General features: G+C 67.3%; 60 protein-coding genes and 1 other RNA gene (2 of these 61 running past the window's edge). 40 read left to right on the forward strand and 21 right to left on the reverse strand.

Features of this window, described 5'->3' with window-relative positions; translation table 11 throughout:
* Both tilS and ybgF read right to left on the reverse strand, forming a co-directional pair.
* Nucleotides 1-61, reverse strand: the start of a protein-coding gene (gene tilS, locus AC1DNE_RS20900; protein ID WP_476766422.1) for a tRNA lysidine(34) synthetase TilS. It extends 998 nt beyond the left edge of the window; 61 of the gene's 1,059 nt are visible here — the first part of the coding sequence; it begins with the start codon at nt 59-61; the stop codon falls past the left edge of the window.
* A complete protein-coding gene (gene ybgF / locus AC1DNE_RS20905; protein WP_476811093.1) occupies nt 58-996 on the reverse strand; it encodes a tol-pal system protein YbgF in 939 nt (312 codons plus the stop codon). The genes tilS and ybgF overlap by 4 nt, the downstream gene beginning before the upstream one ends.
* 156 nt (nt 997-1,152) lie before the next feature.
* Between ybgF and ssrS the strand changes: the two genes are divergently transcribed.
* The 3 genes from ssrS (at nt 1,153) to AC1DNE_RS20920 (ending at nt 2,934) form a co-directional block, all read left to right on the forward strand.
* Nucleotides 1,153-1,310: non-coding RNA, 6S RNA (ssrS, locus tag AC1DNE_RS20910), on the forward strand.
* A gap of 8 nt (nt 1,311-1,318) precedes the next feature.
* Entirely contained in the window at nt 1,319-1,918 is a 600-nt protein-coding gene (locus tag AC1DNE_RS20915; protein ID WP_476766420.1) for a 5-formyltetrahydrofolate cyclo-ligase, read from the forward strand.
* Nucleotides 1,919-2,109: 191 nt separating this feature from the next.
* A complete protein-coding gene (locus tag AC1DNE_RS20920) occupies nt 2,110-2,934 on the forward strand; it encodes a TIGR00282 family metallophosphoesterase (RefSeq protein WP_441472894.1) in 825 nt (274 codons plus the stop codon).
* 20 nt (nt 2,935-2,954) lie between these two features.
* Here the strand turns inward: AC1DNE_RS20920 and AC1DNE_RS20925 are convergent, their stop codons facing one another.
* Nucleotides 2,955-4,310 (reverse strand): methyl-accepting chemotaxis protein, encoded by a 1,356-nt coding sequence (locus AC1DNE_RS20925; RefSeq protein WP_441472895.1) that lies wholly within the window; start codon nt 4,308-4,310, stop codon nt 2,955-2,957.
* Nucleotides 4,311-4,531: 221 nt separating this feature from the next.
* Between AC1DNE_RS20925 and AC1DNE_RS20930 the strand changes: the two genes are divergently transcribed.
* Nucleotides 4,532-5,278 carry a YebC/PmpR family DNA-binding transcriptional regulator gene (locus AC1DNE_RS20930; RefSeq protein WP_441472896.1) on the forward strand — a complete coding sequence of 249 codons (747 nt, stop codon included), beginning with the start codon at nt 4,532-4,534 and terminating at the stop codon, nt 5,276-5,278.
* A gap of 122 nt (nt 5,279-5,400) precedes the next feature.
* Here AC1DNE_RS20930 and AC1DNE_RS20935 read toward each other — a convergent pair whose 3' ends face one another.
* A complete protein-coding gene (locus tag AC1DNE_RS20935) occupies nt 5,401-6,216 on the reverse strand; it encodes a sulfite exporter TauE/SafE family protein (RefSeq protein WP_441472897.1) in 816 nt (271 codons plus the stop codon).
* A gap of 117 nt (nt 6,217-6,333) precedes the next feature.
* Here AC1DNE_RS20935 and ruvC point away from each other — a divergent pair, with 117 nt between their 5' ends.
* From ruvC to AC1DNE_RS20960, 5 genes are all read left to right on the forward strand, one after another.
* Nucleotides 6,334-6,846 (forward strand): crossover junction endodeoxyribonuclease RuvC, encoded by a 513-nt coding sequence (ruvC, locus tag AC1DNE_RS20940; protein ID WP_441472898.1) that lies wholly within the window; start codon nt 6,334-6,336, stop codon nt 6,844-6,846.
* Between the two features lie 167 nt (nt 6,847-7,013).
* Nucleotides 7,014-7,631 carry a Holliday junction branch migration protein RuvA gene (gene ruvA, locus AC1DNE_RS20945; protein ID WP_441472899.1) on the forward strand — a complete coding sequence of 206 codons (618 nt, stop codon included), beginning with the start codon at nt 7,014-7,016 and terminating at the stop codon, nt 7,629-7,631.
* Nucleotides 7,628-8,119: a GNAT family N-acetyltransferase gene (locus tag AC1DNE_RS20950; protein ID WP_441472900.1), complete on the forward strand. Its 492-nt coding sequence runs from the start codon at nt 7,628-7,630 to the stop codon at nt 8,117-8,119. Before ruvA ends, AC1DNE_RS20950 begins: the two co-directional genes overlap by 4 nt.
* 23 nt (nt 8,120-8,142) lie before the next feature.
* Complete coding sequence (gene ruvB / locus AC1DNE_RS20955; protein WP_441473016.1) at nt 8,143-9,168, forward strand: Holliday junction branch migration DNA helicase RuvB; 1,026 nt, start codon at nt 8,143-8,145, stop codon at nt 9,166-9,168.
* Complete coding sequence (locus AC1DNE_RS20960) at nt 9,165-9,710, forward strand: DUF3828 domain-containing protein (protein WP_476841176.1); 546 nt, start codon at nt 9,165-9,167, stop codon at nt 9,708-9,710. The genes ruvB and AC1DNE_RS20960 overlap by 4 nt, the downstream gene beginning before the upstream one ends.
* Nucleotides 9,711-9,758: 48 nt before the next feature.
* Here the strand turns inward: AC1DNE_RS20960 and AC1DNE_RS20965 are convergent, their stop codons facing one another.
* Nucleotides 9,759-10,274 (reverse strand): hypothetical protein, encoded by a 516-nt coding sequence (locus AC1DNE_RS20965; protein ID WP_476766419.1) that lies wholly within the window; start codon nt 10,272-10,274, stop codon nt 9,759-9,761.
* A 128-nt stretch (nt 10,275-10,402) separates the two neighbouring features.
* Here AC1DNE_RS20965 and ybgC point away from each other — a divergent pair, with 128 nt between their 5' ends.
* From ybgC to AC1DNE_RS20980, 3 genes are all read left to right on the forward strand, one after another.
* A complete protein-coding gene (ybgC, locus tag AC1DNE_RS20970) occupies nt 10,403-10,807 on the forward strand; it encodes a tol-pal system-associated acyl-CoA thioesterase (protein WP_441472903.1) in 405 nt (134 codons plus the stop codon).
* A gap of 52 nt (nt 10,808-10,859) precedes the next feature.
* Nucleotides 10,860-11,519 carry a TetR/AcrR family transcriptional regulator gene (locus AC1DNE_RS20975; protein WP_441472904.1) on the forward strand — a complete coding sequence of 220 codons (660 nt, stop codon included), beginning with the start codon at nt 10,860-10,862 and terminating at the stop codon, nt 11,517-11,519.
* Nucleotides 11,520-11,610: 91 nt separating this feature from the next.
* The gene (locus AC1DNE_RS20980; RefSeq protein WP_441472905.1) at nt 11,611-12,069 is read left to right on the forward strand and encodes a DUF2852 domain-containing protein; all 459 of its coding nucleotides are present in this window, start codon (nt 11,611-11,613) and stop codon (nt 12,067-12,069) included.
* Nucleotides 12,070-12,322: 253 nt separating this feature from the next.
* Here the strand turns inward: AC1DNE_RS20980 and AC1DNE_RS20985 are convergent, their stop codons facing one another.
* Nucleotides 12,323-12,904 carry a hypothetical protein gene (locus AC1DNE_RS20985; RefSeq protein WP_476766418.1) on the reverse strand — a complete coding sequence of 194 codons (582 nt, stop codon included), beginning with the start codon at nt 12,902-12,904 and terminating at the stop codon, nt 12,323-12,325.
* A 647-nt stretch (nt 12,905-13,551) separates the two neighbouring features.
* On the opposite strand from AC1DNE_RS20985, the gene tolQ reads away from it, so the two are divergent.
* The 5 genes from tolQ (at nt 13,552) to pal (ending at nt 18,266) form a co-directional block, all read left to right on the forward strand.
* Complete coding sequence (gene tolQ / locus AC1DNE_RS20990) at nt 13,552-14,262, forward strand: protein TolQ (RefSeq protein ID WP_441472907.1); 711 nt, start codon at nt 13,552-13,554, stop codon at nt 14,260-14,262.
* Between the two features lie 11 nt (nt 14,263-14,273).
* Nucleotides 14,274-14,723, forward strand: coding sequence for an ExbD/TolR family protein (locus AC1DNE_RS20995; protein ID WP_441472908.1), 450 nt, complete (start codon nt 14,274-14,276; stop codon nt 14,721-14,723).
* A 28-nt stretch (nt 14,724-14,751) separates the two neighbouring features.
* The gene (gene tolA, locus AC1DNE_RS21000; RefSeq protein ID WP_441472909.1) at nt 14,752-15,960 is read left to right on the forward strand and encodes a cell envelope integrity protein TolA; all 1,209 of its coding nucleotides are present in this window, start codon (nt 14,752-14,754) and stop codon (nt 15,958-15,960) included.
* Nucleotides 15,961-15,965: 5 nt separating this feature from the next.
* Nucleotides 15,966-17,303 carry a Tol-Pal system beta propeller repeat protein TolB gene (gene tolB / locus AC1DNE_RS21005; protein ID WP_441473017.1) on the forward strand — a complete coding sequence of 446 codons (1,338 nt, stop codon included), beginning with the start codon at nt 15,966-15,968 and terminating at the stop codon, nt 17,301-17,303.
* Between the two features lie 450 nt (nt 17,304-17,753).
* On the forward strand, nt 17,754-18,266 hold the full coding sequence (gene pal, locus AC1DNE_RS21010; RefSeq protein WP_441473018.1) for a peptidoglycan-associated lipoprotein Pal: 513 nt from the start codon (nt 17,754-17,756) through the stop codon (nt 18,264-18,266).
* Nucleotides 18,267-18,354: 88 nt separating this feature from the next.
* Here the strand turns inward: pal and AC1DNE_RS21015 are convergent, their stop codons facing one another.
* Together AC1DNE_RS21015 and AC1DNE_RS21020 are read right to left on the reverse strand one after the other, a co-directional pair.
* Complete coding sequence (locus AC1DNE_RS21015) at nt 18,355-18,723, reverse strand: cell division protein ZapA (protein WP_441472910.1); 369 nt, start codon at nt 18,721-18,723, stop codon at nt 18,355-18,357.
* A gap of 124 nt (nt 18,724-18,847) precedes the next feature.
* On the reverse strand, nt 18,848-19,168 hold the full coding sequence (locus tag AC1DNE_RS21020; protein WP_476766416.1) for a DUF4164 family protein: 321 nt from the start codon (nt 19,166-19,168) through the stop codon (nt 18,848-18,850).
* A 340-nt stretch (nt 19,169-19,508) separates the two neighbouring features.
* Here AC1DNE_RS21020 and tkt point away from each other — a divergent pair, with 340 nt between their 5' ends.
* From tkt to AC1DNE_RS21080, 12 genes are all read left to right on the forward strand, one after another.
* Nucleotides 19,509-21,506, forward strand: coding sequence for a transketolase (tkt, locus tag AC1DNE_RS21025; RefSeq protein WP_476766415.1), 1,998 nt, complete (start codon nt 19,509-19,511; stop codon nt 21,504-21,506).
* Between the two features lie 187 nt (nt 21,507-21,693).
* Nucleotides 21,694-22,704: a type I glyceraldehyde-3-phosphate dehydrogenase gene (gap, locus tag AC1DNE_RS21030; protein WP_441472912.1), complete on the forward strand. Its 1,011-nt coding sequence runs from the start codon at nt 21,694-21,696 to the stop codon at nt 22,702-22,704.
* Between the two features lie 102 nt (nt 22,705-22,806).
* Nucleotides 22,807-23,304: a hypothetical protein gene (locus AC1DNE_RS21035; RefSeq protein ID WP_476766414.1), complete on the forward strand. Its 498-nt coding sequence runs from the start codon at nt 22,807-22,809 to the stop codon at nt 23,302-23,304.
* Entirely contained in the window at nt 23,301-24,494 is a 1,194-nt protein-coding gene (locus AC1DNE_RS21040) for a phosphoglycerate kinase (protein WP_441472914.1), read from the forward strand. The genes AC1DNE_RS21035 and AC1DNE_RS21040 overlap by 4 nt, the downstream gene beginning before the upstream one ends.
* 139 nt (nt 24,495-24,633) lie before the next feature.
* Entirely contained in the window at nt 24,634-25,716 is a 1,083-nt protein-coding gene (gene fba, locus AC1DNE_RS21045; protein ID WP_476766413.1) for a class II fructose-bisphosphate aldolase, read from the forward strand.
* A 170-nt stretch (nt 25,717-25,886) separates the two neighbouring features.
* Entirely contained in the window at nt 25,887-27,041 is a 1,155-nt protein-coding gene (locus tag AC1DNE_RS21050) for a benzoate/H(+) symporter BenE family transporter (protein WP_476841177.1), read from the forward strand.
* Complete coding sequence (locus AC1DNE_RS21055) at nt 27,038-27,691, forward strand: thiamine phosphate synthase (RefSeq protein WP_441472917.1); 654 nt, start codon at nt 27,038-27,040, stop codon at nt 27,689-27,691. Before AC1DNE_RS21050 ends, AC1DNE_RS21055 begins: the two co-directional genes overlap by 4 nt.
* Nucleotides 27,688-28,608 (forward strand): tetratricopeptide repeat protein, encoded by a 921-nt coding sequence (locus AC1DNE_RS21060; RefSeq protein WP_441472918.1) that lies wholly within the window; start codon nt 27,688-27,690, stop codon nt 28,606-28,608. Before AC1DNE_RS21055 ends, AC1DNE_RS21060 begins: the two co-directional genes overlap by 4 nt.
* A 197-nt stretch (nt 28,609-28,805) precedes the next feature.
* The gene (locus AC1DNE_RS21065; protein WP_441472919.1) at nt 28,806-29,597 is read left to right on the forward strand and encodes an inositol monophosphatase family protein; all 792 of its coding nucleotides are present in this window, start codon (nt 28,806-28,808) and stop codon (nt 29,595-29,597) included.
* A gap of 185 nt (nt 29,598-29,782) precedes the next feature.
* Nucleotides 29,783-30,793 carry a flagellar motor protein MotA gene (locus AC1DNE_RS21070; protein ID WP_441472920.1) on the forward strand — a complete coding sequence of 337 codons (1,011 nt, stop codon included), beginning with the start codon at nt 29,783-29,785 and terminating at the stop codon, nt 30,791-30,793.
* Nucleotides 30,794-30,822: 29 nt separating this feature from the next.
* Nucleotides 30,823-31,839, forward strand: coding sequence for a peptidoglycan -binding protein (locus AC1DNE_RS21075; protein WP_441472921.1), 1,017 nt, complete (start codon nt 30,823-30,825; stop codon nt 31,837-31,839).
* A 2-nt stretch (nt 31,840-31,841) separates the two neighbouring features.
* On the forward strand, nt 31,842-32,255 hold the full coding sequence (locus tag AC1DNE_RS21080; protein ID WP_441472922.1) for an Ivy family c-type lysozyme inhibitor: 414 nt from the start codon (nt 31,842-31,844) through the stop codon (nt 32,253-32,255).
* A gap of 79 nt (nt 32,256-32,334) precedes the next feature.
* On the opposite strand, the gene AC1DNE_RS21085 is transcribed toward AC1DNE_RS21080, so the two are convergent.
* Nucleotides 32,335-34,113, reverse strand: coding sequence for an ABC transporter transmembrane domain-containing protein (locus AC1DNE_RS21085; protein ID WP_441472923.1), 1,779 nt, complete (start codon nt 34,111-34,113; stop codon nt 32,335-32,337).
* Between the two features lie 266 nt (nt 34,114-34,379).
* On the opposite strand from AC1DNE_RS21085, the gene rpmE reads away from it, so the two are divergent.
* On the forward strand, nt 34,380-34,616 hold the full coding sequence (rpmE, locus tag AC1DNE_RS21090; protein WP_441472924.1) for a 50S ribosomal protein L31: 237 nt from the start codon (nt 34,380-34,382) through the stop codon (nt 34,614-34,616).
* Nucleotides 34,617-34,757: 141 nt separating this feature from the next.
* On the opposite strand, the gene rcdA is transcribed toward rpmE, so the two are convergent.
* Entirely contained in the window at nt 34,758-35,288 is a 531-nt protein-coding gene (rcdA, locus tag AC1DNE_RS21095; RefSeq protein WP_441472925.1) for a protease adaptor protein RcdA, read from the reverse strand.
* A gap of 373 nt (nt 35,289-35,661) precedes the next feature.
* On the reverse strand, nt 35,662-35,862 hold the full coding sequence (locus AC1DNE_RS21100; protein ID WP_441472926.1) for a DUF1192 domain-containing protein: 201 nt from the start codon (nt 35,860-35,862) through the stop codon (nt 35,662-35,664).
* 95 nt (nt 35,863-35,957) lie between these two features.
* On the opposite strand from AC1DNE_RS21100, the gene AC1DNE_RS21105 reads away from it, so the two are divergent.
* The 3 genes from AC1DNE_RS21105 to AC1DNE_RS21115 all read left to right on the forward strand — a co-directional run bounded on the left by AC1DNE_RS21105 (nt 35,958) and on the right by AC1DNE_RS21115 (nt 38,321).
* A complete protein-coding gene (locus tag AC1DNE_RS21105; RefSeq protein WP_441472927.1) occupies nt 35,958-36,956 on the forward strand; it encodes an NAD(P)H-quinone oxidoreductase in 999 nt (332 codons plus the stop codon).
* Between the two features lie 2 nt (nt 36,957-36,958).
* Nucleotides 36,959-37,420, forward strand: a complete 462-nt coding sequence (locus tag AC1DNE_RS21110) for a nuclear transport factor 2 family protein (protein ID WP_441472928.1) — start codon at nt 36,959-36,961, stop codon at nt 37,418-37,420.
* A 172-nt stretch (nt 37,421-37,592) separates the two neighbouring features.
* Nucleotides 37,593-38,321, forward strand: a complete 729-nt coding sequence (locus tag AC1DNE_RS21115; RefSeq protein WP_441472929.1) for a DUF1013 domain-containing protein — start codon at nt 37,593-37,595, stop codon at nt 38,319-38,321.
* 153 nt (nt 38,322-38,474) lie between these two features.
* Here the strand turns inward: AC1DNE_RS21115 and AC1DNE_RS21120 are convergent, their stop codons facing one another.
* Nucleotides 38,475-40,409, reverse strand: coding sequence for a propionyl-CoA synthetase (locus AC1DNE_RS21120; RefSeq protein WP_441472930.1), 1,935 nt, complete (start codon nt 40,407-40,409; stop codon nt 38,475-38,477).
* A gap of 175 nt (nt 40,410-40,584) precedes the next feature.
* On the opposite strand from AC1DNE_RS21120, the gene AC1DNE_RS21125 reads away from it, so the two are divergent.
* Complete coding sequence (locus AC1DNE_RS21125; protein WP_441472931.1) at nt 40,585-41,349, forward strand: sulfite exporter TauE/SafE family protein; 765 nt, start codon at nt 40,585-40,587, stop codon at nt 41,347-41,349.
* A 179-nt stretch (nt 41,350-41,528) separates the two neighbouring features.
* On the forward strand, nt 41,529-43,157 hold the full coding sequence (locus AC1DNE_RS21130; protein WP_476811116.1) for an acyl-CoA synthetase: 1,629 nt from the start codon (nt 41,529-41,531) through the stop codon (nt 43,155-43,157).
* A gap of 70 nt (nt 43,158-43,227) precedes the next feature.
* Here the strand turns inward: AC1DNE_RS21130 and AC1DNE_RS21135 are convergent, their stop codons facing one another.
* From AC1DNE_RS21135 to AC1DNE_RS21145, 3 genes are all read right to left on the reverse strand, one after another.
* Entirely contained in the window at nt 43,228-43,695 is a 468-nt protein-coding gene (locus AC1DNE_RS21135; protein WP_441472933.1) for a YidB family protein, read from the reverse strand.
* Nucleotides 43,696-43,769: 74 nt separating this feature from the next.
* Entirely contained in the window at nt 43,770-44,030 is a 261-nt protein-coding gene (locus AC1DNE_RS21140) for a GlsB/YeaQ/YmgE family stress response membrane protein (RefSeq protein WP_441472934.1), read from the reverse strand.
* Nucleotides 44,031-44,232: 202 nt separating this feature from the next.
* Complete coding sequence (locus AC1DNE_RS21145; RefSeq protein ID WP_441472935.1) at nt 44,233-44,421, reverse strand: YdcH family protein; 189 nt, start codon at nt 44,419-44,421, stop codon at nt 44,233-44,235.
* Nucleotides 44,422-44,650: 229 nt separating this feature from the next.
* On the opposite strand from AC1DNE_RS21145, the gene AC1DNE_RS21150 reads away from it, so the two are divergent.
* From AC1DNE_RS21150 to AC1DNE_RS21170, 5 genes are all read left to right on the forward strand, one after another.
* Nucleotides 44,651-44,869: a YdcH family protein gene (locus tag AC1DNE_RS21150; RefSeq protein WP_441472936.1), complete on the forward strand. Its 219-nt coding sequence runs from the start codon at nt 44,651-44,653 to the stop codon at nt 44,867-44,869.
* Nucleotides 44,870-44,971: 102 nt separating this feature from the next.
* Entirely contained in the window at nt 44,972-45,472 is a 501-nt protein-coding gene (purE, locus tag AC1DNE_RS21155) for a 5-(carboxyamino)imidazole ribonucleotide mutase (protein ID WP_476765854.1), read from the forward strand.
* The gene (locus AC1DNE_RS21160) at nt 45,469-46,569 is read left to right on the forward strand and encodes a 5-(carboxyamino)imidazole ribonucleotide synthase (protein ID WP_476841178.1); all 1,101 of its coding nucleotides are present in this window, start codon (nt 45,469-45,471) and stop codon (nt 46,567-46,569) included. The genes purE and AC1DNE_RS21160 overlap by 4 nt, the downstream gene beginning before the upstream one ends.
* A 168-nt stretch (nt 46,570-46,737) precedes the next feature.
* Nucleotides 46,738-46,971 carry a 30S ribosomal protein S21 gene (gene rpsU, locus AC1DNE_RS21165; protein ID WP_441472939.1) on the forward strand — a complete coding sequence of 78 codons (234 nt, stop codon included), beginning with the start codon at nt 46,738-46,740 and terminating at the stop codon, nt 46,969-46,971.
* A gap of 244 nt (nt 46,972-47,215) precedes the next feature.
* Nucleotides 47,216-48,064: a tetratricopeptide repeat protein gene (locus AC1DNE_RS21170; protein WP_441472940.1), complete on the forward strand. Its 849-nt coding sequence runs from the start codon at nt 47,216-47,218 to the stop codon at nt 48,062-48,064.
* On the opposite strand, the gene AC1DNE_RS21175 is transcribed toward AC1DNE_RS21170, so the two are convergent.
* The 6 genes from AC1DNE_RS21175 to AC1DNE_RS21200 form a co-directional block, all read right to left on the reverse strand.
* Entirely contained in the window at nt 48,065-48,949 is an 885-nt protein-coding gene (locus AC1DNE_RS21175) for an alpha/beta hydrolase (protein WP_476765856.1), read from the reverse strand.
* 131 nt (nt 48,950-49,080) lie between these two features.
* Nucleotides 49,081-50,487 (reverse strand): NAD(P)(+) transhydrogenase (Re/Si-specific) subunit beta, encoded by a 1,407-nt coding sequence (locus tag AC1DNE_RS21180; protein WP_441472942.1) that lies wholly within the window; start codon nt 50,485-50,487, stop codon nt 49,081-49,083.
* Between the two features lie 3 nt (nt 50,488-50,490).
* A complete protein-coding gene (locus tag AC1DNE_RS21185) occupies nt 50,491-50,925 on the reverse strand; it encodes an NAD(P) transhydrogenase subunit alpha part 2 (protein WP_441472943.1) in 435 nt (144 codons plus the stop codon).
* Nucleotides 50,926-50,942: 17 nt separating this feature from the next.
* Nucleotides 50,943-52,082 carry a Re/Si-specific NAD(P)(+) transhydrogenase subunit alpha gene (locus tag AC1DNE_RS21190; protein ID WP_441472944.1) on the reverse strand — a complete coding sequence of 380 codons (1,140 nt, stop codon included), beginning with the start codon at nt 52,080-52,082 and terminating at the stop codon, nt 50,943-50,945.
* 36 nt (nt 52,083-52,118) lie between these two features.
* Nucleotides 52,119-52,403 (reverse strand): aa3-type cytochrome c oxidase subunit IV, encoded by a 285-nt coding sequence (locus AC1DNE_RS21195; RefSeq protein ID WP_441472945.1) that lies wholly within the window; start codon nt 52,401-52,403, stop codon nt 52,119-52,121.
* Nucleotides 52,404-52,905: 502 nt separating this feature from the next.
* On the reverse strand, nt 52,906-54,049 hold the 3' portion of the coding sequence (locus AC1DNE_RS21200) for an ABC1 kinase family protein (RefSeq protein WP_476765857.1). It continues 224 nt past the right edge of the window; 1,144 of the gene's 1,368 nt are visible here — the last part of the coding sequence; its start codon lies beyond the right edge, outside the window; its stop codon occupies nt 52,906-52,908.

The raw sequence follows: 54,049 nt of genomic DNA on the forward strand, positions 1-54,049 counted from the left end.
CGCCGGCCTCGACAGGCGAGACCGGCGACGCATTCGTTTGATTCTGTGGCAGCGCGCTCAAGCGCAGCCGGAGCGGCGCCGCTCGCGCGCCACGCCCTGGCGCACCGCATTGGAGGCCGAGGGATAATCGACGCCGACCTTGGCATAGGTCGCGCAGGCCTGGTCCTTGGCACCGAGCCCATTCAAAGCCATGCCGAGCTTGAGCAGGCTGTCCGGCGCCTTGGTCGCCTTCGGCGATTCCCGCGAGATCTTCAGGAACTGCTCGGCAGCCTCGCGATAGCGCTGGCGCTGTAGATAGCTTTCGCCGAGCCAATAGGTGGCGTCGACCGCAAGCCGGTCGCGCGGATAGCTCTGCAGGAACTGCCGAAAGCCCATCTCCGCCTGCTCGTACTCCCTGCGTTGGAGCGAGGTGAAGGCGAGGTCGTAGGCCTCCTTGGCGCTCTGGGGACCGCTGGCAGCCGCGACGCTCGGCCCCCGCGGCATGGCCTGCGGCAGGCCGCCTTGCGGAGCGGGGCGTCCGACGCCCTGCAGGTCGAGCGGCCGGCCCGTGGCCGGTCCGCCGCCATCGTCATCCTCGATGATGCCTGCGATCCCGCCGCCGAGCTGCTGCGGGCCGCCGGCGGCGCCCTGCTGCATCGTCGGATCGAAGGCATCGCCACGGCGCTGGCGCTGCGGCGCCCCGGGGGCGCCACCGCCAGCCGGCGGAGCGCCCGGCGCGGCCCCGCCTGAACGGCCGCCGCCCTTCTCGTTCAGGCGGAAATCGACATCCTCCTGAAACTTGCGCAGCTGTTCGCTGAGGCGGCGGTTCTCGAACTGGAGCTGCTCGATCTGGCCGGACATCTGGCGCAGCTGGTTCTCCAGCCGCGTCGTACGCACCAGCAGGTCAGCGGCATCCTGGGCCGAGCCGGGCGCGGCCCCGCCGAACAGTGCCGCGGCGCAGGCGAGCGCAACCAGCCCCGAACGGGAAAGATAACGGGCGAGGATCGAAGGAAGCATCGATGAAACCGGTTTTCCGAACATGTCGCGCTTGTCTATATCATCTGCTCACCACGTCCAAAATATGAACATTTTCATGGCGCCCCCCCGCACATTTGGGTGCGTGCCGGCAAATCGCCTCTGGCGCTTTGCCGGCGGCTTGCTTACATTGGCTGAGCGGGGCTGCCTGGTGCGTGAGAGACAGCATTCCCCGGGCCCATACGACTCCCTAGGGAGCTGTCCCTGTCCGGATCCATCGGAACCGGGCACACGGCGCCCACCTACTTCTGTAGGTGTCCCGGGATTCAAAACTCCACGGCCGAGGTGGCTCCGCAGCCTGACCATGACGACCACGCGTCCCGATACGCCTTTCATACCCCCGGCCTCCCCATCCCCGCGCAAGGTCGTTCTCCGTGACGCCGCGCTGGCCCGCCGTGACGCGCTGGATCTCGACAGCCGGCTCGAATGGGATGCGGACATCGCCGCCCGCGTCCTCGCTCTGCCCGTCTGGGACAGCACCGGCCCTATCTCCGCCTATTGGCCGATGCGCTCGGAAGCCGATCCGCGCCCGATCCTCGAAGCGCTGCATGAGCGCGGGCTGCCGCTCTGCCTGCCGGCGATCGTCGACAAGCGCATGATCTTCCGCCGCTGGGCGCCCTACGAGCCGATCGTGCCGGGCGGCTTCGGCACGCTCGTCCCCGCTCCCGCCGAGCCCGAGGCTAAGCCTGTCATCCTGATCGTGCCGCTCGCCGCCTTCGACCGGCGCGGCTACCGCATCGGATACGGCAAGGGCTACTACGACCGTGCCCTGACGGAACTCGGGCCGACCGTCAGCATCGGCATTGGCTACGCAGCACAAGAAATCGAGGCCGTGCCGGACGAGCCGCACGACCAGCGCCTCGACTGGATCGTGACCGAACGCGACACTATCCGCTGCGGTTGATTCCGGCTGGCTTTCGGGTCACGGAGGAGGACAGACCTGCCATTCCACAGCCCTCATCCTGAGGAGCCGCGGAACGCGGCGTCTCGAAGGATGATCCAGCGGACTGTGGAACATCCGTCGAGGCGCGACCTGCGGCCGCTCCTCAGGATGAGGGCTCGTGTAACCGGCGCCCCTACCGGCTCGGAGCCCTCATGCGTTTTCTCTTCCTCGGTGACATCGTCGGCCGCCCTGGCCGGATTGCGGTTCAGGAGCGCCTGCCGGCCCTGCGCGAAGCGTGGAAGCTCGACTGCGTGGTCATCAACGGCGAGAATTCCGCGGGCGGCTTCGGCATCACCGAGGCGATTTGCGACGAGATCCTCGCAGCCGGCGCGGATGTCGTCACGCTCGGCAATCATTCCTGGGACCAGCGCGAGGCGCTTGTCTTCATCAACAGGCAGGACCGGCTGATCCGCCCGGCGAATTATCCGCCCGGCACGCCCGGCCGCGGCGCTACCGTCATCGAGGCGCGCAACGGCGCCCGCGTCCTCGTCGTCAACGTCATGGGTCGTCTCTTCATGGACCCGCTCGACGACCCCTTCGCCGCAGTCGAGCGCGAGCTCGCCGCCTGCCCGCTTGGCGAAGTCGCCGACGCCGTCATCGTCGACGTCCATGCCGAGGCGACGAGCGAAAAGCAGGCGATGGCCTATTTCCTCGATGGCCGCGCCAGCCTCGTCGTCGGCACCCACACCCATGCGCCGACCTCCGACACGCGCATCCTGCCCGCCGGCACGGCCTATCAGTCCGATGCCGGCATGTGTGGCGACTATGATTCCGTGCTCGGCATGCAGAAGGACGAGCCGGTGCGCCGCTTCCTGCAGAAGGTGCCGGGCGCGCGGCTGGAGCCGGCCACCGGCGAGGGCACTCTGTCAGGCGTCGCAGTCGAGATCGACGATGCGACGGGGCTCGCGAAAGCCGTCTGGGCCGTACGGGTCGGCCCGCATCTCAGCGAGGCGCTGCCCGGCTGGGCGCAAGACTGACCCGCAGGAGCCTGCGCGCCTCAGACCGCGCGGTGCTGGCGAACCAGATCGTCGAAGGCGTGGTTCAGACTCTCGGCCTGGCGGGACAGGGTGCCCGCCACGTCGAGCACGTCATGCACCGCCTTGCCGGCCTGCTGCGCCCGGTCGTTCAGTTGCACGATGGTTTCGGCGTTGGCCTGCGTGCCCATCGCCGCCTGATCGGCACTGCGTGCGATTTCCTGCGTGGCGGCGCGCTGCTCGTCGATGCTCGCCGCAACCGCACCGGCGATGCCGTTCACCTGGCTGACGAAGGCGACGATGCTCTCGATCGCCGTCACCGCCTCGCGCGTCGCCGCCTGCATCGCCGGGACCTGGGCCGCGATTTCGTCCGTGGCCTTCGCGGTGCGCGATGAAAGCTGCTTCACCTCCGTAGCCACAACGGCAAAGCCTCGTCCGGTCTCGCCGGCGCGTGCAGCCTCGATCGTAGCGTTGAGCGCAAGCAGATTGGTCTGGCTGGCGATCGTCTGGATCATCTCCACGACCGAGCCGATCGTCTCCGCCGAAAGAGCGAGACTCTTGACGATGGCATCGGTCTTCTGGGCAGCGACATGGGCCTCATGCGCCATGGTCGATGCCCGCACGACCTCCGCCGCGACATGGTCGAGCGAGATCGACAACTCGTTCGTCGCGGTCGCGACGTTGCTGACATTGTCCGAAGCGCTCCCCGCCGCCCCCGCGGCCCGTTTGGCTTGCGCGCTCGTTTCTCCGACCACGTCTTCGACCGAGGCGGCGAGGCGCTCCACCTTGCCGGCGCTCGCGTTCACCGCGCCAACCACCTCCCGGACCGTGACCTCGAACGCCTCGATCTGGTGGCGCGTGCGGTCGCGGCTCTCCTGCTGAACCACGGCATAGGTCTCGAGCAGCAGCTCCAGGTCGAGCTGGGTCGCCTTGGAGAGCGCCGTGCGCGTCGCGATCCGCCGGTCGAGCTCGCGTCTCTGCCAGAAGCTCGACAGCCCCATCATGCTCTGCCGGTCGAGGCCGAGCTCCACGATGATGGCGTTCGAGACGATCGCGTGGCAGATCACCACCGCATAGATCGGCACGCCATGGTCGTGGAACGCGGTCGCCAGCTTGCGGGCCGACTCGCTGTAGCCCTCCCGGAGATCGCCGGAAGCAAGTTTGATCCAGTGCGCCAGCCGCCGCTGGTGGACGTCGGGACGGCGCAGCGCCTGCGCGATCTCCGGCCAGGGCGCGAATTGCTCGTGCAGCTCTTCCAGCAGTTGCGGCAGCCGGTCGCGCGCGAAACCCGATAGCGAAGCGAGAAGCTCGATATCCTCGCTGAAGATCCGGAAGGCGCGGAACCGGTGTTCCTGCGCGGCAATGGAATTAAATGTCACTGGTTCACGAGCTTGAAAGATGACGGCATGGCGCCGCCGGCATACTGCTCGGCCACGGCAAACAATGGCTTAACGGCCGCTCCGCCATCGATCTCGCCAGCGAGGGCCCACTGGCGCTTGCCTGTCCCGGAAATCGGCGCCTATAAGGCCGTTCCGATCGCCCCGGCGCGCCGCGGGTGGTGTTTCCATGGTTCCATCATCTCAAAGGGCAGCGAGTCCCCATGGCCGGCCATTCACAGTTCAAGAACATCATGCACCGCAAGGGCAAGCAGGACGCGGTGCGCTCCAAGCTGTTCTCGAAGCTGGCCCGCGAAATCACCGTCGCCGCCAAGATGGGCATGCCCGACATCAACATGAACCCGCGGCTGCGCATGGCGGTGCTCGCCGCCCGCGCCGAGAACATGCCGAAGGACAATATCCAGCGCGCCATCAACAAGGCCGCCGGCGGCGAAGGCGATAACTACGACGAGGTCCGCTACGAGGGCTACGGCCCCGGCGGCGCCGCCGTCATCGTCGAGGCGCTGACCGACAATCGCAACCGCACCGCCTCGGCCGTCCGCTCCTACTTCACCAAGTCCGGCGGCGCGCTCGGCGAAAGCAATTCCGTCTCCTTCATGTTCAACCGCGTCGGCGAGGTCACCTATCCGCCGGAGGCCGGCGACGCCGACAAGGTGATGGAAGCCGCGATCGAAGCCGGCGCCGACGATGTCGCCTCGGACGAGAACGGCCATGTCATCACCTGCGCCTTCGACGCGCTGAACGAAGTCTCCAAGGCGCTCGAAGCCTCGCTCGGCGCGCCCGCCTCGGCCAAGCCGGTCTGGCGGCCGACGACGACGGCCCCGCTCGACGAAGACAAGGCGGCATCGATGATGAAGCTGATGGAAGCGCTCGACAACGACGACGACGTCCAGAACGTCTTCGCCAATTTCGAGATTGCCGACGACATCATGGCCAAGCTCAGCGCCTGATCCCGGCCAGCCGTCATTCTCGGGCGAAGCGAAGCGCAGACCCGAGAATCTCATGCCGGAAAACGCGGCGGCACCTCCTGGTCACGAGATGCTCGGGTCAAGCCCGAGCATGACGGCTTGCATTACCGCCCGATCAGCGCATCCCAGAGCGGCAGGCTGATCAGCGCACTCAGGAAGATCACCAGATAGGCGCCGCGCCGGAAGCTCTGCTCCGAGGCCAGCCGGAAGCCATGCGTGCCGGCCCAGAGCCCGATGCCGTAGACCGCGAAGAGCGGCACCGCCATCAGCAGCGCGCCGAAGATGAGAATGCCTTTCCACCACAGCACCGCGCCGCTGATCAGCGTCGAGACGCCGAAGAAGGCCTGCATGTTGGCCCGCGTCTTGTGCCGGTCGTTGCGCTGGGCACCCAGCCAGAACACCGCCAGCGGCATGCCGCCGATAGAGGCCATGCCGTTGAAAAGTCCGGACAGCGCGCCGACCCCGAGCGAAAGCGGGATCGTCGGGCGCCCGTGATAGCGCCAGCCCGAGGCCATAAGACCGACCGCAACCAGCACCAGCGAGGCGAGCAGCCAGCGCATCGTCTCGCGGTCGAGCCAGGTCAGAAGCCAGATGCCGGCCGGCAGCGCCAGCGTCGCCGTCAGCAGGAGCGGCAGGATTTCGCCCCACTCGGCCCGCCTGGCGCTGCGCGCCGCGATCGGCAGGGCGAAGGGCAGGTCGATGAACCAGATCAGCCCCAGCGCCGCCACCGGCCCGAGCACCATCGAGGCCAGCGGCATGAATACCATCGCGAAGCCGAAGCCGGTGAAGCCGCGCACCAGCCCGCCGAGCAGCGTGGCGGCGAGCAGGACGGCGATGCCGTCTGAGGTCAGTCCGGGCATGAAGGCGGAGAGGCTGAAAGGCATGGCGTCGGCGTCGGAGAAGCTGATCCGGCGAACCATGCCCGCCGCTGCGCGGCAAGAACAACTTTCCTTTTTGATGCGATCGATGAGCGGAATTCATCTCCGCCCAAGTTCCGGGCGGGACAAATCCGAAACACCCGCTAGTTTGGCAACGTTATGGCACCCGCGATTCGCATCATCGGCATCGACCCCGGCCTCCGGAAGACCGGCTGGGGCGTCGTCGTCTCGGAAGGCAACAAGCTCTCCTTCGTCGCCTGCGGCTGCGTAGAAAGCGACGGCACTCTCGCCTTGGGCGAGCGCCTGCGGCAGCTGCACGAGGGACTGCACAAGATCATCGCCACGCATCGCCCGCATGAGGCGGCCGTGGAAGAGACCTTCATCAATCGCGATCCGCAATCGGCGCTGAAGCTCGGCCAGGCGCGCGGCATCGCATTGGTCGTGCCCTCGCTGGCCGGCCTGAGCGTGGCGGAATACGCCGCCAATCTCGTCAAGAAGACGGTGGTCGGCGTCGGCCACGCCGACAAGAAGCAGGTGCAGGCAATGATCCGCGTGCTCCTGCCCAAGGCCGAGACCCGCTCCGCCGATGCGGCGGACGCGCTCGCCGTCGCGATCTGTCATGCCCAGCATCGCGGCATGAAGGCGCTGGTCGCGCAATTGAAGGCATCGTGAGGGCCATGCTGTCATCTGGTAATTTTTGCGAGGCTCGTACCGCGCAGGTCATCCCGGACGCAGCGAAGCGGAGATCCGGGATCCATGCCTGAACCTCTATCGGCGGCGCTCCGGCATGGATCCCGGGTCTCCCTGCGGTCGCCCGGGATGACAGGCGGAGAATATCGATGATCGGCAAGCTCAAGGGCCTGATCGATTCCTATGGCGAGGACCACGTTATCATCGACGTGCAAGGCGTCGGCTATGTCGTGCAGTGCTCGGCGCGCACGCTGCAGCGCCTGCCCAAGCCGGGCGAGGCGGCGGCGCTCTCGATCGAGACCCATGTCCGCGAGGATGCCATCCGCCTCTACGGCTTCATGTCCGACGTCGAGCGCGACTGGTTCCGGCTGATGCAGGTGGTGCAGGGCGTCGGCGCCAAGGTCGCGCTCGCCATCCTCTCGACACTGGACCCGGGCGCGCTCGCCACCGCCATCGCCACCAACGACAAGGCGGCGATCGCCCGCGCCCCGGGCGTCGGCCCCAAGCTGGCGCAGCGCCTCTGCGCCGAGCTCAAGGACAAGGCCCCGGCCTTCGGCCATATCGATCCTGGGATCGTCCAGCTCTCCGGCGCGCTCGAGGACCGGAAATTGCCGCAGCCCATCGCCGACGCAGTCTCGGCGCTCGCCAATCTCGGCTATCCTCAGGCGCAGGCCGTAGCGGCCGTCGCAGCCGCCGCCAAGGCCGCCGGCGACGGCGCCGGCACGGCCCAGCTCATCAAGCTGGGCCTGAAGGAACTGGCGAAGTGAGCGAAGCGCCCGACGAGCTGGACCTGCGCATCGTCACTGACAAGACCGAGCTTTGCCGCATCATGCTGGCGAGCTGGGGCTCGCACAGCATGATGATCGACCTGCATGTCTATGACGTCGCCGAGATCGGCGCGCTCGGCTTGTTCGAGCGCGATGGCAGGACGGCGGCGCTGGCGAGCTGGACGGTGAGAGGCGACACCGCCTATCTCTGCGCGCTCCATTCGCTGCGCCCCGGCGAAGGCGTGGCGATCCAGATGCTCGACGCTGTCATCGAGGCCGCACGGACGGCGGGCGCGAAGAAGCTCAAGGCCATGCTGACCAACGACAACATGCCGGGCATGACCTTCTACCAGCGCCGTGGCTTTCGCCTCTCGGGGCTTTATCTCGAGGCGATCGACGCCTATCGCTCGGTTGTGCCTGATATCATCAAGACGGGATACAAGGACATTCCGATCCACGACGCCATCGAGCTGGAGATCGCGCTGTGAGCGACCCGAAGCGCTCCGGCCTTATGACGGCCGAACGCCGCGACGACGACAGCGAAACCTCGCTGCGGCCGCTATCGCTCGCCGATTTCACCGGCCAGGCGGCGGCCCGCGCGAATCTCCAGGTCTTCATCAACGCCGCCAAAAGCCGGGGCGATGCGCTCGACCATGTCCTCTTCGTCGGGCCGCCCGGTCTCGGCAAGACGACCCTTGCGCAGATCGTGGCGCGCGAGCTCGGCGTCAATTTCCGCTCGACCTCGGGCCCGGTCATCGCCAAGGCCGGCGATCTCGCCGCGCAGCTCACCAATCTCGAAGAGCGCGACGTGCTCTTCATCGACGAGATCCATCGGCTGAACCCAGCAGTGGAGGAAATCCTCTACCCGGCGATGGAGGACTACCAGCTCGACCTGATCATCGGCGAGGGGCCAGCGGCCCGCTCGGTCAAGATCGACCTGCCGAAGTTCACCCTCGTCGGCGCCACCACCCGCGCGGGCCTGCTGACCACGCCGTTGCGCGACCGCTTCGGCATCCCGATCCGCCTGCAGTTCTACACCGTCGAGGAGCTACAGGGCATCGTCGCCCGCGGTGCCCGCGTGCTCGGCGTGCCGATGTCGGACGACGGCGCCAATGAGATCGCCAAGCGCTCTCGGGGGACGCCGCGCATCGCCGGGCGCCTGCTGCGGCGGGTGCGCGACTTCGCCATCGTCGACGGCGATCCGATCGTCACCCGCAAGGTCGCGGACAAGGCGCTCTCGCTGCTCGATGTCGACGCCATCGGCCTCGACCAGATGGACCGGCGCTACCTGACGACGGTGGCCATCAATTTTGGCGGCGGCCCGGTCGGGATCGAGACCATCGCCGCCTCGCTCTCCGAGCCGCGCGACGCGATCGAGGAGATCATCGAGCCCTTCCTGCTGCAGCAGGGCTTCATCCAGCGCACGCCGCGCGGGCGGCTGCTGACCCCCCATGCCTTCCGCCATCTCGGCATGCCCGAGCCCTCGCGTGAAACGGCACAGTTCGGCTTGTTCGGAAACGACGAGGACGAAGCGTGAAGCAGATCGTTCGGAATTTCGCGCTGGCGCTGGCCCTGACGGGCCTGTTCGCAGTCCTGGCGGTTTCGGCCCGCGCCGGCGACGACGTTCCGCGCGGGCCGGTGGAAGAAGGGTACGCCATCACAACCAGGACGCTGATGGCCAAGGGCAAGGCCCCGCCGCCGGCATGGCGCCCGCCGCACCGTGACAGGCTGATGAGCAAGAGCCTGGCCGCGCTCTTCGCCCGCGACGACCTCTACCAGACGGAAAGCGGCGATATGGGCCAGATCGGCGCCGATCCCTTCCTCAACGGCCAGGATGGCGAAGTGAAGAAGCTGAGCTTCGACACGATTCCCGTCGCGGCCGGCAAGGCGACCGTGCTGGCCAACTTCCGTAGCTTCGGCAAGCCCGTCACCGTCCAGTTCCAGATGATCAGGGAGAATGGCGGCTGGCGCATCGACGACATCGTCAACCGCTTCGTGGGCAAGGATTATTCGATCCGCGAGCAGCTCTCGCAGCCCTATGATTGCGGCTCCTTCATGAACAAGCCCTGCAAGCGCTAAGCGCCCGCAGGGCCCGAGATAACCGCGTCGCCGGAACGCGCCGACTGATCAACCGCTACGGCGAGCCATCTTCGCGCGCATCATCGCGGGGCGGGCGCCAGCATCCTTGAGGGCGCCCGACTTGGCCGCCTTGGGATTCTCGACCGGCTGCATGCCCTTGCCGGCAGTGCGGCTCTTCGGACGCTCAAGCGCGCTCTGGCGTTGTTTCAGCGCCAACGCCTTGCGGGCGAGGCTGCGCTGGCTCGGCTCTTTCAGCTTCTCGGCGCGACGGGTGCGCTCGGCGCCGACCCGCTTCAGCGCCGCCGTCAGCGCATCGGCCTTGGCCTTGGTGCCGCTGTTGTCGCTCGCCGCCTTGGCGCCTTTCGGCTCCGCCTTGCCGCGCATCTCGCGCTTCTGGCGCCGCGCGCTGTCGCGCGCCTTGTCGCGGCGTTCCCGCAGCTTGCCGGCAAGATCGCGCAGCTCCTCGTCCGGTAATGCAGCGATCGCGCCGCGCTGCGTGCGCGCGACGAAGTCGAGCTCGGTCTTGTCGAGCAGCCTTGCCGTCGCCTTGCTGGATTGTGCCATCTGATGTCCTCCCACGTCTTTGGCCGCGTAACGGGCAACGCTTCCCGGCCGAACCGGTTCCGGCCTTTCCGAAGGCGCGCCTGTTGGTCTATTGCAGCGCGAACAATCCGACAGCGCCCCGGAGCGACATGAGCAGGGTCCACCGCCTCGACGTCCGCGTCTACTATGAAGACACCGATTTCTCGGGCGTGGTCTACCACGCCTCCTATCTACGCTTCATGGAGCGCGGGCGCACCGAGCTGATCCGTGCGCTCGGCATTGAGCAGCGCGAGCTCTTCGACGGCGAGACCGCGCTGGGCTTTGCCGTGCGCAAGATGACGATCGATTTCCTGCGCCCCGCCGTGATGGACGATCTGCTGACCGTCGAGACCCGCTCGGTCGAAGCGCGTGGCGCCACCATGGATCTCGAACAGCGCGTGCTGCGCGGCGAGGACGTGCTGATCACCGCGCAGGTCATGGTCGCCTGCGTCGGCGGCGGCCGGGCCCGGCGCATCCCGGACGGCCTGCGCAAGCGGCTGATGCTCGACGACTGACAGATCGCACGACAGTCGACGCGGCGCCTGCGCTTATGTTAGCGCTCCTTACATGAGCTGGAAGCGCGACCGCCCCGAGACACCCCGCGGCTATCACCATGGCAACCTCAAGGAGGAGCTGGTGCGTGCGGCGCTCGGGCTGATCGGCGAGAAGGGCCCGAACGGCTTCACCTTCGCCGAGGCCGCGCGCCTCGCCGGCGTCAGCCCGGCCGCGCCCTATCGCCATTTTCGCGACCGTGACGAACTGCTGGCCGATGTCGCGACACGCGGCTTCCAGGCGTTCGAGGCCGCGCTCTCGCACGCCTGGGACCAGGGTCGGCCCGATCCCGAAACCGCCTTCCACCGGCTGGGGCGCGCCTATCTCGCCTTCGCCCATGACGAGCCCGCCTATTATTCGGCGATGTTCGAGGCGGGCGTACCGCTCGACGCCAGTTCCGAATTGCGCGAAGCGGCCGACCGCGCCTTCGCCGGCTTGCGGCAGGCAGCCGAAGCGCTGATCGCCCGGCTGCCGCAGAACAAGCGCCCGCCCGCGCTGATGATGGCGCTGCACATCTGGGCGATGTCCCATGGCATCGCCGCCCTGTTCGGCCGCGCCGACGGTGGCCGGCGGCCGCTGCCGATGTCGGCCGCCGAGCTCCTCGAAGCCGGCATGCTGATCTACCTCCAGGGCCTAGGAATCGGCCCGGAAGCAGCGCCACCGCCGGCCGGCTGACGATTTTCGCGGCGCCATTCTTGACAAGCCGGGGTGCCGCGCGCATCTATGTAAATGTGATTTACATTCACGCCGATGAGCGGAGGAGAAGATGCCGATCGTCACGAAGCTTGACGAATATGGAAGAGGGGCCTGGATCGCCTTCGCGGTGCTCGGCTTCATCGTGTGGTGGCCGCTGGGTCTGGCGACCCTGGCCTTTCTGTTCGGGAGTGGACGCATGGGTTGTGGCTACGCGGGCGACCGTTACGAGCACCGGATGAGCCGCCTTCAGGGCAAGATGGATCGTCTGCGTGAGCGCATGGCCGGCCGTGAAGGCGGCTTTGGCGGCGGCTTCGGCGGCTGGGGCCGCGGCGGCCCCTCCAGCGGCAACCGCGCCTTCGACGAGTATCGCGCCGAGACGCTGCGCCGGCTCGAGGACGAGCAGCGCGAGTTCCACGACTTCCTGGGCCGCCTGCGCATGGCCCGCGACAAGGCCGAGTTCGATCAGTTCATGAACGAGCGCCGCAACAACCCGCCGGCCAATCCTCCGGCCCAGCCTGACGCGGCCTGACGCGCCGGTCGAGGCAAGCCAAGAATCGAGCCCGCCCCGGACCGCCGGGGCGGGCTTTTCTTTTCGGCCGCAGCTTCCTCCGCGCAAGCAAGCAGACGGCCGATGGCGGCTGGCGCGAGACGCCAATCTTCGGCGCGACGCCGGCAGCGTCGCGCCGAAGCCCGATCGCACGACCGGGCGACGCAGTCTCATCGCCCCAAAGCAGGCCCCGCCTGCCCGGGAGCACCAGGCAGGCGGCCCATGCGGCCAAAAGCTATTTGAGAGTGATGAAGAAGGCTTCCTCGAAGCTCAGGTCCACCATGTCACCACGCTTGAACTTCTGCAGCCGCGCCTTCACGGCGGGGTCGACCACGGTGATCGAGCGCGGACCGAAGGGGCCCACATAACTCACGACGCCGCTGGCCGCATCGAACCGCTCGAACTTGGCGGTCAGCGTCACCGACCGGGCGACGAACCTCTCCGGCAGGTTCTGGAAGGTCGAACTGGCCCCTATCTCCGTATAGGTGATCCCCGGCTTGGCACCCCGCCTGTTGGGCCGGACCTCGACGACGACGCCCTCGACACGGCTGATATCGACCGTGTCGCCTTCCCGCAGATTTTCGAGATTGCCGAAGACAGGCGGGACATCAACGAGCCACCTGTAGCCGCGCTGCTCGACCGTCAGGGCACGGTTGGGCCGGTCGATCGACACCACGCGGACATTGAGGCGCTCGATCTCGACCGGGCCGACGCTCGAGACGATCACGGTTTGGGTGGTAACCTCGGGGTAGGTGGCGCAACCCGCCAGACCCGCTGCGATTGAAATGGCAACAATCAGACCAATGTGCCTCGACATGGGAAACCTCTCCACTCAGAAAGCAACGACGGTTCAATTTTTTGCGTCTTGTCGCGGATGGCAGCCGCGACATCAGTCGTAGAGTGTTCCGAGACAAGTTTCAGCCGATTTCTTGTTCTTGCCATCCCGACGAACGCCGAGATGCCTCCGTGCGCCGATTCGGCCAGTCCGGCAGAAGAGCGTCTGTGAGATCTCCAGCGGGAAAAAGTCCGTGGCCGGGTCAGATCACGGGCTTTTTCCGGAGATGCTCGGCGCCCTTCCCTTCGGATCCCGATCTGCGACATCTGCACGGAATACTGGCTGTTCCTTGCCGCGGAGCGGCCGAATCATGCGCCTGCCCGATGTTTCAAGCGGGGCCTCGTGTCCCTGCCCGCGCCCTGTCATTGCCGCATCGCTCCGGACGTATACCCCACATTAACCTTGCTGGATGCTTAACTGCTCCTGGAGCATGCGTTTCGTGGGAAACCCCGTTTCGGCCCATCTTTCGCCGAATTCGCGCGCGATTGACGGGATACGGCATTTCCCCGATCGCGAAACGGGCGGCGGCGTGGGTCTCCTGCGACGCGAGCGGCGGGGTTTGGGGCCGGGGCCATGAGCCTTGAAGGTTCGGGCCATCGGCGTACCGCCTGGGTAAGAAGGATGACAGGATGAACCCCGCCGACGTCGCGCAGGCCGCGCCACAGATCGACATGTCGTTCTGGACGCTGTTCTGGCATGCTCACATCGTCGTCAAGCTGGTGATGATGGGTCTGATCAGCGCCTCGATCTGGTGCTGGTCGATCATCATCGACAAGACGCTGCTCTATCGGCGCACGCGGCGCGACATGGACGCCTTCGAGGAGGTGTTCTGGTCCGGCCGCTCGCTCGAGGAACTCTATCGCGACCTCGCCAGCAAGCCGGTCAACGACATGGCCGCGGTCTTCGTCGCGGCGATGCGGGAATGGAAGCGCTCCTTCGAGAATGGCGGCCGCTCCGTCGCCAGTCTCTCCCAGCGCATCGACAAGGTGCTCGACGTCACCATCCAGCGCGAGACCGAGCGGCTCGAATCCAAGCTCCTGGTGCTCTCGACCATCGCTTCGGCTGCGCCCTTCATCGGCCTGTTCGGCACGGTCTGGGGCATCATGCACTCCTTCACCGCCATCGCGGTCTCCAAGAATTCCTCCCTCGCAGTGGTCGCGCCCGGCATCGCCGAAGCGCTCTTCGCCACCGCGATCGGCCTCTTCGCCGCAATCCCCGCGCTGATGGCCTACAACAAGCTCCAGGCCGAGGTCGCCAAGGCGCAAGGCCGGCTCGAAGCCTTCGCCGACGAGTTCTCCGCGATCCTGTCGCGGCAGATCGACGAGCGCATGGCCGCGTGAGGGGCTGAACAATGGGTATGTCCGCCGCCACCGCCGCGAAGGGCGCCGGCCGCCGGGGCCGCCGCGGGCGCCGCCACGGCGCCATCGCCGAGATCAACATGACGCCGTTCATCGACGTCATGCTGGTGTTGCTCATCATCTTCATGGTCGCCGCGCCGCTGATCGCGACGGGCGTCCCGCTCGACCTGCCGCAGACCGGCGCCAAGCCGATCAATGTCGATCAGAAGCCGATTACCATCGCGATCGACAGCAAGGGGCAGATCTTCCTGCAGGACCAGCCGACGCTGGAGCCGGACCTTGTCAGCAAGCTGCAGGGCCTCGCCAAGCAGGGCTTCGACGAGCGCATCTATGTGCGCGGCGACAAGCTGGTGGATTACGGCCGGGTCGCTTCGGTGATGTCGACCATCACCTCGGCCGGGTTCAAGCGGGTCGCGCTGGTCACCGAGCCGGCGGGCCGCTGAGAGCGACGAGAGTAAGGGTGTTCAGGGCGTGAAGCTTACGACCTCCGAACCTGGCATGCTGGTGTCGGCGCTCGGCCATGCGACGGTCCTCGTCGCGGGGCTGCTGGCGTTTTCATCCCCGGCGCCGCTGCCGGAGAACGAGGAAGCGATCGCCGTCGAGATCATCGATCCCAACGCACTGAACCAGGTCACGCGCGGCGAGCGTAGCGCCGAGAAGGTGCAGGCGCAGCCGACGCCGCGCGCCGAGCGCCAGTCCGATGTCGTCGAGCGCAAGGAAGCCGGCGAGGCCAAGACCGACACGCCCGCCCCACCCTCGCGCCCGCCCGAGCTGAAGGTCGCCGAGGACAACGCCTCGACACCGCCGCCGCCGGCCCGCCCGGTCGAGTTGCCGAAGCCCGAGACCAAGCCGCCGGAGCCGGCCAAGCAGCCCCCGCAGAAGAGCGAGGCCGCGGCCGCCCGCGAGGCCGAGCAGAAACGCGAGGAGCTGGCGAAGCTCGCCGAGGACGCGGAGCTCGCCTCCAAGGCGAAGCAGGCCGAGGAGGAGGCGAAGGCCGCTGCCAAGGCCAAGGCGGAAGCCGAGGCTCAGGCCGCCAAGCGCGCGGCCGACGCGAAGGCCAAGGCCGAGGCGCTCGCCAAGGCCGAAGCGGACAAGCAGGCCAAGGAGAAGGCCGAAGCTGCCGCCAAGGCGAAGGCCGAGGCCGAGCAGAAGGCGAAGCTCGCCGCCGAGGCCAAGGCCAAGCAGGAGGCCGAGGCCAAGGCCAAGCGCGAGGCCGAGATCGCCAAGAACTTCAACGCCAGCGATATCGCCAAGCTGCTGCAGTCGAAGGAGAAGGCGCAGTCCTCCGGCTCCTCGGCGCCGCAGGTCAACCGCACGGCCTCGCTCGGCACCGAGCGCGGCGCCTCGCAGAAGCTCAGCCCGTCGCTCCGGGCGCAGCTCATCGGCATCATCCAGGATCAGCTGCTGAAGTGCTGGAACGTGCCGATCGCGCTCGCCAACGCCCATGGCAGCGGCAACGTCGTGCCGTCCGTGCGGATGAAGCTCAATACCGACGGCTCGCTCGCCGGCCAGCCGGGCGTGATCAACTCCTCGTCCGACCCGCTCTTCCGTGTCGCCGCCGACTCGGCGCTGACCGCCACCCGCCGCTGCGCGCCTTTGCGCATTCCGGCTCAATTCGCCGCCTATTATGACGACTGGCGCGACGTCGTCGTCAATTTCGACGCAAGGGACGTCATGTGACCCCGATGATCGACATTAGCCCCCTCCCCTTCCTGACGGCCGCGCCGACGCGCCGCCGCCTGCTCGCCACCGCCGGCGCCGCCCTGATGGTGCCTGCGGCCGCCCGCGCCGAACTTGTCATCGACCTGCGCGGCGGCGCCTTCCAGCCCATGCCGATCGCCATCGCCGATTTCGCCGGCGAAGGCGGCGTGCTCGTCTCCAGCGTGATCACCAACAACCTGAAGCGCTGCGGCTACTTCACGCCGGTCGACAAGAGCCGCTTCCCGGAGCCGAACCCGCCCTTCGACTCCGCGCCCCGCTTCGACGCCTGGAAGGCCAGCGGCGTACAGGCGCTGGTCACCGGCCGCGTCGCGCGCGAGGCCGGCCGCATCCGCGCCGAGTTCCGGCTCTGGGATGTCGCGACCGGCACGCAGACCGACGGCCAGCAGTACTTCACCGACCCGAGCAATGCCCGCCGCGTCGGCCACATCATCTCGGATGCGATCTTCAGCAAGGTCACCGGGCTCGGTGGCTTCTTCGACACCCGCGTCGTCTTCGTCGACGAATCCGGCCCGAAGGAGAGCCGCCGCAAGCGTCTCGCCATCATGGACCAGGACGGCGCCAATGTGCGCTATCTCACCAATGGCGATACCTCGGTGGTAACGCCGCGCTATTCGCCGGTCTCGCAGGACGTCACCTTCATGTCGCAGCGCCAGGGCGAGCAGCCCCGCGTGCAGGTGCTCAACATCGAGACCGGCCAGCGCCAGATCGTCGGCAACTTCCCGGACATGAGCTCGAGCCCGCGCTTCGCGCCCAACGGCCAGCGCGTCGTGCTCTCGCTGCAGCAGGGCGGAAACGCCAATCTCTACGCCATCGACATCGGCTCGCGCTCGACGACGCGCCTGACCTCGACGGCGGCGATCGACACCTCGCCCTCCTACGCGCCGGACGGCTCGCGGATCGTCTTCGAGAGCGACCGTGGCGGCCAGCAGCAGCTCTATGTGATGTCGTCCTCCGGCGGCGAAGCCCAGCGCATCTCCTTCGGCCAGGGCCGCTATTCGCAGCCTTCGTGGTCGCCGCGCGGCGACCTCATCGCCTTCACCCGGCAGGGCGGCGGCGGCTTCGCCATCGGCGTGATGCGCCCGGACGGCTCGGGCGAGCGCATCCTCACCGAGGGCTTCCACAACGAAGCCCCGAACTGGGCGCCGAACGGCCAGTACCTGATGTTCTTCCGCGATCCGGGCGGCCAGTCCGGCGGCAAATTGTACATGGTCGACATCACCGGCCGCGTCGAGGTGCCGGTCCCGACACCGGCTTTCGCCTCCGACCCGACCTGGTCGCCGCTGCTGAGCGGGCAGCGCTGAGAACGGCCGCGTATTTGACAGGAGAAGGGGCCGCCCGGCCATGGTTGGGCGGCCTTCTTATTTGGCCCGAGAGGCGGCCCGGAGCCTGATCCGATCAGGTTCAATCGACCTGATCGGTTAAGCCGTCCCCAAGCTATTCATATTGCACGCCCCGACCGAGAGCTTGCCCCAGCCTTGTGATGCACTGCGAGGCGTCGCCGAAACGATTGCGCCCCTGATCGGCTGGGTAGCTGGCAAAGTGGCCAGAGAGGCGAGCTTCTGTGTCTCCAGGGCCACAACGGCCAGCGCAAACGCCTTTCGCCATAATTGGTTAACCATACGCCGCAATGCCGCCACTTCGCCTTGTTCTGGCAAGGTCTCGTTTAGGTTGACGCTTCATTGATGGAGCCACGCGAAGCCGTCCTTGAAGCGCGCCGCCAAGAGATTTCGATCGCCCGGAGTTTAGCCATGATGACCACTCTTTTCGCCGGCGGCCGTTCGGTCCGCTTTGCCGCCGCCATCGCCGCAACGCTCGCGCTCGGCGCCTGCGCCAAAGACCAGAATGCCGACGCCTCGGGCTTCGGCGCCGGCGGCGCCGCGACGCCCGGCAGCGCCCAGGACTTCGTCGTGAATGTCGGCGACCGCGTCTTCTTCGAGACCGACTCCACCGACCTGACCTCCACCGCCACCGCTACCCTCGACAAGCAGGCCGGCTGGCTGCAGCGCTATCCGCGCTACACCTTCACGGTCGAGGGCCACGCCGACGAGCGCGGCACGCGCGAGTACAACTATTCGCTCGGCGCCCGCCGCGCCCAGACCGTGCGCGACTACCTCGCCTCGCGCGGCATCCAGGCGAACCGCATGCGCACCATCTCCTACGGCAAGGAGCGCCCGGTCGCGGTCTGCAACGACATCTCCTGCTGGTCGCAGAACCGCCGCTCCGTCACGGTGCTGGACGGCGCGGGCGGCGCCCCGGGCGTCTGATCGCGACAGCTTTCGCAAGGAAAAAGCCCCGGACGGCAACCGTCCGGGGCTTTCGCTTTGATTTGCAAGTGCCGTTGCCGGCAGTCCGTCACCCCGTCATTGTCGGAAGCAGGCTCTTGGCCACGCCCTCGATCCGCTCGGCCGCCGCGACCAGGGCTTCCGCCGCGCGGTCCTCGACCTCGCTCAGGCGCTGGTCGGCTGCGCCGGCATCGCCCTGCGTTGCGGCGAGGTCGGATTCGAGCCGGGCCAGCCGCTGCTTCAGTTCATGGACCTCGTCCGCGACCATCAGTGCCGCCATGACATGCAGCCGCATGTCGCCTATCTCGCCGAAGGCCAGCCGCATCTCGCCGATCTTCTCGTCATAGAACTGCGCGAGCCCTTCGAGATGGGCTTCTTCGCCCTCCCCGCATGCCATGCGGTAGGCCTTGCCGGCGATCATGACGTTGACTTGCGGCATCCTTCTCCTGCCCTCTTCGCTTCTGGTGCATTTCCGCGTCTCTGCGTATCGCGGGAATACTCCATCTCTTTGTTTTATCGCATTTTCCTTACGCGAACCGGCGTCCGCTTCGCTCGAAAATGCGCTAGGTCGCTTCCGCCTCGTGCTGCGACTCCTCGGCCGGCTGCTGCGCCTGGACGCGTTCGATCACCGCGCTGATGACGTTCATCGCCCGCAGCAACCGCTGATCGACATCGGCGGCTGCCGTCTCGACATGGCCGAGCCGCGCCATCGCGCCGTCGAGATCGGCCGCGAGCCGCGCCCGGTCGTCCTGCATCAGCGCCAGTTCGGTTTCGAGATTGCCCCGGCCGCGTTCCGCTTCGATCCGCCGCCGCGCCGCCGCCTCGAGCTGCCCCAGAGCGCTGTCGAGACGCGCCAGCGCATTGTCCAGCATCAGGCTCGCCACGGTCGCTCTCCTTTCAGATCGAAGCCGGCTCACACGATTCGTGCATGAATTTACAGCAGAACGCGGGAAAACAGGAATCGGCCCAAAAGCGCGTAAACGCGGCCTCGCAAAGGCTTGCCTACCCCGGCTGAGGCCCCATCTGCGAAAAACCGGGCACTGAGGCCCCTGCGACCGCGAAAGCCGGCCTCCGCGAATTGACTCGAAGGGAGAGCCGGGCCTAATCCACCCGTCCTTTCCAAGCTCGCCAAAAGCAGCTTCAAGACTGCCTCCCCCCTCCCCCGGCCCGCTGTCGCGCAGGTCGGACCGGCCCTCCCGCCAGACGGAGCCCTGTGAGACCATCATGACCAGCATCGACCGCGCCCAGCACGACAAGCTCGCCAACGCCATCCGCGGCCTGGCGATGGACGGTGTCGAGAAGGCCAAGTCCGGCCACCCCGGCCTGCCGATGGGCGCCGCCGACGTCGCCGCCGTGCTGTTTACCCGCGTGATGAAATACGACGCCGCCGATCCGCGCTGGCCGGACCGCGACCGCTTCGTGCTCTCCGCCGGCCATGGCTCGATGCTGCTCTACGCCCTGCTCTATCTCACCGGCACCCCCGGCATGGAGCTCGCCGACCTCCAGAAATTCCGCCAGCTCGGTTCCAACACGCCGGGCCATCCGGAGAATTTCGAGACTGCCGGCGTCGAGACCACCACCGGCCCGCTCGGCCAGGGCCTCGCCACCGCCGTCGGCATGGCGATGGCCGAGCGCATGCTCGCCGCCGAGTTCGGCAAGAAGGTCGTCGATCACCACACCTATGTGCTGGCCTCTGACGGCGACCTGATGGAAGGCATCAGCCAGGAGGCGATCGCGCTCGCCGGCCACCAGAAACTCAACAAGCTGATCGTGCTCTGGGACGACAACGGCATCTCCATCGACGGCCCGCTCTCGATCACCGACAATGTCGACCAGGTCGCGCGCTTCAAGGCCTGCGGCTGGCGCTCCGAGCGCGTCGACGGCCATGATCCCGAGGCGATCGAGGCCGCCATCCGCCGCGCCCAGAAGTCGAACAAGCCGACCATGATCGCCTGCAAGACGATCATCGGTTTCGGCGCGCCGCATAAGCAGGGTACCTCGAAGGCCCATGGCGAGGCGCTGGGCGCCGACGAGCTCGCCGCAGCCAAGAAGAACCTCGGCATCACCGGTGGGCCCTTCGAGGTTCCCGCCGAGGTGCTGAAGGCCTGGCGCAGCTTCGGCGCGGCCGGCGCCGCCGCGCACAAGGAATGGAACGAGCGCTTCGGCGCCCTCTCCGAGCGCAAGCGCGGCGAGTTCGAGCGCCGTCTCGCCCATACGGTCCCCGCCAAGCTCGACAAGGTGATCCTCGCCCACAAGAAGGGGCTGATCGCGGCGCCGCAGGCCGTCGCGACCCGCAAGGCCTCGGAGCTGGCGCTGGAAGCCATCACCCCGGTCATGCCGGAGCTGGTGATGGGCTCGGCCGACCTGACGCCGTCGAACAACACCCGCACAAAGGCCGCCGAGGACTTCACCCCGAAGACCCCGAAGGGCCGCTACGTGCGCTACGGCATCCGCGAGCATGGCATGGCCGCGGCGATGAACGGCATCACCCTGCATGGCGGCTTCCGCACTGCCGGCGGCACCTTCCTCGTCTTCGCCGACTATGCCCGTCCGTCGATGCGCCTTGCCGCCCTGATGGGGCTGCCGGTCGTCTATGTCATGACCCATGACTCGATCGGCCTCGGCGAGGACGGCCCGACCCACCAACCGGTCGAGCAGATCGCCTCGCTGCGCGCCATGCCGAACATGCGCGTCTTCCGCCCGGCCGACGCGATCGAGACCGCCGAAGCCTGGCAGGCAGCGCTGGAGCGCAGGGACGGGCCGACCGTGCTGGCTCTGTCGCGCCAGAACCTGCCGCAGCTGCGCACCGACGCCACGGCGAAGAACCGCTCCGCCGCCGGCGCCTATGAGCTGCTCGCGGCCGAGGGCGGCAAGGCCCAGGTCTCGCTCTTCGCCTCGGGCTCCGAGGTCGAGCTTGCCGTCGCCGCCCGCAAGCTGCTGGCCGAGAAGGGCGTGCGCGCCCGCGTCGTCTCGGTGCCCTCGCTCGAACTCCTGCTTCTGCAGGACGAGGCCACCCAGGCCGAGATCATCGGCTCCGCGCCGGTCAAGGTCGCGGTCGAGGCGGGTGTGCGCTTCGGCTGGGATGCGGTGATCGGCCATGACGGCGCATTCGTCGGCATGCACTCCTTCGGGGCGAGCGGCCCCTACAAGGAAGTCTACAAGCACTTCGGCATCACGGCGGAGGCTGTCGCCGAAGCCGCGATGAAGCAGCACAACGGCTGATATTCCCCGTCATTGCGAGCGCGGCGAAGCAATCAGGGGAACGTCGGGCCCTGCTGCCCCTGGATTGCTTCGTCGCTACGCTCCTCGCAATGACGGTTTTTATCTTGCGTTCGGCCATGCTTTGGCCGAATTGCCCGCGTGGATAGCGACGGCTCACGCCGTTTCGCTCGGCGAAGGAGAGGAAGAGATGACGGTTAAGGTGGCGATCAACGGCTTCGGCCGCATCGGGCGCAACGTTCTGCGCGCGATCATCGAGTCGAAGCGCAAGGACATCGAGGTCGTGGCGATCAACGATCTCGGCCCGGTCGAGACCAACGCCCATCTCTTCCGCTTCGACTCCGTCCACGGCCGCTTCCCCGGCACGGTGACCGTCTCCGGCGACACGATCGATGTCGGCCGCGGCCCGATCAAGGTCACCGCCATCCGCGATCCCAAGGACCTGCCGCACAAGGCTCTCGGCGTCGACATCGCGCTGGAATGCACCGGCATATTCACCACCCGCGAGAAGGCCGCCGCCCATCTGGCCGCAGGCGCCAAGCGCGTGCTGGTCTCTGCCCCCTGCGACGGCGCCGACCTCACCGTCGTCTACGGCGTCAACCATGGCGAGCTCAGCAAGGAGCATCTCGTCGTCTCGAACGCCTCCTGCACCACCAACTGCCTCGCGCCGGTCGTGCGCGTGCTTCATGACGCCGTGGGCATCGACAAGGGCTTCATGACCACGATCCATGCCTATACCGGCGACCAGCCGACGCTCGACACCATGCACAAGGATCTCTATCGCGGCCGTGCCGCCGCGATGTCGATGATCCCGACCTCGACCGGCGCTGCCAAGGCGATCGGCCTCGTCATCCCCGATCTCAAGGGCCGCCTCGACGGCACCTCGATCCGCGTGCCGACGCCCAACGTCTCGGTCGTCGACTTCAAGTTCCTCGCCAAGCGCAAGACCTCGGTCGAGAAGATCAACGACGCCATCATCAAGGCGTCGAAGCGCGGCGCGCTGAAGGGCATCCTCGGGGTCACCGACCAGCCGAACGTTTCGATCGACTTCAACCACGACTCGCATTCCTCGACCTTCGCCCTCGATCAGACCAAGGTCATGGACGACAAGTTCGTGCGCGTGCTGTCCTGGTACGACAATGAGTGGGGCTTCTCGAACCGCATGAGCGACACGGCCGTCGCCATGGGCGCCCTGCTCTGATCCATCGCCCCCATGCCCCCGGCAGGGGGTATGGTGCCTGAAAGCGAGGCCGCACCGTGCTCCGGCGCGGCCCCGCCATTTCCTCCACGCTACGGAGAGCCTATGGCCAAGATCGAGCCGACTGTTGCGTCCCCGGTGCCCGTCGAGGCGCCCGCCGTGATGCCGCCCCCCGCATTCAGCCCCGCTCCCGCAGCTGCAGCGCTGGCACCGGCAGCTCCCGCCGTCGTCATCGGCTCCGCGGTGCCCGCCTCCGTCGAAACCGCATCGAAGCCCGATCCGCGCCAGCTCGATCAGCTCTCCCGCATCGAGGAGAAGGCCGCGCGCATCGAGGAGAAGTTCGCCCGCTACGAGGCTGTCCTGACCCGCGCCGAGGCCTCGCTGGAGCGCAGCGCCCACAAGGTCGACGCCGCCGCCGGCACGATGGACTTCGCCGCGATCCGCGGCGAGATTTCCGCCCTGCGTGACCGCGTCGACGCCACGCCGCGCGCCGGGACCCTGTTCTTGACCGCCATCGTCACGGCCGTTCTCACTGTCGCGCTCACCATTGCGGTGCTGAGGTTCGGAGTGCCCGGTCTGTTCGGGAGCCTGCTGACGCGATGACCGCCTTCCGCACCCTCGACGACGCCGATCTCGCCGGCAAGCGTGCCCTCGTCCGCGTCGACCTCAACGTTCCGATGGAGAACGGCAAGGTCAGCGACACCACCCGCATCGACCGTGTGCTGCCGACCATTCGCGAGATCGCCGACAAGGGCGGCAAGGTCATCCTGCTCGCGCATTTCGGCCGTCCCAAGGGCCGCGACGACAAGAACAGCCTGAAGCAGATCGTCCCGGCGCTGACGCAGGCGCTCGGCCGCCCCGTCGCCTTCGTCGACGACTGTATCGGCGAGCCGGTCGCCAAGGCCGTTGCCGCCGCGAAGAACGGCGACGTCCTGCTGCTGGAGAACACCCGTTTTCACGCTGGCGACGAGAAGAACGACGCCGAGTTCGTGAGGGCGATCGCCGCCAATGGCGATCTCTACGTCAATGACGCCTTCTCCGCCGCCCACCGCGCCCATGCCTCGACTGAAGGTCTCGCCCATGTCCTGCCGGCCTATGCCGGACGGACCATGCAGGCGGAGCTGGAGGCGCTTTCCGCCGGCCTCGACAATCCCGCCCGGCCGGTGATGGCGATCGTCGGTGGCGCCAAGGTCTCGACCAAGCTCGACTTGCTCGGCAACCTCGTCAGGAAGGTCGACGTGCTCGCTATCGGCGGCGGCATGGCCAACACGTTCCTCGCCGCGCGCGGCGTCGATGTCGGCAAGTCGCTCTGCGAGCACGACCTGCTCGACACCGCCCGCGAGATCGAAGCCAAGGCCAAGGCCGCCGGCTGCGAGATCCTGCTTCCGGTCGATGCGCTCGTCGCGCGTGAATTCAAGGCCCATCCCAGCTACCGCGTCGTGCCGGTTGGCGAGGTCGAGGCCGACGAGATGATCCTCGACGCCGGCCCGCTGAGCATCGCCGAAGTCGTTCTGCGGTTGGAGAAGGTCAAGACGCTGGTCTGGAACGGCCCCTTCGGTGCCTTCGAGCTGCCGCCCTTCGACACGGCGACCGTCGCGGTCGCCAAGGCGGCGGCCAGGCACGTCCAGGCAGGCGAACTCGTCGCGGTCGCCGGCGGCGGCGACACCGTCTCGGCCATGAACCATGCCGGCGTCGCGGACAGCCTGTCCTACGTCTCGACGGCAGGTGGCGCCTTCCTCGAATGGATGGAAGGCAAGGCTCTGCCGGGCGTCGAGGCGCTGCGGAAAGCCTGATTGCGACGATGTTTTCAGAGGCCGCCCGGCACCCGGGCGGCCCTTCGCATTTTCAGCATGTCAGTGCTTTAGTTTTGCGCCAGTGGCGCTTACGCACTACATCAAACCTCATATCGATTAGCCAAAGGGAGTGCCAATCGTGGCCCGTATCACGCTTCGCCAGTTGCTCGACCACGCCGCCGAGAACGACTACGGCGTGCCCGCCTTCAACATCAACAACATGGAGCAGGCGCTGGCGATCATGGCCGCGGCGGATGCGACCGACGCGCCCGTCATCATCCAGGCCTCGCGCGGCGCCCGCAGCTACGCCAACGACATCATGCTCAAGCACATGATGGACGCCGTCACCGAGATCTATCCGCATATCCCGGTCTGCGTGCATCTCGACCACGGCAACGAGCCGGCGACCTGCATGACCGCGATCCAGGCGGGCTTCACATCGGTGATGATGGACGGCTCGCTCAAGGCCGACGGCAAGACCCCCGGCGACTGGGACTACAATGTCGGCGTGACCAAGACCGTCACCGACATGGCCCATCTCGGCGGCATCTCCGTCGAGGGCGAGCTCGGCGTGCTCGGCTCGCTCGAATCCGGCGAGGGCGAGAAGGAGGACGGTCACGGCTTCGAGGGCAAGCTCAGCCACGACCAGCTCCTGACCAACCCCGACGAAGCCGTGAAGTTCGTTGCCGAGACCAAGGTCGATGCGCTCGCCATCGCCATGGGCACCTCGCACGGCGCCTACAAGTTCACCCGCAAGCCCGACGGCGCGATCCTGGCGATGCATGTCATCGAGGCGATCCACAAGCTGCTGCCGAACACGCATCTCGTCATGCACGGCTCGTCCAGCGTTCCGCAGGACCTTCAGGACGTCATCAACCAGTACGGCGGCAAGATGCCCCAGACCTGGGGTGTGCCTGTCGAGGAGATCCAGCGCGGCATCAAGCACGGCGTGCGCAAGATCAACATCGACACCGACAACCGCATGGCGATGACCGGCCAGATCCGCAAGATCCTGTCCGAGAACCCCGGCGAGTTCGATCCGCGCAAATATCTGAAGCCCGCCATGGAGGCGATGACCAAGCTCTGCAAGCAGCGGCTCGAGGAGTTCAACACCGCCGGCCAGGCCTCGAAGATCAAGCGTGTCATCACGCTGGCCGAAATGGCCAAGCGCTACGCCAAGGGCGAGCTCGACCCGACCTTCGGCTCCAAGAAGGCGGCGTGATCCGCCTGACGGCTCCATTCTGCAACGCCCGGCCTGGCGCCGGGCGTTTTCTTTGCGGGGCGGCGCATCGCTCCGGCTGCAGCTCGGCATGTGCCTAGCGCTCTTTCCGTACGCCGCGTTTTCTGATTCAACGGCTTGATCCCGCCGCCTGCGATCACCGCCGGAACACCATGTCGATCGTCTTCTCCGCCCTGGTCGCGGTCTTCGTCGGCTTCGCCGCCTCGGTGGCCGTCATCCTCTCCGCCGCGCAGACGCTCGGCGCAACGGCCGGACAGACCGTATCCTGGATCGCCGCGCTCGCCATTGCGACCGCGATCTCCAGCGCCTTTCTGTCCTGGCGCTACCGCATGCCGATGATCTGCGCCTGGTCGACGCCGGGCGCGGCCCTCATCGCCGCCGCCAGCGGCTTCGACATGGCGTCGGCGGTCGGCGCGTTTCTCCTCGCCGCGGCGCTGATGATGCTCACCGCCGCCTTCCGCCCGCTCGGCCGCTTGATCGAACGCATCCCGATGCCCGTCGCCTCGGCGATGCTGGCTGGTGTCATCTTCCGCTTTGTCGTAGCGGTCTTCGACGAGATGCGGCTGTCGCCGACGCTCGTCCTTCCGCTGCTCGCGGTCTTTCTCGTCGCGCGGCTGATCAGCCCCTTCCTTGGCGTCATCGCCGCGCTCGCCGCCGGTATTGTGATCAGCTTCGCCGGCGGCCTCGCCCACTGGCCAGCCGGGGGCCTGGCGCTGACCGGCCTCGAATTCGTCACGCCTCGCTTCGATATTGCCGCCATGCTCGGCATCGGCGTCCCGCTCTACCTCGTCACCATGGCCGCCCAGAACCTGCCGGGTTTCGCCGTGCTGCGCGCCGCCGGCTACAGCCCGCCGACGGCGCCCGCCCTCTTCGTCACCGGCCTGACCTCGCTCGTCACCGCGCCCTTTGGCGCGCATATGACCAACATGGCCGCGATATCAGCCTCGATCTGCACCGGCGGCGACACCCACCCTGACCCGAAGCAGCGCTGGAAGGCCGGCGTGGTCTACGGCGCGCTCTGGCTCACCGTCGCTGGCTTTGCCGGCCTGCTGATCGCGCTGGTGCTCGCCATGCCGAAGGCGCTGATCGTCGCCGTTGCCGGGCTCGGCCTCGTCGGCTCGCTCACGGGCGCGCTCGCCCAGGCCATATCCTCCGACAAGGAGCGCTTCGCCGCCGTCATCGCCTTCTCCGTCGCCGCCTCCAGCTTCTCGCTCTTCGGCATCGGCTCCGCCTTCTGGAGCTTGATTGCCGGGCTTGCGGTCTTGACATTGGACTTCGCTGCGGGCCGTTTGCGCAGCCGATCATGACCACGCACTCCTCCCACACCCGCCTGATGCTCGTCACCCCGCCCGTCGAGGACGCGGAGGCGATCGTCTTTCGCCTGATGCAGGCCATGGCCGGCGGTGACATCGCCGCCATCGTGCTGCGCCTCACGCCCGGCGACGACCGCAACCGCATCGAGCGCGTCAAGCGCCTCGCCGCACCGGTCCAGGCCAACAACGTCGCCCTTGTCGTCGAGGACAGCGCGCTCGTCGCGACCCGCGGCGGCGCCGACGGCGTGCATGTCACCGGTGGGCCCGAGGCGATCGCAGAGGCCCGCTCCAGCCTGAAGAACGAGCGCATCGTCGGCGCCGGCGGCCTGCGCGCCCGCCACGACGCGATGGATGTCGGCGAGGCCGGTGTCGACTACGTCATGTTCGGCGAACCGCGCGCCGACGGCAGCGTGCCGCCGCTCACGGCCGTGATCGAGCGCGCCGGCTGGTGGGCCGAGATCTTCGAGACGCCCTGCGTCGCCTATGCGCCCGATGCCGAATCGATCCCCGCGCTGGTCGAGACCGGCGCCGAGTTCGTCGCGCTCGGTGCCTGGGCCTTCGAGGAAGGCCAGGATGTCCGCGCGCTGGTCGAGGCTGCCAATGCCACGATCGCCGAATTCGCGGCCCGGAAGGCGGCGCGATGAAGCATCTCGCCCGTATTGCCTGCCTCGCCGGTTCCATGCTGGTGGCGGCTCCGGCTTGGGCCGCGCCCTCAGCCGACAATGCCTATGGCGCCTATCAGGCAGGCCACTACCGGCGTGCGCTGTCCGATGCGCTCAAGCGCATCGAGACCGACAACAGCGACGCCGCCGCGATGACGCTGCTCGGCGAGCTCTACCGTCAGGGCCTCGGCGTCGCCCCGAACCAGAAGGTCGCGACCGAATGGTATGAACGGGCCGAAGCGCGCGGCGATATCAATGCCACCTTCGCCCTGGCGACCCAGCTGCTCGACGACAAGAGCGGCAAGCGCGATCCGGTCCGCGCCGGCGCCCTGCTTGAGAAGGCCGCTGCGGCCGGCCACCCGGCCGCCAACTACAATCTCGCGCTGACCCTGCTCGCCACCGGCCGCGAGGCGGACGACCAGCGCGCCGTCGCCTGCCTCGAGATCGCCGCCAAATCCAATGTCGGCGACGCCATGCATGCCCTCGGCGTGCTGGCAAAGCAGGGCCGCGGCATGCCGGCGAGCGAGGAGACAGCCGCGCGCTGGATGAAGCAGGCGACTGCGGCCGGCAACGTTCCCGGCATGGTCGAGTATGCGATCATGCTGTTCAACGGCATCGGCGTGTCCAAGGATGAGGCGCGCGCGGCGAAGCTGTTCCAGCGCGCCGCCGCGCTCGGCAACCCGATCGCCCAGAACCGTCTGGCCAAGCTCTACCAGTTTGGCCTGGGCATTCCGCCCGACACGATCGAGGCCGCGGCCTGGCATCTCGCCGCTCGTGCGCAGGGGCTCGATGACCCCGGGCTCGACGCCCTGTTCGACCGGCTGAAGCCCGAACAGCAGGCCCGCGCCGCGCGCATTGCGGCCAGCCGCATCAGCAGCGCCGTCTTGACGGCGCAGTAAGAGCCGCGCAAGTGACGGGTTACTACGGTCGAAACGCAGCCCTCATCCTGAGGAGCAGCCTTTAGGCTGCGTCTCGAAGGATGTTCCAGTGCAATCTGAAACATCCTTCGAGACGCCGCTTTGCGGCTCCTCAGGATGAGGGCTGGAGAGGCCGTTCCTTCCTTTCCAGCCGCGCCCCGGCGCGCAAGAGGTTTCCGATGATCCGCTCCCCCCTGATGACCGTGATGACCGACGCCGTGATGAAGGCGTCCCGCTCTCTGAAGCGCGACTTCGGCGAGGTCGAGAACCTGCAGGTGCTCGCGAAAGGGCCCGGCGACTTCGTCTCGAAGGCCGATCACAAAGCCGAGCAGATCCTGCGCGAGTCGCTGGAGAAGGCGCGGCCGGGCTACGGCTTCATCATGGAGGAAAGCGGCGTCGTCCACGGCACGGACGAGAGCAATCGCTGGCATATCGACCCGCTCGACGGCACCCACAACTTCCTGCGCGGCATCCCGCACTGGAACATCTCGGTCGCGCTCGAGCGCGACAACCAGTTCATCGCCGGTGTCGTCTACGACGCCGCCAAGGACGAGATGTTCATGGCCGAGAAGGGCAAGGGCGCCTATGTCAACAACCGGCGCCTGCGCGTCTCCGGCCGCAACGAGCCGGCCGACATGCTGATCGGCACCGGCATCCCGCATATCGGCAAGGGCGGCCACGGCCAGTTCCTGCGCGAGCTCGCCGCGGTGATGCCGCGCTTCGCCAATGTTCGCCGCATGGGTTCGGCAGCGCTCGACATCGCCTATGTCGCCGCCGGCCGCATGGACGCCTACTGGGAGCGCGGTCTCAACACCTGGGATTTCGCGGCGGGCGCCGTGCTGATCCGCGAGGCGGGCGGCACCTTCGGCTCGCTCGACGGCAAGCCGATCACCAGCGCCCGGGACATCATCTGCGGCAACGAGGCCGGCGAGCGTGCGCTCGCCGCAGCGCTGAAGACAGCCGCCGCCTGAGAGGCTCTCTGGGCGCACCAGTCCTCATCGCGAGACGCCACTTCCGGCGAAATGGCTCCTCGCCCGAGGGCTGGGGACTTTTTCAAACCGGCTTTGAGACAGAACTGTAGCTCTTTCGTGCTTGATCCCGGAGGCGTGGAAGGCGACAGTCCTCCCCGCACTCCGAGGCGAACGGAAGACGACGAATGGCGAACGAGGATTTCGCGGCCGAGCCGGTGACGGCCGCACCCCTGCGTACGGAGACCCGCTTCTCGCGCCCGCTTCGCTACATCATCCGTGCGGTCCTGTTTCTCGCCCTGATCGGCTTCCTCGGCTACATCCTCCAGGGCGGCCTGGTTCAGGCCTTCATGACCAATCCGGGGCTTAACGGCCTCATTGTCGGCGCACTGTTCGTCGGCGTGCTGATCGCCCTGCGCGAACTCTGGCGCCTTTACACCGAGGCCCGTGCCGCCACCCGGCTTGCCGCCGCCCCCGCCTCGGCAGAGGTCCAGCGCAGCCAGGTCATCGCGCCCTTCGGCTCCGTCCTCACAGCTCTCGATCGCGGCACGCTCGCCCCCGCCCAGGCCGTCTCGGCCCTCGAATCGGTCGCGGTCAGGCTCGACGACGGGCGTGAGGTGCTGCGTTATCTCGCCGGCCTGCTCGTCTTCCTCGGCCTGCTCGGCACATTCTGGGGCCTGCTCGACACCGTGGGTTCGGTCGGCACCGTCATCAAGTCGCTGCGCACCGGCGCCGAGGCCGGGGTGCTCTTCGACGAGCTGAAGGCCGGGCTCTCGGCCCCGCTCGCCGGCATGGGCCTGTCCTTCTCGTCCTCGCTCTTCGGCATCGCCGGCTCGCTGATTCTCGGCTTCCTCGATCTTCAGGTGGCACAGGCGCAGCGCCGCTTCCGCAACGAGCTCGAAAGCTGGCTCGGCACCCGCACCGCAACGCCGGATACCATCGCGCCCCTGCTCGCCGCAGGCGACCCGCTGGCCGACCGCTTCGAAAGGCTGAGCTCCGCGATGGCGGACGGCGCCTCGAACAACCGCGCGGCGACCCAGGCGCTCGCCAACCTCGCCGAGGGCATCCAGGGCCTCGTCCAGCATATGCGCGCCGAGCAGCAGATGATCCGCGACTGGGTCGAGGCGCAGGCCACGCGCGAAAAGGATCTGAAGCGGTTGATCGAACGCCTTACGGCTGACCAGATCACCGAGCCATGATCGCCGTCGGCACTTCAGGAGCCTGACCCATGGCCCTCTCCCGCGCCCATCGCCGCGAGGACGCGAATTTCTGGCCCGGTTTCGTCGACGCGCTCTCGACGATGCTGATCGGCATCGTCTTCCTGCTCACCGTCTTCGTCCTCGGCCAGTTCTTCCTCTCACAGGAGCTGACCGGCAAGGACACCGCGCTGGAGCGGCTCAACAGGCAGATCTCCGAGCTCACCGATTTGCTGGCGCTGGAGCGTTCCTCGAACCGGCAGGCGCAGGAGAACCTGCAGCTCATGCAATCGACCCTGACGCGCGAGCAGGACGAGCGCGGCCGCCTGCAGGGCCAGCTCGCCACCCAGAACAATGCCGCCCCGGTCCAGCTCGCAGAGACGCAGAAGGCGCTCGACGCCGAAAAGCAGCTCTCCGCCCGCGCCCAGTCGACCGTCGATCTCGTCAACCAGCAGATTCTCGCCATGCGCCGTCAGCTCGCCGCGCTGGAAGAGGCGCTTGCCGCCTCGGAGGCCAAAGACAAGGACTCGCAGGCGCGCATCTCGGAACTGGGCTCGCGGCTCAATGTGGCGCTGGCCCAGCGCGTCCAGGAACTCGCGCGCTACCGCTCGGACTTCTTCGGACGTCTGCGGCAGGTGCTCGGCACGCGGCCCGACATCCGCGTCGTCGGGGACCGCTTCGTCTTCCAGTCGGAAGTCTTCTTCGATGCCGGTCAGGCTGTTCTGAAGCCCGAAGGCAAGGAGGAGCTCGACAAGCTCGCCACCATCCTGCTCGATCTCGGCCGCGAGATGCCGCCCGACCTGCCCTGGATCCTGCGCGTCGACGGCCACACCGACAACCGCCCGATCAAGACCGCCCAGTTCCCTTCGAACTGGCATCTCTCCTCGGCGCGCGCCATCGCCGTGGTCGAGTACCTGATCTCGCGCGGCCTGCCGACCGATCGGGTCGCCGCCACCGGCTTCGGCGAATACCAGCCGCTCGATGTCGCCAATACCGACGAAGCGCACCGCCGCAACCGCCGCATCGAGTTCAAGATCACGGAGCGCTGATCATGTCCGTCGGGCGCCTCTCTTTCACCGTCGCTGGGGCTCTCGCGCTGCTGCTGACGGCCCCGGCTTCGGCCCAGTCGACGGGCGGCGGCGGGCGCTATCTCCACGACATGCTGAAGCAGCCGACCTATCGCGAGGCCTGGACCCACATGGTCGGCAAGCTCGGCCCGCGCGAAGCCTGGCTCAGGGCTGACAAGCTGAGCGGTCCGGGCGGCCCCAGCACGATCGTCACCGTCGGCGACCAGACCTTCGAGCGCGTCGACACCTGCAAGCGCCACGATTGCGGCGACAACCGGTTCTATGCGCTGTTCTCGCCCGATGGCAGCGAGGCGCTCGGCGTCCTCATCCAGCCCGGCAATATCCGCTTCTTCGGCCAACCCAGCGAAGAACAACAGCGCGCGCTGGTGGGCCCCTAGAGCCGGGTCCACTGCGTCACTCCGGACACGCCGCTTTAGCGGCGCCGATCCGGAACAACGGTTTTCTTCTCGCTCTATCCTAAGCCGCCTCCAGCCCGAACTGCAGCGCGGCCAGGCGTGCATAAAGCCCGCCGCGCGCCTTGAGCTCGGCATGCGTGCCTTCCTCGACGATGCGTCCGTCTTCCATCACGAGAATTCGGTCGGCCGAGAGGATGGTCGCCAGGCGATGCGCCACGACCAGCGTCGTGCGCCCCAGCATCAGCCGGTCGAGCGCATCTTGAACCGCCCGCTCGCTTTCCGAGTCGAGCGCGCTCGTCGCCTCGTCGAGCAGCAGGATCGGCGCGTCCTTCAGGATCGCCCGCGCGATGGCGAGGCGCTGGCGTTGCCCGCCCGATAGCGTGACGCCACGCTCGCCCACGATCGTGTCGTAGCCCTGCGGCAGCGCACGGATGAACTCTTCGGCCGCCGCGAGCCGCGCCGCCGCTTCGACCTCGTCCTGCGACGCGTCGGGACGGCCATAGGCGATATTGTCCCGAATCGAGACACCGAAGACGGTCGGTTCCTGCGGCACCAGCGCGAAGCGTTCGCGCCAGATCTCCGGGTCTGCCTCGGGTCCGGCGACGCCATCGACCACGACGCGCCCGTCCTGCGGATCGTAGAAGCGCAGCGCGAGCTGCAGCACCGTGCTCTTGCCGGCGCCGGACGGGCCGACCAGCGCCACGCGCTCGCCCGGCCGCACGGAGAAGCTCAGGTCCGACAGCGCCGGGCTGACCCGGCCGGGATAGCTGAACGAGACGTTCTCGAAGGCGAGTTCGCCGAGCGAAGGGGCCGGCATCGGCTTGGGATGCGGCGGCGCGGCGATCGCGGGCTTCAGGGCCAGGATCTCGCCGAGCCGACTCGAGGCGCCGGCCGCCGCGCTGATATCGCCATAGACCTCGGACAGCTGGCCGAGCGAGCTTGCCGCCAGCACCGCATAGAGAATGAACTGCGAGAGCCGGCCGCCGCTCATCCGCCCGTCGAAGACCTCGGTCGCCCCGGTCCAGAGTACGCAGACGACGCTGGCGCTGACCAGGAAGATCGCGACGCCGGAGAGCAGCGCGCGCGAGGCCGTCGCTTCCCGCGAAGCGAAATAAGCTCCGTCGGAGGCGGCCTCGAAGCGGGCCGAGGTCTGGCGGGCGGCTCCGAAGGACTGCATCGTCCGGATCGCGCCGACAGCCTCGGCGGCGAAGGCGGAGGCGTCGGCCAACCTGTCCTGCGCGGCCCGCGCCCGTCTGCGCACCGAACGACCCGAGAGCACCAGCGGGACCACGATCAGCGGGATCACGCCGATGACGATGGCGGAAAGCCGCGGGCTCGTCGCCACCATCAGCCCGAGGGCGCCCAGCGCCATGATGACGTTGCGCAGGGCGATCGAGGCGGTCGAGGCGAAGGTCGACTTGATCTGCGTGGTGTCCGCCGTGAGCCGCGAGACGAGCTCGCCCGCCTTGCTCGAATCGAAGAAGGCCGGCTCCAGCCGCGTCAGATGGCGGAAGACATCGGCACGCAGCGAAGAGACGATGCGCTCGCCGATCGTCATGACGAGGTAGAAGCGCGCCGAACTCGCCAGCGCGAGCACCGCGACCACGCCGATCAGGAGGATGAAGTAGCTGTTGGCGAGCTGCCGTTCGCCGCCGGCGAAGCCGACATCGATGACGCGTCGGACCGCCATCGGCAGCACCAGCGTCGCCAGCGACGCGATCACGAGCGCGACGAGCGCGAAGGCGATCCGCCCCTTCTGCGCGCGTGCATAGGGCCAGAAGGTCGCCAGGGAGCGGAAGTCGGGACGCGCCTTCTTGTCGTTCTTGTCAGCCTCGGCCACGCACCGAACCTCCTTCGTCACGCGCGCGCCACGCGCGCGCCTTTTCCACCAATATCAACCTCGCCCGGTGAAGCCCATGAAGGCGAGCTTGGCAAACGACGCATCGCCGCAGGGGCGCGCCGATTGCCGGTTAAGCTTGCGCTGACGCCGCGGCTGCGATATGTGCACGCGACTTCACGACAGGCTCATCCGAATTCTTTCGACGGGCCGGGCAGGCTCGCCTGCTTGTCGATGCGCCCGTTTTTGTAAGCTCCGAGGATTTCGTCATGGCCAAGGCCGGCATCCACCCCGATTATCACACCATCAAGGTCGTCATGACCGATGGCACCGAATATGCCACCCGTTCGACCTACGGCAAGGAAGGCGACACGCTCAACCTTGACATCGACCCCAAGACCCATCCGGCCTGGACCGGCGGCACGCAGCATATGCTGGACCGTGGCGGCCGCGTCTCGCGCTTCAACACGCGCTTCGCGGGCCTGGGCACGATCGGCAAGAAGTGAGGCTGCGGCGCCCCGGCGCCACCGTCCTTGATCTGAGACAAAGAAACCCGGCCTCGCGGCCGGGTTTTTTGTTGTTCAGCCTGGAAGCGGCGTGAAGCCCGAGACGGCCCGCCCGGAGAGCGGGCCTCCCGCGAGAATTCTTCAGTGCCTCATGCCGAGGCGCGCCTGCAGGCTCGCCAGTTGGTCCTGGACGGGATTGCCGGCTTCGCGGCGGGTCTCGGTCCCGGACATCTGGTTTTCGAGATGGCGCACACGGGTCTGCAGCCGCAGCGAATGCGCCATCAGGTTACGCAGGCGCTCCGGCAGCTGTGCGACGACATGCTCGGCAGGAGAGATCATCGGATCGCTGATCTTGACCTTGTTGTGCTCGGTCCTGGCCTGCTCGGCCGTGAGCTCGCCTTCGGCCACGGCGCGCTGGACCAGCAGCCAGGAGGCGATCTGCATCAGCCGCGTCGTCAGGCGCATGCTCTCGGTGGCATAGGTCAGCGCGATCTCGCGCGGCAGCGCCGCCGCTTCCTTGCGGCCTTCCCCGTCGAGATAGGCGGCGGTCTGTTCGACCAGCCCCATGCCTTCGCGAAACAGCAGCATGAAGGCGTCCGAACGGACGAAACGGCGCGCGAAGGAAAGCGCGCCCTCCTCCGTCGGCGGATCGAGCAGCTGGGCATCGTTCATGCGGTGTCTCCCATCGGCACAAGCCCGTGCGCCTTTGGAACGCGCCACGGATCATGCCGCTGACGTGGCAAGGATAACGCCGATCGCGTTTCCGAACGCCGCTAAGATGTCGTTAACCTTAACAAGGCTACACCGCTATGGCGGAAACGAGGCCGGCGGCCCGTCCGGGCACAGGCAGCGGCCCTCTCCACAGGAAGGCGCGAGGAAGCGCCAAAAACAAAAAAAGAGCCGCCAAAGGCGGCTCGAAGGTCAACAGGGAGGCGTCAAACAGAGTGGGCAGGAGCCACTCGACATCCAGACAAACTGGATGATGCGATTCATAATTTGGAATCATTAACGCCCCCTTAACGGGCGTTTCTTTTTGACGCTTTTTTCAGGCAAGTTTCCGAAAGAACGCGTCCGCTGCGGAGCGCGAGGCATCCTTGCGCGCCCGCGTTTCGGCCAGGCGTTCGATCTCGGCCTTCAGCGCGGCGATGCGCTCATCGATCTCGGCGAGCGAGAGCATCGACAGGTCCTGCCCGATCTCATGCACGCTCTTCGGTTTGGGGCGATCGTCCTCCGGGAATATCGACATGGCGGCCTCGCATCTGCTCAAACTGCGCGCGGCAGGCTAGCCAACTTGAGGCGACAGTCACGCTGCGCCGCACCATGACGAAGGATGACGAGGCCATGATCCCCATTCCCGAGACGATGACGGCGATCGGCATTCCCGCCCCCGGGGGCCCGGAAGTCCTGCGCCCGGAAACCCGCCCCGTTCCCAAGCCCGGCCCCGGCCAGGTCCTCGTCGCCATCGCGGCTGCCGGCGTGAACCGCCCCGATGTCCTGCAACGCCTTGGCGGTTACACGCCTCCTCCGGGCGCCTCCGACATTCCGGGGCTCGAATTCGCGGGCACGGTCGTGGCGCGCGGCGAAGGCGCGGAGCGCCTCGCCATCGGCCAGCAGGTCTGCGCCCTTGTTCCCGGCGGCGGCTATGCCGAATACGCCATCGTTCATGAGGACAATGCCCTGCCCGTGCCGAAGGGCTTTTCGCTTGTCGAAGCAGGCGCCGTCCCCGAGACTTACTTCACCGTCTGGACCAATGTCTTCCAGCGCGGCCGACTGCAGGCGGGCGAGAGCTTCCTCGTCCATGGCGGCTCATCCGGCATCGGCACCACGGCGATCCAGCTCGCCAAGGCCTTCGGCGCGACCGTGCTGGCGACCGCCGGCTCCGACGAGAAGTGCCACGCCTGCCGCGAACTCGGCGCCGACCACGCCATCAACTACCGCACCGAGGACTTCGTCGCCGCTTCGAAGGCCGCGACCGGCGGGCGCGGCGTCGACCTCATCCTCGACATGGTCGGCGGCGACTATATCGACCGCAACTACGAAGCCGCGGCCGATCAGGGCCGCATCGTCCAGATCGCTTTCCTCAACGGCCCGAAGGCATCGGCCAATTTCAGCCGCCTGATGCTGAAGCGCCTGACTCATACCGGCTCGACGCTGCGTCCCCGCACCGTCCCCGAGAAGGCCGCCATCGCCGCCGAGCTGCATGCGAAAGTCTGGCCGCTGCTCGAAGCCGGGCGCTGCAAGCCGCAGATCCATGCTACATTCCCGTTGGCCCGGGCCGCGGACGCCCATCGTCTGATGGAGTCCAGCGCCCATATCGGGAAGATCGTGCTGACGGTGTAGCCATGCCGAACGAGGCGCCGGACGAGGACAGGCAGGCGATTGCAGCGCTGGTCGCGCGGCAGTTCGCCAGCCTGAGCTGGCAGCTCGACGAGCCGGCCGACTGGGCCGGCTTCGGCGCCGACTTCCATGACGCCGCCCTGCTCTATGCCTCCGCTCGCCCCGCCCGGCCGCAATCGCCCGCCCAATTCGTCGCGCGGATGCAAGAGCTGTCGCAGACGAGCCTGCGCTCCTTCGAGGAAAGCCCGCTCGGCATCGAGATCCGTGTCTTCGGCAATGTCGCCGTGGCGGTCGCAGCCTGCGAGGCTGTCGAAAACGCGATCGAAACCGGCCGCACCGTCGAGATGATGCTGCTGGTCAAGGAGGCCGACGTTTGGCGGATCGTGGCGCAGGCCTGGGACAAGGCGACACCGTCCCGGCCCATCCCGGATGCCCTCCTCTCGGCTCGCGAGCAGCCGCCGCAATGACATGCAAATCCATGGACACTGGCCACGCCCTCGCCTATAAGGCGCGCCATCCTGCTCATCGTCGATGATTTGGATGGCCGGCCGGGGAGGCCGGTCGGCGCATGAGAGCTTTTGTCCGCGACCCTGCCTTGACGAGCCCGATCGGGCGCGAAGGCCTTCCAGGAGACGCCCCGTGTCACAAACCCCGCTGATGCCCAAGGCCACCGCGGTCTGGCTGGTCGAGAACACCTCCCTGACGTTCGAGCAGATTGCCGAGTTCTGCAAGCTGCACCCGCTCGAGGTCCGCGGCATCGCCGATGGTGAGGTTGCGGCCGGCATCAAGGGCCTCGACCCGATCACCTCAGGCCAGCTCACCCGCGAGGAGCTGGAGCGCGCCGCCAAGAACCCGAACCATCATCTGCGTCTCGCCGAGCGCAAGGTGAAGGTGCCGGAGGTCAAGCGCGCCAAGGGCCCGCGCTATACCCCGGTCTCCAAGCGCCAGGATCGCCCGAACGCCATTCTCTGGTTGCTGCGCAACCACCCCGAGCTCAAGGACGCGCAGATCATCCGCCTGATCGGCACGACCAAGTCGACCATCGCGCAGATCCGCGACCGCACGCACTGGAACGCCCAGCAGCTCACCCCGATCGACCCGGTCAGCCTCGGCCTGTGCTCGCAGATCGACCTGGACTTCGAGGTCGGCCGCGCCGCCAAGGACCGTCCGGCCGCGCTGGCCGAAGCCGGCTCGACCCTGCTGCCCGCCGAAGAGACCACCGCGCCGGCGCACGCCCACACCGAGAGCCAGCCCTTCGCCGACATGAGCCGGCCGAAGCGCGAGGAGGAAGCGGCGATCGACGTCGATTCCGTCTTCGCCAAGCTGAAGCAGCTCAAGCGCCCGGCGGATGAGGACGACGAGGGCTGAGGCTCTCTAGCCTCCTTCCACACAACACCGTCATCCCGGACAAGCCGCGTGAGCGGCGCCGATCCGGGATCCATGCCTGAACAGTTCCGGCATGGATCCCGGGTCTTCGCTTCGCTCCGCCCGGGATGACTGTGGAGGATGACGGAGCCAGCCCTACCCGATTCCCTTGTCCTTCAGCGCCGTGCCGATCTCGTCGAGCACTCCGGCGTCCTCGATCGTCGCCGGCACGGCATAATCCTCGCCGTCGGCGATCTTCTTCATGGTCGCCCGCAGGATCTTGCCGGAACGCGTCTTCGGCAGCCGATTGACCGTCACCGCCAGCTTGAAGGCCGCCACGGGGCCGATCCGCTCGCGCACCAGCGCGACCAGCTCCTTCTCGACCTCCGCCGGCGACTGGCGTGTACCCGCCTTCAGCACGACGAAGCCGCAGGGCTGCTCGCCCTTGAGCGCATCGCGAATGCCGACCACGGCGCATTCCGCCACGGCCGGATGCGCCGCCAGCACCTCCTCCATGCCCCCGGTCGAGAGCCGGTGGCCGGCGACGTTGATGATGTCGTCGGTGCGCCCCATGATGAAGACATAACCGTCCTCGTCGATGAAACCGGCATCCGAGGTGTTGTAGTAGCCCGGATAGGTCGTCAGATACGCCTGCCTGAAGCGCTCGTCGTCGTTCCAGAGCGTCGGCAGGGCGCCGGGCGGCAGCGGCAGCTTCAGCACGATCGCGCCCATCGTCCCTGCCTTCACCGGATGGCCGGCCTCGTCGAGGCATTGGACGTCCCAGCCCGGCAGCGGCACCGTCGGCGAGCCGTGCTTCACCGGCAGCAGGCCGAGGCCCATCGGATCACCGACGATCGGCGAGCCGCTCTCGGTCTGCCACCAATGGTCGATCACCGGCACCTTGAGCAATTCCTCGGCCCATTTCAGCGTCTCGGGATCGGCCCGCTCGCCGGCGAGGAAGAGCGCCCTGAACCGCGACAGGTCATGACCGGCGAGGTACCTGCCCTCGGGATCCTCCTTGCGGATCGCGCGGAACGCGGTCGGCGCCGTGAACAGCACCTTGACGCCATGCTCCGCGATCACCCGCCAGAAGGCACCGGGATCGGGCGTGCCGACCGGCTTGCCCTCATAGAGCACGCTGGTCGCGCCCTGGATCAGCGGCGCGTAGACGATATAGCCGTGACCGACGACCCAGCCGACATCCGAGGCGGTGAACATCACCTCGCCGGGCTTCACGTCGAAGAGCTGGTCCATCGTCGCCTTGAGCACGACCATGTGCCCGCCATTGTCGCGCACCACGCCCTTCGGCTTGCCGGTCGTGCCGGAGGTGTAGAGGACATAGAGCGGGTCGGTCGCCGCCACCTCGACGCAATCGGCCTTGCGCCCGGCCGCCTTCGCCGCGGCCACCAGCGTGCGCCAGTTCTTGTCGCGCATTGCATGCATCGAGGCGTCCGCCTGCGGCCGCTGCAGCACGACGCAGGTTTGCGGCTTGTGCCTGGCCATCTCGATCGCGCCATCGAGCAGCGGCTTGTATTCGACCACGCGCGTCGGCTCGATGCCGCACGTCGCGGTCAGGATCACCTTGGGCTCGGCATCGTCGATACGCGTCGCCAGCTCCTTGGCGGCGAAGCCGCCGAAGACGACCGAATGCACCGCCCCGATGCGGGCGCAGGCCAGCATGGCGAAGGCCGCCTCCGGCACCATCGGCATATAGATGAGGACGCGGTCACCCTTGGCCACGCCAAGATCCTGCAGCACGGCCGCGAGCGTCGCGACCTCCTCCAGCATCTGCGCATAGGTGTAACGGGCCTTTGTCCCGGTCACCGGACTGTCGTAGATCAGCGCGACCTGATCGCCGCGCCCGTCCCGGACATGCCTGTCCAGCGCATTGAAGCAGGTGTTGCAGGTCGCGTCGGGGAACCAGCGGCCATAGATGCCGGCCGAAGCGTCGAAAGCCCTCTCGGGCGGCCGAATCCAATCGATTCCCTTGGCAATATCGAGCCAGTAGGCGGCCGGATCGGCCTGCCACCGGGCGTAGGTTTCGCGATAGCCTTCGGCGGGGCGGGCGGGTACCGCATGGGAGCCATTCATCGGACGTGTTCCTCTGCGCCGGGTTTCGTCCTAAAGCCCCGCAGCGAGCCGGCGATGGCAGGGCTGGTTTTGCGCGGAATCCTGCGCACTCCCCTCGGCCAGCGCAAGCACGTAAACTTACGACTTTCGCCCATCCCATTCTGCACCTCTCGGCGCTGCGGCGCAGCGTCACTCCATGTCCTTCGACCTCATCTTCTTCGCCGCCATGGTGCCGGCCGTCATCCTGACGGGGCTCGCGAAAGGCGGCTTTTCCGGGCTCGGCCTGCTTTCCCTGCCGCTGATGGCGCTGGTCGTCTCGCCGGTGACGGCAGCCGCGATCATGCTGCCGCTGCTGATCGCGCAGGACGTGGTCTCGGTCTGGTCCTACCGGCGGGACTTCGACCGCCGCAATCTCGCAACCCTGGCGCCCGGCGCGCTGCTGGGCATCCTCCTCGGCTATCTGCTGGCGGCGAAGGTCTCGGACGCAGCCGTCGTTCTCGCCGTCGGGTTGATCTCGGTCGGCTTCGCGTTGCGCCGCATGCTGAGCGACGGCAAGAAGCCCGCCGTGGCGACGCAGGCGAATTGGAGCGCGGGCGGCGTCTGGGGCTTCCTCTGCGGCTTCACCAGCATGGTCGCCCATGCCGGCGGCCCGCCATTCCAGATCTACGTCATGCCGCAGAAGCTGCCGCCCGCCGTCTTCGTCGGCACCGGCGCGATCTTCTTCGCCGCGATGAACTGGGTGAAGATCATCCCCTATCTCGCGCTCGGCCAGTTCAGCAGCCAGAACCTCATGGCCTCAGCCGCGCTGCTGCCCTTCGCCATCGCGGCGACCTTTGCCGGGATCTGGCTGGTCCGGCGGGTGCCGGCCGAGCGCTTCTACGGCATCGTCTACTGGCTGCTGCTGCTCGTCGGCGCGAAGCTGGTCTTCGACGGCGTGCGCGACCTGCACCTTCTCGGCTGATTCCCAGGCGCCCGTTCACCTCTCGGCCCTCATCCTGAGGGGCCGCGCAGCGGCGTCTCGAAGGATGAGGGCTCACGATGAACTGCCACCGCGCGATTGCGCCGCATCGGAAAAAGGGATGGATTACGCGAGGGCGCTCCAGCCGCTAAGGCTGTCGCGCTTGCGTGGAAGGTTTTCCGATGACCCGTTCGGCCTATGACACCGATCTCGACCGCAACCCGGCGAATTTCCAGCCGCTGACGCCGCTCACTTTCCTTGAGCGCGCCGCCGCGGTCTTCCCGAGCCGCACGGCAATCGTCCACGGCACGCTGCGGCGCTCCTATGCCGAGTTCTATGCCCGCTCGCGCCGGCTTGCGTCCGCGCTGGCGAAGCACGGCATCGGCAAGAACGACACCGTCGCCGCGATGCTGCCGAACACGCCGGCGATGCTCGAATGCCATTACGGCGTGCCGATGGCCGGCGCCGTCCTCAACACGCTGAACACCCGGCTCGATGCTGCGATCATCGCCTTCTCGCTCGACCATGGCGAAGCCAAGGTGCTGATCTGCGACCGTGAGTTCTCGAAGACGGTCAAGGAGGCGCTCGCGCTCTGCAAGGCGAAGCCGCTGGTCATCGACTATGACGATCCGGTCTATGACGGGCCGGGCGAGCGCCTGGGCAGTGTCGAATACGAGGATTTCGTCGCTGGCGGCGACCCGAATTTCGACTGGCAGATGCCATCGGACGAATGGGACGCCATCGCGCTGAACTACACCTCCGGCACCACGGGCGACCCGAAGGGCGTGGTCTATCACCACCGCGGCGCCAATCTGCTCGCCACCTCCAACGTCATCACCGGCAATATGGGCCGGCATCCCGTCTATCTCTGGACGCTGCCGATGTTCCACTGCAATGGCTGGTGCTTCCCCTGGACGATCTCGATCGTCGCCGGCACCCATGTCTGCCTGCGGCAGGTCCGCGCCAAGGCGATGTACGATGCGCTCGCCGACCACGGCGTCACGCATCTCTGCGGCGCGCCGATCGTGATGTCGACGCTGCTCAACGCCCCGGCCGAGGAGCGCCGCGACTTTCCGCAGAGGGTCTCCTTCTTCACCGCCGCCGCCCCGCCGCCAGAGGCGGTGCTCGCCGGCATGAAGCAGGCCGGCTTCGAGGTGACGCATCTCTACGGGCTGACCGAGTGCTACGGCCCGTCAGTCGTCAACGACTGGAACGACGACTGGAATGCGCTCTCCCCCGCCGATCAGGCCGCCAAGAAGGCCCGGCAGGGCGTGCGCTATCCGGCGCTGGAAGGGCTCGACGTGCTCGATCCCGAGACGATGCATCCGGTCCCGCGTGACGGCCAGACGCTCGGCGAGGTGATGATGCGCGGCAATGTGGTGATGAAGGGCTATCTCAAGAACCCGAAATCGACCGGCGCCGCCTTCACCGGGGGCTGGTTCCACACCGGCGACCTCGGCGTGCGCTATCCCGACGGCTACATCCAGCTCAAGGACCGCTCCAAGGACATCATCATCTCAGGCGGCGAGAACATCTCCTCGATCGAGGTCGAGGACGCGCTCTACAAGCACCCCGCCGTGCAGGCTGCCGCCGTGGTGGCGCGGCCCGACGAGAAATGGGGCGAGGCGCCCTGCGCTTTCATCGAGCTGAAGCCGGGCCACTCCGCGACCGAGGCCGAGATCATCGCCTGGTGCAAGGAGCACCTCGCCTCGTTCAAATGCCCGCGGACGATCGTCTTCGCCGAGGTGCCGAAGACCTCCACCGGCAAGATCCAGAAGTTCCGCTTGCGCGAAATGGCGCGGGCGCTCTGAGACAAACGAAAACCGTCATTCCGGGCGGCACGCAGAGCGACGGCCCGGAATCACGAAAACGGGCTGTCGATCAGCCCCGTTTCAACTGGCCTTCCGGCGTGTAGCGATCGACCGCTTCCGGCAGGATTTTCGACAGCCGCGCCAGCAGGTCTTCGCGAGTCAGCCCGGTCTGGCGCGTGATCGCGTCGATGACCTGGGGGCCGAGCGCCTGCTCCAGCTCATTCGGCGCAACCTGCTCATTCGGCCCCTGGCTCACCCAGGAATCGGCCTTCTGGCCCTGCCCCGACTGGTTGAAGCGGTCGACCAGTTCGCCCAGGCCGTTGTTGAGCACCGCGCCGACACCGCCCGCCCCGAGCAAGCCGCCGAGGCCGCCGAGAAGTCCGCCGCCCTGCTGCGGCTGTGCCTGTGCCTGCCCGGGTTGCGGCACGGGCGAGGGAATCTGTCCCGGCTCGGGCTGGCCGCGACCGCCGATCCACTCGGCGATCTTGTCGCGGTTTTGAAAGCCCGCCACGGCCAGAAGACCGAGCAAGGCGGTCATGGACGGGAAGCCGCTGCTGCTGTTGTCGTCACTCACGGCAATCACTCCTCTGTCCTGGAATAGGCTCGCGTGGATCAGACCGCACGATTGCGGCCGGATAGGGCGCCCCAGATGACGAGCACGACGATCGCGCCGACAACTGCGCCAATCAGCCCCGCGCCTTGGCCCGGCGCGTACCAGCCGAGCGCTTGGCCGAGATAGGTCGCCACGATGGCGCCGACGATGCCGAGGATCGTGGTCAGCACGAACCCGGAAGGCTCGTTCGATCCCGGCATGATGAACTTGGCGACGACGCCGGCAATGAAGCCGATGATGATGGTCCAGACGATGCCCAAGGCTACCTCCCCTTTGCACGAACGCCCGGCCTCAACGGCTGACTGAGCAAGATGTTCCTGCGCGATTGCGTCATCCTGTTGACGACCCTGCGCGAAGACGGCGTCGACAAAAAAACCGGCCCCTTTCGGGGGGCCGGCTCATCCGCATCGTCGAATTCTGGAATCGTCGAATCCTTGGCGGGCTGGGTCGCCCGCTCTGGCCTCAATGCAAGGTGCGCACCGGCATCGTCTGCCTTACGCGCTCGATCTCATCCTTCAGTTGCAACTTCTTCCGCTTCAGCTCAGCCACGCTGAGGTCGCTCGAGGACGGGCTCAAAACGGCCTGCGCGATCGCGTCTTCGAGCTGACGGTGCTTGCGCTCAAGTTCCGCAAGACGGGTTTGCAACGACATCTGGATCCTCCTGATGAGCGGTTGACGCCTCAATCTGACATAGAGCCGGCTTCACGTCTTCCCTGTGATGTCACACGGTATTCATGAGATTCTGTGATCCTCGCCAGCTCGGTCCCGGAAAGCCGTGAATAGGACGACCTTCCGGCCCTCGTACCGCCGCGGACGCTCTTGCAGGGCGCGCAGCGGCAAAGGCATAGTCGCGCCCAAGTGCGGCGATGATGAGATGGCCATGGGATTCGAGCTCAGCCCGGAAGAGGTCGAGACCTTCACCGCGGAGCTGGCGCGGCTACGCGAGGAACACCGCGATCTCGACAGCGCCATCGATGCGCTGGAGCGGGTCGGCGCGATCAACCAGATTCAGGTGCAGCGGCTGAAAAAGCGCAAGCTCTACCTGAAGGACCGCATCGCGCAGATCGAGGACGCGCTGACGCCCGATATCATCGCCTGACGCGATACCTTTTCCGGCAGCGCAGGCCCGATTCGCCCTTGCTTACCGAGCGCCGGACGGTCTAGATCGCGCGCTTCCCTAAGCGGAGCCTTGAGCGCATCCATGGCCGAGATCAACCCTCCCGTCGCCATCATCATGGGCAGCCAGTCCGACTGGGCGACGATGCGCCATGCCGCGGAAGCGCTCGATGCGCTCGCCATTCCCTATGACGCCCGCATCGTCTCGGCTCATCGCACGCCCGATCGTCTTTTCGCCTTCGCCAAGGGCGCCAAGGCAGAGGGCTTCAAGGTGGTGATCGCAGGTGCCGGCGGGGCCGCCCATCTGCCGGGCATGACCGCTTCGCTGACGCCGCTGCCGGTCTTCGGCGTGCCGGTCGAATCCAAGGCGCTGTCGGGACAGGACAGCCTGCTCTCCATCGTGCAGATGCCGGCGGGCATCCCCGTCGGGACGCTCGCCATCGGCCGTGCGGGCGCGGTCAACGCCGCCCTTCTCGCCGCTGCAGTGCTCGCGCTTTCGGACGCGAAGCTGGCCGAGCGGCTGGATGCCTATCGCGCCCGCCAGAGCGCGGGGATCGCCGAGCGCCCCAGCCGCGAGGACGCATGAGCCCCCCCGTTCCCACCGGCCTTGCGCCGGGCGCCGTGCTCGGCATCCTCGGCGGCGGCCAGCTCGCCCGCATGATGGCGCTCGCGGCCGCCGATCTGGGCGTGCGCTGCCATATCTTCGCGCCCGAGGCCGACAGCCCGGCTTTCGATGTGGCCGCCCGTCACACGATCGCCGAGTATGAGGACGAGGCGGCCCTCGCCGCCTTCGCCGGTGCGGTCGACGTGGTCACTTACGAATTCGAGAACGTCCCCGCCGCGACCGCCGCTTTCCTCGCCGGCCGGACCCCGCTGCACCCCGGCGCCCGCGCGCTTGCGGTCACCCAGGACCGGCTCAGCGAGAAGCGCTTCATCGCCAATCTCGGCCTGCCCGTCGCCCCCTTCCGCGCCGTCGATTCGCTGGCCGATCTCGAGGCTGCCGTCGCCGCGCTCGGGCGCCCCTGCGTGCTCAAGACGCGTCGCTTCGGCTATGACGGCAAGGGCCAGGTCAAAATCGCGCCCGGCAGCGATCTCGGCGAAGCCCACGAAGCGATCGGTCGCTTTCCCGCGATCCTCGAAGGCTTCGTGCCCTTCGTCCGCGAAGTCTCGGTCATTGCCGCCCGCGGGCTGGATGGCGCCTTCGCCGCCTTCGACGTCTGCGAGAACGAGCACCGCGACCACATCCTCGCCTTCACTCATGTGCCGGCGAATCTCTCCGCGGAGGCTTCGGACGCCGCCATCGATGCGGCACGTCGCATCGGCGAGGCACTGGGCTATGTCGGTGTCTTCGCCGTCGAGATGTTCGTGCTCGAAGAGGGCGATGCCGAGCGCATCGTCATCAACGAGATCGCCCCGCGCGTCCACAATTCCGGGCACTGGACCAGCGAAGGCGCGCAGACATCGCAGTTTCACCAGCATGTCCGCGCCGTCTGTGGCTTCCCGCTCGGGTCCGCCACCAGGCGCGGCCATATCGAGATGGAGAATCTGATTGGCGATGCCGCGCTGCGCTGGCGCGAGATCCTCGCCGAGCCCGGCGCTCATCTGCATCTTTACGGCAAGCGCGACGCCCGCCCCGGCCGCAAGATGGGGCACGTCACGCGCATCACCCGCGACGGAGTCTAGGCCTTCGGCACAGCGCCAACCTGAAACCGCCACAAACCCCGGTTTTCACGGGTTTTCGGCGTGGACAGGCAAATTGAATTCTGCTATCCGCACGAACCTTCGAGCGATGTGCATTGTCTCATCGCCGGCCCTCATTTTTGGATCAACCGCTAAGGACGGACGTTTCACGTGCAGGTTCTCGTTCGCGACAACAATGTCGATCAGGCTCTCCGCGCTCTCAAGAAGAAGATGCAGCGCGAAGGTATCTTCCGTGAGATGAAGCTCCGCGGTCACTACGAGAAGCCCTCCGAGAAGAAGGCGCGTGAGAAGGCCGAGGCGGTCCGTCGCGCTCGCAAGCTCGTCCGCAAGAAGATGCAGCGCGAAGGTCTCCTGCCCGCGCCGGTGAAGCCGAAGCGTCCCTGATCGATTCCCGGGCGGCCATTGAGCCGTCCAGGACCCAGGGCCGATAGCGAAACGCGCCTGGAGACCCCTCCGGGCGCTCTTGCTTTTCAGCCATGTTAACCAAGTTTTGGCGGGTTTCAGGCGTTCTCTTCCGCGAGGCGCTGTCGGTTGGGAGCGCAGAGACGCCGTGTCCGGCCTTGTGCCGGATGAGCCTTCCGCGCGGAGGCCATGCGGCAGGCGAAGCACGGAACCAAAGAGGCAGAGCATGATCCGAGGCAGATATTGGCTGGCCGCCGCCGGCATGGCGCTTGCGCTCGCAGGATGCGACACCGTCTCCGGCCTCTCCTCGCAGCCCGCTATCGCCGAGCTCGACACCCGCGATACCGCCGACGCCAACGTCAATATCGGCTCGCTGACCGAGGTCATCAGCCGCAATCCGAACGATCCCGGCGCCTACAATCTTCGCGGTGCGGCCTATGCCCGCGTCGGCCGCTTCTCCGATGCGATCGGTGACTTCACCAAGGCCGTCCAGCTCGATCCGAACCTCGCCTCGGCCTATACGAATCGCGGCCTGGCACTGCGCCAGAGCGGCCGGAACGACGCCGCGCTCGCGGATTTCAACCGCGCCACCACGGCCAATGCGAATTATGCGCCGGCCTATGTGGCCCGCGCCAACCTGCTGCGCCAGCAGGGCAACAGCCAGCAGGCCATCGCCGACCTCAACACCGCGATCCGCCTCAATCCGGAAGCGGCCGAAGCCTTCCACGCCCGCGGGCTCGTCTACCAGAAGGAAGGCCAGCACCAGCATGCCGTCACCGATTTCGATTCGGTGATCGACCGGAACCCCTACACCGCGCCGCCCTATATCGCCCGCGGCCAGAGCCTGAACGCGCTCGGCAAATACGACGCGGCGCTGGAGGATTTCACCGCCGCGCTCAACGTCGACAACCGCAATGCCGATGCCTGGGCCGGCCGCGGCTTCGCCTTCGAGAAGCTCGGCAAGAAGACGGAGGCCTCGGAGGCCTATCAGCGTGCGCTCAGCCTCGACGGCAATAACGCCCAGGCTCGCGCAGGCCAGTCCCGTCTCGGCGGCGGCGGCTTCTTCCGCAGCTGATCACGGCGCGGAGCCGGCCCTGGTTGCCGGCTCGCCCACCGTCCGGGTTTCTGCCCCGCTCAGCCTGCCTCCCGCGACATCGGCGAGGAAGCGTCGCACCTCGGCGAGCGAGCCATATTGCGGCAGATCCTCGTGCCCGCCATCGGGAAAGCGCAGGAAACGCTTCGGTGGGTTGGCAAGCTCATAAAGTGCCCTCCCCTGAGCGAAGGGAATGACCTTGTCCCGCTCGCCATGCATGACGAGCAAAGGCGTCTTGAGCCGCCCGACGACCTCATCCGAGTGGAACTGGTCCTTCATGAACGATCCGACCGGGGCGTAAGGATAGCGTTCCTGCGCGACGGCGGCGATCGAGAGATAAGGCGCCTCCAGCACCACGGCCTTGAGCGGCACCTCCGCCGCCAGTTTCAGCAGCACGCCGGTCCCAAGCGACTCGCCGTAGCCGACCAGCCGCCCCGTGCCGAAACGGTCCGCGGCAGCGCCATAGGCGGCCCGGGCATCCTGTAGCAGCCCGTCTTCGCTCGGGCTGCCTGTCGAGCCGCCATAGCCGCGATAGCTCACCGCGAAGAGCCCCGTGCCATCCTCCGTCAGCGCCCGGAACCGCCCCACCCGGCCGGTCCGTGCGAGATTGCCGGCATTGCCGTGGAAATAGAGCAGGACCGGCTTGTCGGCCCGCGGCGGCACGATCCAGGCGATGAGCCGCTCACCATCCGCGGTCGCGATGGTCGCCTCCTCGGCCGCGACGAGGCCCGCCGTGGCAATGTCGGCCTTCGCTGGATCGCGCGGATACAACAGCTCCCGCTGCCGGGCGTATAGCATGCCGAGCATCGCGAGATAGCCGGCGACACCCAGAACTGCGATCAGCTTCAGAAGGCGCAGGATGATCACCACGGCACGCCCGGAAAGCGAAAGGGCCGGCGATCAAGCCGGCCCTTTGCAGCAATCCGATGACGGCGGGGCGTTTCGCCTGGAACCAGTCCGCATCGCAAAAGTGGCGCCACTTTTGCGGGGGCGTGTTCTCAGTGCGCCATCGCCTTGACGATCTCGTCGGTGACCTTCTTGGCGTCGCCGAACAGCATCATCGTGTTGGGCCGGAAGAACAGCTCGTTCTCGACGCCGGCATAGCCAGCCGCCATGCCGCGCTTGATGAAGATCACGGTCTTGGCCTTCTCGACGTCGAGAATCGGCATGCCGTAGATCGGCGAGGACTTGTCCGTCTTGGCCGCCGGGTTGGTGACGTCGTTGGCGCCGATGACGAAGGCGACATCGGCCTGGCCGAATTCCGAGTTGATGTCCTCCAGCTCGAAGACCTCGTCATAAGGCACGTTGGCTTCGGCCAGCAGCACGTTCATGTGGCCGGGCATGCGGCCCGCCACCGGGTGGATGGCGTATTTGACCTCGACGCCCTCCTTCTTCAGCGTGTCCGCCATTTCGCGCAGCGCATGCTGCGCCTGGGCCACCGCCATGCCGTAGCCCGGCACGATGATGATCTTGCCGGCGTTCTTCATGATGTAGGCGGCGTCGTCCGGCGAGCCCTGCTTGACCGGCCGCGCCTCGGCCGCGCCGCCCGCGCCAGCCGCTGCATCGTCGCCGCCGAAGCCGCCGAGAATGACGGAGATGAAGCTCCGGTTCATCGCCTTGCACATGATGTAGGACAGGATCGCGCCGGAGGAGCCGACCAGCGCGCCGGTGATGATCAGCGCCATATTGCCGAGCGTGAAGCCGATGCCGGCCGCAGCCCAGCCGGAATAGGAGTTCAGCATCGAGACCACGACCGGCATGTCGGCGCCGCCGATCGGGATGATCAGCAGGATGCCGAGAGCCAGCGAAACCACGACGATCAGCCAGAAGACCGCATGGCTCTCGCTCTTGATGAAGATCGCGAGCAGCACGACGAGCGCGATGCCGAGGCCGATATTGATGCCGTGGCGCTGCGGCAGCATGATCGGCTTGCCGCTCATCCGCCCGTCGAGCTTGAGGAAGGCGATGATCGAGCCGGTGAAGGTGATCGCGCCGATCGCGACGCCGAGCGCCATCTCGAACAGGCTCGAGCCGTGGATCGCGCCGGTGCGGCCGATACCGAAGGCCTCCGGGGCGTAGAGCGCCGCCGCCGCCACCAGAACGGCGGCGAGGCCGACCAGCGAGTGGAAGAAGGCGACGAGCTGCGGCATCTGCGTCATCTGCACGCGCCTGGCCATATAGGCGCCGGCGCCGCCGCCGATGGCGATGCCGACCACGACCAGCAGCCAGCCGGAGAAGCCGGCAGGCGGGAAGAACAGCACGGTCGTGACGATGGCGATCGCCATGCCGATCATGCCGTAGCGGTTGCCCTGTCGCGAGGTCGTCGGATGAGACAGGCCCCGCAGGGCCATGATGAAGAGGACGCCCGAAACGACGTAGAGGAGGGCTGAGAGGTTCGCGGCCATGCGTCAGCCCTTCTTCTTGTACATCGCGAGCATGCGCTCGGTGACGAGGAAGCCGCCGAAGATGTTCACCGAGGCCAGGATCAGCGCGATGAAGCCGAAGAGCTTGGCCCAGATCGGCCCGTCGCCCAGCGCATCCGCCGCCGAGACGCCGACCGCCAGCAGGGCGCCGACGACGATGACCGAGGAGATCGCGTTGGTGACCGACATCAGCGGCGTGTGCAGCGCCGGCGTCACCGACCAGACGACGTAATAGCCGACGAAGACGGCGAGCACGAAGATGGCGAGGCGGAACACCGTCGGATCGACGCCGCCGGTTGCGATGCTGGCGGCAGCGGCAGCCTGGTCGGCGTAGCGCTCGGCGAGCTCGGCCGCCTGTTTGGCGAGAGCGGCCGCGTTGCGGGCCTGTTCCAGAGCCTGTTCGGGAGAGGGAGTTGCCATGGTCGGAATTCCTTCGCTCAGGCCTTCGGCGCGAAATTCGGATGGATGACGGCACCGTCCTTCGTCAGGGCGGTCGCCTTGACCAGCTCGTCGTCCCAGTTCACCGCGAGTTTCTTCTCGGCCTTGTCGATCAGCGTCTCGACGAAGGCGAAGAGGTTCTTGGCGTAGAGCGAGGAGGAGGTCGCGGCCAGGCGCCCGGGCACGTTGAGATGGCCGACGATCTTGACGCCGTTGTCCGTCGTCACGACCTCGCCCGGCTTGGCCAGTTCGCAGTTGCCGCCGCGCTCGACCGCGAGGTCGACGATCACGGAACCGGGCTTCATGCTCTCCACCATTGCCGCCGAAATCAGCTTCGGCGCCGGGCGGCCCGGGATCAGCGCGGTGGTGATGACGATATCCTGCTTGGCGATGTGGCTGGCTGTCAGCTCCGCCTGCTTCGCCTGGTACTCCTTGGACATCTCCTTGGCGTAGCCGCCCGCCGTCTGCGCCTGCTTGAACTCCTCGTCCTCGACGGCGAGGAACTTGGCGCCGAGCGATTCGACCTGTTCCTTCGTGGCGGGGCGCACGTCGGTAGCCGTGACGATGGCGCCGAGGCGGCGCGCGGTGGCGATCGCCTGCAGGCCGGCGACGCCGACGCCCATCACGAAGATCTTCGCGGCCGGCACGGTGCCCGCCGCCGTCATCATCATCGGAAGCGCCCGGCCGTATTCGCCCGCCGCGTCGATCACGGCGCGGTAGCCGGCAAGATTCGCCTGCGAGGAGAGCACGTCCATCACCTGGGCGCGGGTGATGCGCGGCATGAACTCCATGGCGAAGGCCGCGACATTGGCCTTGGCCAGCGCCTCGACCTGCGCCTCGTTGCCGTAGGGGTCCATCGTCGCGATGACAAGCGCGCCCGCCGGCAGGCCGGCTATCTCGGCCTCGCCCGGGCGCCGCACCTTCAGCACGATCTCGGCGCCCTTCAGCGCCTCCTCGGCCGTCTTCGCGATCGTTGCGCCAGCTGCCTCATACTCCGCATCGGGGATGCCGGAGGTTTTGCCCGCCCCAGCCTGGATCACCACCTCGGCTCCAAGGCCTTTGAACTTGCGGACGGTCTCCGGCGTCGCGGCGACGCGGGTTTCCGCCCCTTGCGTTTCGGCTGGGACAGCAATGCGCATGGTGGGGCAGGCCTTTCCGGCGTTATGGGAAGACGGTCAGAGCAGCAGGAGGGCGAGCAACATCAGGACCAGCGCGACGACCGGCGCGCGCCACGAGATCGAGGGAGCAGCAATGCCGACACCGGCGCCGATGACCGCAAGAATCGTTCCGATCAGCGCAGTGCCCCAGGCATGTTTGGAGCCACCGACCGCGAGCGCCGCGACGATCGCGAGACAGGCGACGGTGCCGACCTCGGCGAAGTGCACGAAGCCGGTATAGGTGCGTTCGTGCTCCTCGTAGTCCATCGCGGGGATGTCGGCATGCTGGGCGTGGTCGGCCATGGTCTCGATCCTGAAAAAGACACAGTCTCTCTAAGCCTGTAGCGCACCCGCGACGGACGGGCAACGCACCACCGCAACGCACCCCGGCACGACATCGTTCAGCGGGCGCTTGCTCGACTAATGGCGACGCCCTGACGGGAATTCAATCGATTTAAAGGACACAAATTGCCCTGAGTCCGCCAACCCCGCATGATCGCCGTTAACATCGTTTCGGCGCGGGCAAGGACGGCCCTCCCGATCTCGGCTAAACCTCTCGCGACGGAGTGGAGACGCTTGTCGTGAACGATCCTCGAAAGGATGTCAGCAAGGACGATCCCTTTGCCCTCGACCCCGCCCTGCGGGAGAAGGCCAGGCGCTGATTCGCCGAGGCGCGAGAGCAGACCAAACGCGACGACGAGGAGATTGCCGCCTGGCGTCGCGACAACGGCCCGGCCGGGGGCGATGGAGGAAGCGGCGATTTCGGCGGCGATGGCGGGGACTGCGGGGGCGGCGACTGAAACGGTCAGGGCTGCGCCTTCAAACCCGCATCCGCCAGCGCCGCGCCCTGCCGCTCGGCGACACCCACCAAGGAAAAGCCTTCGATTTCCGCCTCGAACAGCCGGTGGAAGTTCAATTCGGCGTCGAGATGCAGGAAGACGCCGCCGAGCCCGATCGCGGCGCGGTCCATGAAGACGAATTCGCGCGGCACCGTCACCGGCCCGCGCCGCTTCAGTGCCTGATGCACCTGGAAAGCCTGCTTGCGGCCATATTCGGCCGGGCTGACATCTTCGGCGATGCGCCGTGTCCGGTCTTCCAGCAGCGGCCCGTAGATGAAGCGCGCCCAGATGTTGAGCGTGTCGACGAGGTCCTTGGTCAGCCCCTTGAAGCCCCAGGTCTCGTAGGCATGGACGACCCGTGCCTCCTCGCCGTCCCGCAGCCCCTGATAGAGATCGACGACCCCGCCGACGAAGGAAGGCGGGAAGATGCGGATGCAGCCATAGTCGAGCAGGTTGATGCCTTCAGGCTCCCCGTCCTCCGAGAACACCGTGTAGTTGCCGAGATGCGGATCGCCATGGATGACGCCGTGATGGCTGAAGGGGCGCCACCAGGCCTTGAACATCGCTGTCGAGATGCGGTCGCGCGCCTGCTGCCCATCCTGCTTGTGCGAGAGGATCGGGCTGCCGTCGAGCCAATGCATGGTCAGGAGGCGCCGGGTCGAGAGCTCTACCTCGACCGCCGGCACGCGCACTTCCGGCGTATCCGCGAGAATGGCTTGATAAAGCGCGATGTGCCGGGCTTCGCGGCGATAGTCGAGCTCTTCGCGGACGCGCGCGCCGATTTCCTTGGCGATCTCGCTGGTATCAATCACAGCCCCCATCCGCCGGTGCAGCGCGAACAGCACCTCGAGCTGCGCGATATCAGCTTCGACTGCTGATTCCATGTCGGGATATTGCAGCTTGCAGGCCAGCGGCGCGCCGCCCAGCGTCGTCGCGCGATGCACCTGGCCGAGCGAGGCCGCGGCGGCCGGCTTCAGGTCGAATTCGCCGAAGCGCTCGCGCCATTGCGGGCCGAGCTCCGCCATCATCCGGCGCTTCACGAAGGCGGCACCCATCGGCGGCGCCTGCGACTGCAGCTTCTGCAGCTCGGCGGCGTATTCGGGCGGCACG

This window comes from Allobosea sp. 05L423 (assembly GCF_056397745.1).

What these genes read in the sequence shown, in the direction of transcription:
- ybgC (WP_441472903.1), top strand. Translation starts at nt 10,403, where the DNA reads ATGAGCAGGGTCCACCGCCTCGACGTCCGCGTCTACTATGAAGACACC.
- AC1DNE_RS21070 (WP_441472920.1), top strand. Translation starts at nt 29,783, where the DNA reads ATGGCGAACGAGGATTTCGCGGCCGAGCCGGTGACGGCCGCACCCCTG.
- AC1DNE_RS21015 (WP_441472910.1), bottom strand. Translation starts at nt 18,723, where the DNA reads ATGCCGCAAGTCAACGTCATGATCGCCGGCAAGGCCTACCGCATGGCA.
- ruvA (WP_441472899.1), top strand. Translation starts at nt 7,014, where the DNA reads ATGATCGGCAAGCTCAAGGGCCTGATCGATTCCTATGGCGAGGACCAC.
- AC1DNE_RS21180 (WP_441472942.1), bottom strand. Translation starts at nt 50,487, where the DNA reads ATGGCCGCGAACCTCTCAGCCCTCCTCTACGTCGTTTCGGGCGTCCTC.
- AC1DNE_RS20985 (WP_476766418.1), bottom strand. Translation starts at nt 12,904, where the DNA reads ATGTCGAGGCACATTGGTCTGATTGTTGCCATTTCAATCGCAGCGGGT.
- AC1DNE_RS21075 (WP_441472921.1), top strand. Translation starts at nt 30,823, where the DNA reads ATGGCCCTCTCCCGCGCCCATCGCCGCGAGGACGCGAATTTCTGGCCC.
- AC1DNE_RS21060 (WP_441472918.1), top strand. Translation starts at nt 27,688, where the DNA reads ATGAAGCATCTCGCCCGTATTGCCTGCCTCGCCGGTTCCATGCTGGTG.
- AC1DNE_RS20935 (WP_441472897.1), bottom strand. Translation starts at nt 6,216, where the DNA reads ATGGTTCGCCGGATCAGCTTCTCCGACGCCGACGCCATGCCTTTCAGC.
- ruvB (WP_441473016.1), top strand. Translation starts at nt 8,143, where the DNA reads ATGACGGCCGAACGCCGCGACGACGACAGCGAAACCTCGCTGCGGCCG.
- tkt (WP_476766415.1), top strand. Translation starts at nt 19,509, where the DNA reads ATGACCAGCATCGACCGCGCCCAGCACGACAAGCTCGCCAACGCCATC.
- rcdA (WP_441472925.1), bottom strand. Translation starts at nt 35,288, where the DNA reads ATGAACGATGCCCAGCTGCTCGATCCGCCGACGGAGGAGGGCGCGCTT.
- ruvC (WP_441472898.1), top strand. Translation starts at nt 6,334, where the DNA reads ATGGCACCCGCGATTCGCATCATCGGCATCGACCCCGGCCTCCGGAAG.
- AC1DNE_RS20915 (WP_476766420.1), top strand. Translation starts at nt 1,319, where the DNA reads ATGACGACCACGCGTCCCGATACGCCTTTCATACCCCCGGCCTCCCCA.
- AC1DNE_RS21195 (WP_441472945.1), bottom strand. Translation starts at nt 52,403, where the DNA reads ATGGCCGACCACGCCCAGCATGCCGACATCCCCGCGATGGACTACGAG.
- AC1DNE_RS21035 (WP_476766414.1), top strand. Translation starts at nt 22,807, where the DNA reads ATGGCCAAGATCGAGCCGACTGTTGCGTCCCCGGTGCCCGTCGAGGCG.
- tolB (WP_441473017.1), top strand. Translation starts at nt 15,966, where the DNA reads ATGATCGACATTAGCCCCCTCCCCTTCCTGACGGCCGCGCCGACGCGC.
- AC1DNE_RS21185 (WP_441472943.1), bottom strand. Translation starts at nt 50,925, where the DNA reads ATGGCAACTCCCTCTCCCGAACAGGCTCTGGAACAGGCCCGCAACGCG.
- AC1DNE_RS21100 (WP_441472926.1), bottom strand. Translation starts at nt 35,862, where the DNA reads ATGTCGATATTCCCGGAGGACGATCGCCCCAAACCGAAGAGCGTGCAT.
- AC1DNE_RS20980 (WP_441472905.1), top strand. Translation starts at nt 11,611, where the DNA reads ATGCCGATCGTCACGAAGCTTGACGAATATGGAAGAGGGGCCTGGATC.
- AC1DNE_RS21065 (WP_441472919.1), top strand. Translation starts at nt 28,806, where the DNA reads ATGATCCGCTCCCCCCTGATGACCGTGATGACCGACGCCGTGATGAAG.
- AC1DNE_RS21145 (WP_441472935.1), bottom strand. Translation starts at nt 44,421, where the DNA reads ATGTCGTTGCAAACCCGTCTTGCGGAACTTGAGCGCAAGCACCGTCAG.
- AC1DNE_RS21170 (WP_441472940.1), top strand. Translation starts at nt 47,216, where the DNA reads ATGATCCGAGGCAGATATTGGCTGGCCGCCGCCGGCATGGCGCTTGCG.
- AC1DNE_RS20965 (WP_476766419.1), bottom strand. Translation starts at nt 10,274, where the DNA reads ATGGCACAATCCAGCAAGGCGACGGCAAGGCTGCTCGACAAGACCGAG.
- AC1DNE_RS21105 (WP_441472927.1), top strand. Translation starts at nt 35,958, where the DNA reads ATGATCCCCATTCCCGAGACGATGACGGCGATCGGCATTCCCGCCCCC.
- AC1DNE_RS21130 (WP_476811116.1), top strand. Translation starts at nt 41,529, where the DNA reads ATGACCCGTTCGGCCTATGACACCGATCTCGACCGCAACCCGGCGAAT.
- AC1DNE_RS20975 (WP_441472904.1), top strand. Translation starts at nt 10,860, where the DNA reads ATGAGCTGGAAGCGCGACCGCCCCGAGACACCCCGCGGCTATCACCAT.
- purE (WP_476765854.1), top strand. Translation starts at nt 44,972, where the DNA reads ATGGCCGAGATCAACCCTCCCGTCGCCATCATCATGGGCAGCCAGTCC.
- AC1DNE_RS21050 (WP_476841177.1), top strand. Translation starts at nt 25,887, where the DNA reads ATGTCGATCGTCTTCTCCGCCCTGGTCGCGGTCTTCGTCGGCTTCGCC.
- AC1DNE_RS21160 (WP_476841178.1), top strand. Translation starts at nt 45,469, where the DNA reads ATGAGCCCCCCCGTTCCCACCGGCCTTGCGCCGGGCGCCGTGCTCGGC.
- pal (WP_441473018.1), top strand. Translation starts at nt 17,754, where the DNA reads ATGACCACTCTTTTCGCCGGCGGCCGTTCGGTCCGCTTTGCCGCCGCC.
- AC1DNE_RS21055 (WP_441472917.1), top strand. Translation starts at nt 27,038, where the DNA reads ATGACCACGCACTCCTCCCACACCCGCCTGATGCTCGTCACCCCGCCC.
- AC1DNE_RS20995 (WP_441472908.1), top strand. Translation starts at nt 14,274, where the DNA reads ATGGGTATGTCCGCCGCCACCGCCGCGAAGGGCGCCGGCCGCCGGGGC.
- rpmE (WP_441472924.1), top strand. Translation starts at nt 34,380, where the DNA reads ATGGCCAAGGCCGGCATCCACCCCGATTATCACACCATCAAGGTCGTC.
- AC1DNE_RS21125 (WP_441472931.1), top strand. Translation starts at nt 40,585, where the DNA reads ATGTCCTTCGACCTCATCTTCTTCGCCGCCATGGTGCCGGCCGTCATC.
- ybgF (WP_476811093.1), bottom strand. Translation starts at nt 996, where the DNA reads ATGCTTCCTTCGATCCTCGCCCGTTATCTTTCCCGTTCGGGGCTGGTT.
- AC1DNE_RS21135 (WP_441472933.1), bottom strand. Translation starts at nt 43,695, where the DNA reads ATGACCGCCTTGCTCGGTCTTCTGGCCGTGGCGGGCTTTCAAAACCGC.
- AC1DNE_RS20930 (WP_441472896.1), top strand. Translation starts at nt 4,532, where the DNA reads ATGGCCGGCCATTCACAGTTCAAGAACATCATGCACCGCAAGGGCAAG.
- gap (WP_441472912.1), top strand. Translation starts at nt 21,694, where the DNA reads ATGACGGTTAAGGTGGCGATCAACGGCTTCGGCCGCATCGGGCGCAAC.
- AC1DNE_RS21120 (WP_441472930.1), bottom strand. Translation starts at nt 40,409, where the DNA reads ATGAATGGCTCCCATGCGGTACCCGCCCGCCCCGCCGAAGGCTATCGC.
- AC1DNE_RS21080 (WP_441472922.1), top strand. Translation starts at nt 31,842, where the DNA reads ATGTCCGTCGGGCGCCTCTCTTTCACCGTCGCTGGGGCTCTCGCGCTG.
- AC1DNE_RS21110 (WP_441472928.1), top strand. Translation starts at nt 36,959, where the DNA reads ATGCCGAACGAGGCGCCGGACGAGGACAGGCAGGCGATTGCAGCGCTG.
- AC1DNE_RS20920 (WP_441472894.1), top strand. Translation starts at nt 2,110, where the DNA reads ATGCGTTTTCTCTTCCTCGGTGACATCGTCGGCCGCCCTGGCCGGATT.
- AC1DNE_RS21040 (WP_441472914.1), top strand. Translation starts at nt 23,301, where the DNA reads ATGACCGCCTTCCGCACCCTCGACGACGCCGATCTCGCCGGCAAGCGT.
- AC1DNE_RS21150 (WP_441472936.1), top strand. Translation starts at nt 44,651, where the DNA reads ATGGGATTCGAGCTCAGCCCGGAAGAGGTCGAGACCTTCACCGCGGAG.
- tolQ (WP_441472907.1), top strand. Translation starts at nt 13,552, where the DNA reads ATGAACCCCGCCGACGTCGCGCAGGCCGCGCCACAGATCGACATGTCG.
- AC1DNE_RS21190 (WP_441472944.1), bottom strand. Translation starts at nt 52,082, where the DNA reads ATGCGCATTGCTGTCCCAGCCGAAACGCAAGGGGCGGAAACCCGCGTC.